At 33.9% G+C, this 57,671-nt stretch carries 58 protein-coding genes and 1 tRNA gene; 31 read left to right on the forward strand and 28 right to left on the reverse strand.

Going from position 1 to position 57,671, the window contains the following annotated elements; all coding sequences use genetic code 11:
• Positions 1-75: 75 nt before the first annotated feature.
• Positions 76-810 carry a gamma-glutamyl-gamma-aminobutyrate hydrolase family protein gene (locus tag HMPREF3023_RS05150; protein WP_070701383.1) on the reverse strand — a complete coding sequence of 245 codons (735 nt, stop codon included), beginning with the start codon at positions 808-810 and terminating at the stop codon, positions 76-78.
• Between the two features lie 130 nt (positions 811-940).
• Between HMPREF3023_RS05150 and HMPREF3023_RS05155 the strand changes: the two genes are divergently transcribed.
• The gene (locus tag HMPREF3023_RS05155) at positions 941-2,269 is read left to right on the forward strand and encodes an MATE family efflux transporter (protein ID WP_070701385.1); all 1,329 of its coding nucleotides are present in this window, start codon (positions 941-943) and stop codon (positions 2,267-2,269) included.
• Positions 2,270-2,344: 75 nt separating this feature from the next.
• On the opposite strand, the gene HMPREF3023_RS05160 is transcribed toward HMPREF3023_RS05155, so the two are convergent.
• Positions 2,345-3,223, reverse strand: a complete 879-nt coding sequence (locus HMPREF3023_RS05160) for a DegV family protein (protein WP_070701387.1) — start codon at positions 3,221-3,223, stop codon at positions 2,345-2,347.
• A gap of 253 nt (positions 3,224-3,476) precedes the next feature.
• Between HMPREF3023_RS05160 and HMPREF3023_RS05165 the strand changes: the two genes are divergently transcribed.
• The gene (locus tag HMPREF3023_RS05165; protein ID WP_070701390.1) at positions 3,477-3,929 is read left to right on the forward strand and encodes a nucleoside deaminase; all 453 of its coding nucleotides are present in this window, start codon (positions 3,477-3,479) and stop codon (positions 3,927-3,929) included.
• Here the strand turns inward: HMPREF3023_RS05165 and HMPREF3023_RS05170 are convergent.
• Both HMPREF3023_RS05170 and HMPREF3023_RS05175 read right to left on the reverse strand, forming a co-directional pair.
• Positions 3,903-4,454 carry a phosphatase PAP2 family protein gene (locus HMPREF3023_RS05170; protein WP_070701393.1) on the reverse strand — a complete coding sequence of 184 codons (552 nt, stop codon included), beginning with the start codon at positions 4,452-4,454 and terminating at the stop codon, positions 3,903-3,905. The genes HMPREF3023_RS05165 and HMPREF3023_RS05170 overlap by 27 nt on opposite strands.
• Positions 4,455-4,505: 51 nt before the next feature.
• Positions 4,506-4,745, reverse strand: coding sequence for a CDIF630_02480 family spore surface protein (locus tag HMPREF3023_RS05175; protein WP_070701395.1), 240 nt, complete (start codon positions 4,743-4,745; stop codon positions 4,506-4,508).
• 167 nt (positions 4,746-4,912) lie between these two features.
• Between HMPREF3023_RS05175 and HMPREF3023_RS05180 the strand changes: the two genes are divergently transcribed.
• Positions 4,913-6,649 carry an ABC transporter ATP-binding protein gene (locus HMPREF3023_RS05180; RefSeq protein ID WP_070701397.1) on the forward strand — a complete coding sequence of 579 codons (1,737 nt, stop codon included), beginning with the start codon at positions 4,913-4,915 and terminating at the stop codon, positions 6,647-6,649.
• Positions 6,636-8,480 (forward strand): ABC transporter ATP-binding protein, encoded by a 1,845-nt coding sequence (locus HMPREF3023_RS05185; RefSeq protein WP_070701399.1) that lies wholly within the window; start codon positions 6,636-6,638, stop codon positions 8,478-8,480. The genes HMPREF3023_RS05180 and HMPREF3023_RS05185 overlap by 14 nt, the downstream gene beginning before the upstream one ends.
• A 47-nt stretch (positions 8,481-8,527) precedes the next feature.
• On the opposite strand, the gene HMPREF3023_RS05190 is transcribed toward HMPREF3023_RS05185, so the two are convergent.
• Genes HMPREF3023_RS05190 through HMPREF3023_RS05200 form a run of 3 tightly spaced genes read right to left on the reverse strand, consistent with a single transcriptional unit; the run spans position 8,528 to position 10,396 of the window.
• Positions 8,528-9,178 carry an ABC-2 transporter permease gene (locus HMPREF3023_RS05190; RefSeq protein ID WP_070701400.1) on the reverse strand — a complete coding sequence of 217 codons (651 nt, stop codon included), beginning with the start codon at positions 9,176-9,178 and terminating at the stop codon, positions 8,528-8,530.
• Positions 9,175-10,017, reverse strand: coding sequence for an ABC transporter ATP-binding protein (locus HMPREF3023_RS05195; protein WP_070701402.1), 843 nt, complete (start codon positions 10,015-10,017; stop codon positions 9,175-9,177). Before HMPREF3023_RS05195 ends, HMPREF3023_RS05190 begins: the two co-directional genes overlap by 4 nt.
• The gene (locus HMPREF3023_RS05200) at positions 10,007-10,396 is read right to left on the reverse strand and encodes a GntR family transcriptional regulator (RefSeq protein ID WP_070701404.1); all 390 of its coding nucleotides are present in this window, start codon (positions 10,394-10,396) and stop codon (positions 10,007-10,009) included. The genes HMPREF3023_RS05195 and HMPREF3023_RS05200 overlap by 11 nt, the downstream gene beginning before the upstream one ends.
• Positions 10,397-10,504: 108 nt before the next feature.
• On the opposite strand from HMPREF3023_RS05200, the gene HMPREF3023_RS05205 reads away from it, so the two are divergent.
• Positions 10,505-10,921 carry a hypothetical protein gene (locus tag HMPREF3023_RS05205; RefSeq protein WP_070701406.1) on the forward strand — a complete coding sequence of 139 codons (417 nt, stop codon included), beginning with the start codon at positions 10,505-10,507 and terminating at the stop codon, positions 10,919-10,921.
• Positions 10,922-10,942: 21 nt separating this feature from the next.
• A complete protein-coding gene (locus tag HMPREF3023_RS05210) occupies positions 10,943-12,340 on the forward strand; it encodes a phospholipase D-like domain-containing protein (RefSeq protein WP_210400915.1) in 1,398 nt (465 codons plus the stop codon).
• 46 nt (positions 12,341-12,386) lie between these two features.
• On the opposite strand, the gene HMPREF3023_RS05215 is transcribed toward HMPREF3023_RS05210, so the two are convergent.
• The 6 genes from HMPREF3023_RS05215 to HMPREF3023_RS05240 form a co-directional block, all read right to left on the reverse strand.
• Positions 12,387-12,848 (reverse strand): hypothetical protein, encoded by a 462-nt coding sequence (locus HMPREF3023_RS05215; protein WP_070701410.1) that lies wholly within the window; start codon positions 12,846-12,848, stop codon positions 12,387-12,389.
• A gap of 7 nt (positions 12,849-12,855) precedes the next feature.
• Complete coding sequence (locus HMPREF3023_RS05220; RefSeq protein WP_005955077.1) at positions 12,856-13,125, reverse strand: metal-sensing transcriptional repressor; 270 nt, start codon at positions 13,123-13,125, stop codon at positions 12,856-12,858.
• Positions 13,122-15,875, reverse strand: coding sequence for a heavy metal translocating P-type ATPase (locus HMPREF3023_RS05225; RefSeq protein WP_070701412.1), 2,754 nt, complete (start codon positions 15,873-15,875; stop codon positions 13,122-13,124). Before HMPREF3023_RS05225 ends, HMPREF3023_RS05220 begins: the two co-directional genes overlap by 4 nt.
• Positions 15,876-16,076: 201 nt before the next feature.
• Positions 16,077-16,973, reverse strand: a complete 897-nt coding sequence (locus tag HMPREF3023_RS05230; protein WP_070701414.1) for a Fic family protein — start codon at positions 16,971-16,973, stop codon at positions 16,077-16,079.
• 225 nt (positions 16,974-17,198) lie between these two features.
• Complete coding sequence (locus tag HMPREF3023_RS05235; RefSeq protein ID WP_070701415.1) at positions 17,199-17,834, reverse strand: hemerythrin domain-containing protein; 636 nt, start codon at positions 17,832-17,834, stop codon at positions 17,199-17,201.
• A gap of 8 nt (positions 17,835-17,842) precedes the next feature.
• The gene (locus tag HMPREF3023_RS05240; RefSeq protein WP_070701417.1) at positions 17,843-18,841 is read right to left on the reverse strand and encodes a threonine aldolase family protein; all 999 of its coding nucleotides are present in this window, start codon (positions 18,839-18,841) and stop codon (positions 17,843-17,845) included.
• Positions 18,842-18,928: 87 nt separating this feature from the next.
• Here HMPREF3023_RS05240 and HMPREF3023_RS05245 point away from each other — a divergent pair, with 87 nt between their 5' ends.
• Entirely contained in the window at positions 18,929-20,005 is a 1,077-nt protein-coding gene (locus HMPREF3023_RS05245; RefSeq protein WP_070701419.1) for a pyridoxal phosphate-dependent aminotransferase, read from the forward strand.
• A gap of 1 nt (position 20,006) precedes the next feature.
• Positions 20,007-21,437 carry a TraB/GumN family protein gene (locus HMPREF3023_RS05250; RefSeq protein WP_070701421.1) on the forward strand — a complete coding sequence of 477 codons (1,431 nt, stop codon included), beginning with the start codon at positions 20,007-20,009 and terminating at the stop codon, positions 21,435-21,437.
• Positions 21,438-21,544: 107 nt separating this feature from the next.
• On the opposite strand, the gene HMPREF3023_RS05255 is transcribed toward HMPREF3023_RS05250, so the two are convergent.
• Entirely contained in the window at positions 21,545-22,789 is a 1,245-nt protein-coding gene (locus HMPREF3023_RS05255) for an L-cysteine desulfidase family protein (protein ID WP_070701423.1), read from the reverse strand.
• Positions 22,790-22,997: 208 nt separating this feature from the next.
• Here HMPREF3023_RS05255 and HMPREF3023_RS05260 point away from each other — a divergent pair, with 208 nt between their 5' ends.
• The 4 genes from HMPREF3023_RS05260 to HMPREF3023_RS05275 all read left to right on the forward strand — a co-directional run bounded on the left by HMPREF3023_RS05260 (position 22,998) and on the right by HMPREF3023_RS05275 (position 27,898).
• Positions 22,998-23,684 (forward strand): response regulator transcription factor, encoded by a 687-nt coding sequence (locus HMPREF3023_RS05260; protein ID WP_070701425.1) that lies wholly within the window; start codon positions 22,998-23,000, stop codon positions 23,682-23,684.
• A 110-nt stretch (positions 23,685-23,794) separates the two neighbouring features.
• Positions 23,795-24,655 (forward strand): sensor histidine kinase, encoded by an 861-nt coding sequence (locus HMPREF3023_RS05265; RefSeq protein ID WP_210400916.1) that lies wholly within the window; start codon positions 23,795-23,797, stop codon positions 24,653-24,655.
• Between the two features lie 73 nt (positions 24,656-24,728).
• Complete coding sequence (locus tag HMPREF3023_RS05270) at positions 24,729-25,409, forward strand: ABC transporter ATP-binding protein (RefSeq protein ID WP_070701429.1); 681 nt, start codon at positions 24,729-24,731, stop codon at positions 25,407-25,409.
• A complete protein-coding gene (locus HMPREF3023_RS05275; RefSeq protein WP_070701431.1) occupies positions 25,406-27,898 on the forward strand; it encodes an ABC transporter permease in 2,493 nt (830 codons plus the stop codon). The genes HMPREF3023_RS05270 and HMPREF3023_RS05275 overlap by 4 nt, the downstream gene beginning before the upstream one ends.
• 54 nt (positions 27,899-27,952) lie before the next feature.
• Here HMPREF3023_RS05275 and glpK read toward each other — a convergent pair whose 3' ends face one another.
• The 11 genes from glpK to dnaA all read right to left on the reverse strand — a co-directional run bounded on the left by glpK (position 27,953) and on the right by dnaA (position 40,116).
• Positions 27,953-29,443 (reverse strand): glycerol kinase GlpK, encoded by a 1,491-nt coding sequence (gene glpK, locus HMPREF3023_RS05280; protein ID WP_246829186.1) that lies wholly within the window; start codon positions 29,441-29,443, stop codon positions 27,953-27,955.
• A 289-nt stretch (positions 29,444-29,732) separates the two neighbouring features.
• A complete protein-coding gene (locus HMPREF3023_RS05285) occupies positions 29,733-30,404 on the reverse strand; it encodes a transporter associated domain-containing protein (RefSeq protein ID WP_070701435.1) in 672 nt (223 codons plus the stop codon).
• Positions 30,404-31,189, reverse strand: coding sequence for a SigB/SigF/SigG family RNA polymerase sigma factor (locus HMPREF3023_RS05290; RefSeq protein ID WP_070701437.1), 786 nt, complete (start codon positions 31,187-31,189; stop codon positions 30,404-30,406). Before HMPREF3023_RS05290 ends, HMPREF3023_RS05285 begins: the two co-directional genes overlap by 1 nt.
• Before the next feature lie 8 nt (positions 31,190-31,197).
• On the reverse strand, positions 31,198-31,548 hold the full coding sequence (locus HMPREF3023_RS05295) for an ATP-binding protein (RefSeq protein WP_070701439.1): 351 nt from the start codon (positions 31,546-31,548) through the stop codon (positions 31,198-31,200).
• Between the two features lies 1 nt (position 31,549).
• Positions 31,550-31,861 (reverse strand): STAS domain-containing protein, encoded by a 312-nt coding sequence (locus HMPREF3023_RS05300; protein ID WP_070701441.1) that lies wholly within the window; start codon positions 31,859-31,861, stop codon positions 31,550-31,552.
• Positions 31,862-31,869: 8 nt separating this feature from the next.
• A complete protein-coding gene (gyrA, locus tag HMPREF3023_RS05305) occupies positions 31,870-34,299 on the reverse strand; it encodes a DNA gyrase subunit A (protein WP_070701443.1) in 2,430 nt (809 codons plus the stop codon).
• A gap of 9 nt (positions 34,300-34,308) precedes the next feature.
• Positions 34,309-36,222 (reverse strand): DNA topoisomerase (ATP-hydrolyzing) subunit B, encoded by a 1,914-nt coding sequence (gyrB, locus tag HMPREF3023_RS05310; RefSeq protein WP_070701445.1) that lies wholly within the window; start codon positions 36,220-36,222, stop codon positions 34,309-34,311.
• A gap of 16 nt (positions 36,223-36,238) precedes the next feature.
• Positions 36,239-37,312 (reverse strand): DNA replication/repair protein RecF, encoded by a 1,074-nt coding sequence (gene recF / locus HMPREF3023_RS05315; protein ID WP_070701447.1) that lies wholly within the window; start codon positions 37,310-37,312, stop codon positions 36,239-36,241.
• The gene (gene yaaA / locus HMPREF3023_RS05320; RefSeq protein ID WP_070701449.1) at positions 37,309-37,521 is read right to left on the reverse strand and encodes a S4 domain-containing protein YaaA; all 213 of its coding nucleotides are present in this window, start codon (positions 37,519-37,521) and stop codon (positions 37,309-37,311) included. Before yaaA ends, recF begins: the two co-directional genes overlap by 4 nt.
• A gap of 2 nt (positions 37,522-37,523) precedes the next feature.
• On the reverse strand, positions 37,524-38,618 hold the full coding sequence (gene dnaN, locus HMPREF3023_RS05325; protein WP_070701451.1) for a DNA polymerase III subunit beta: 1,095 nt from the start codon (positions 38,616-38,618) through the stop codon (positions 37,524-37,526).
• Between the two features lie 148 nt (positions 38,619-38,766).
• Positions 38,767-40,116 carry a chromosomal replication initiator protein DnaA gene (gene dnaA, locus HMPREF3023_RS05330; protein ID WP_070701453.1) on the reverse strand — a complete coding sequence of 450 codons (1,350 nt, stop codon included), beginning with the start codon at positions 40,114-40,116 and terminating at the stop codon, positions 38,767-38,769.
• A gap of 431 nt (positions 40,117-40,547) precedes the next feature.
• Between dnaA and rpmH the strand changes: the two genes are divergently transcribed.
• The 12 genes from rpmH (at position 40,548) to HMPREF3023_RS05390 (ending at position 50,005) form a co-directional block, all read left to right on the forward strand.
• Positions 40,548-40,685, forward strand: coding sequence for a 50S ribosomal protein L34 (gene rpmH, locus HMPREF3023_RS05335; RefSeq protein WP_197407889.1), 138 nt, complete (start codon positions 40,548-40,550; stop codon positions 40,683-40,685).
• An 8-nt stretch (positions 40,686-40,693) separates the two neighbouring features.
• Positions 40,694-41,029 (forward strand): ribonuclease P protein component, encoded by a 336-nt coding sequence (rnpA, locus tag HMPREF3023_RS05340; RefSeq protein ID WP_083315525.1) that lies wholly within the window; start codon positions 40,694-40,696, stop codon positions 41,027-41,029.
• A complete protein-coding gene (gene yidD, locus HMPREF3023_RS05345; protein ID WP_070701457.1) occupies positions 41,026-41,241 on the forward strand; it encodes a membrane protein insertion efficiency factor YidD in 216 nt (71 codons plus the stop codon). Before rnpA ends, yidD begins: the two co-directional genes overlap by 4 nt.
• A 17-nt stretch (positions 41,242-41,258) precedes the next feature.
• Complete coding sequence (locus HMPREF3023_RS05350; protein ID WP_070701471.1) at positions 41,259-41,993, forward strand: YidC/Oxa1 family membrane protein insertase; 735 nt, start codon at positions 41,259-41,261, stop codon at positions 41,991-41,993.
• Positions 41,993-42,796: an RNA-binding cell elongation regulator Jag/EloR gene (gene jag / locus HMPREF3023_RS05355; protein WP_070701474.1), complete on the forward strand. Its 804-nt coding sequence runs from the start codon at positions 41,993-41,995 to the stop codon at positions 42,794-42,796. Before HMPREF3023_RS05350 ends, jag begins: the two co-directional genes overlap by 1 nt.
• Positions 42,797-42,873: 77 nt before the next feature.
• The gene (gene mnmE / locus HMPREF3023_RS05360; protein ID WP_070701476.1) at positions 42,874-44,253 is read left to right on the forward strand and encodes a tRNA uridine-5-carboxymethylaminomethyl(34) synthesis GTPase MnmE; all 1,380 of its coding nucleotides are present in this window, start codon (positions 42,874-42,876) and stop codon (positions 44,251-44,253) included.
• 6 nt (positions 44,254-44,259) lie between these two features.
• Positions 44,260-46,164 (forward strand): tRNA uridine-5-carboxymethylaminomethyl(34) synthesis enzyme MnmG, encoded by a 1,905-nt coding sequence (gene mnmG / locus HMPREF3023_RS05365; RefSeq protein WP_070701478.1) that lies wholly within the window; start codon positions 44,260-44,262, stop codon positions 46,162-46,164.
• Positions 46,154-46,846 carry a 16S rRNA (guanine(527)-N(7))-methyltransferase RsmG gene (gene rsmG, locus HMPREF3023_RS05370; RefSeq protein WP_070701479.1) on the forward strand — a complete coding sequence of 231 codons (693 nt, stop codon included), beginning with the start codon at positions 46,154-46,156 and terminating at the stop codon, positions 46,844-46,846. Before mnmG ends, rsmG begins: the two co-directional genes overlap by 11 nt.
• Positions 46,847-47,096: 250 nt before the next feature.
• On the forward strand, positions 47,097-47,852 hold the full coding sequence (locus HMPREF3023_RS05375; protein WP_070701482.1) for a ParA family protein: 756 nt from the start codon (positions 47,097-47,099) through the stop codon (positions 47,850-47,852).
• A complete protein-coding gene (locus HMPREF3023_RS05380) occupies positions 47,845-48,696 on the forward strand; it encodes a ParB/RepB/Spo0J family partition protein (RefSeq protein WP_070701483.1) in 852 nt (283 codons plus the stop codon). The genes HMPREF3023_RS05375 and HMPREF3023_RS05380 overlap by 8 nt, the downstream gene beginning before the upstream one ends.
• A gap of 2 nt (positions 48,697-48,698) precedes the next feature.
• On the forward strand, positions 48,699-49,589 hold the full coding sequence (locus tag HMPREF3023_RS05385) for a PhzF family phenazine biosynthesis protein (RefSeq protein WP_070701485.1): 891 nt from the start codon (positions 48,699-48,701) through the stop codon (positions 49,587-49,589).
• On the forward strand, positions 49,589-50,005 hold the full coding sequence (locus tag HMPREF3023_RS05390) for a hypothetical protein (RefSeq protein ID WP_070701487.1): 417 nt from the start codon (positions 49,589-49,591) through the stop codon (positions 50,003-50,005). Before HMPREF3023_RS05385 ends, HMPREF3023_RS05390 begins: the two co-directional genes overlap by 1 nt.
• A gap of 351 nt (positions 50,006-50,356) precedes the next feature.
• On the opposite strand, the gene HMPREF3023_RS05395 is transcribed toward HMPREF3023_RS05390, so the two are convergent.
• A complete protein-coding gene (locus tag HMPREF3023_RS05395; RefSeq protein WP_070701489.1) occupies positions 50,357-50,689 on the reverse strand; it encodes a phage holin family protein in 333 nt (110 codons plus the stop codon).
• Between the two features lie 114 nt (positions 50,690-50,803).
• On the opposite strand from HMPREF3023_RS05395, the gene cutA reads away from it, so the two are divergent.
• Positions 50,804-51,133, forward strand: coding sequence for a divalent cation tolerance protein CutA (cutA, locus tag HMPREF3023_RS05400; protein ID WP_070701491.1), 330 nt, complete (start codon positions 50,804-50,806; stop codon positions 51,131-51,133).
• A gap of 204 nt (positions 51,134-51,337) precedes the next feature.
• Here cutA and HMPREF3023_RS05405 read toward each other — a convergent pair.
• A tRNA-Arg gene (locus HMPREF3023_RS05405) sits at positions 51,338-51,414 on the reverse strand.
• 78 nt (positions 51,415-51,492) lie between these two features.
• On the reverse strand, positions 51,493-52,863 hold the full coding sequence (locus HMPREF3023_RS05410) for a D-alanyl-D-alanine carboxypeptidase family protein (protein ID WP_070701493.1): 1,371 nt from the start codon (positions 52,861-52,863) through the stop codon (positions 51,493-51,495).
• A 165-nt stretch (positions 52,864-53,028) separates the two neighbouring features.
• On the opposite strand from HMPREF3023_RS05410, the gene folE reads away from it, so the two are divergent.
• Genes folE through HMPREF3023_RS05440 form a run of 6 tightly spaced genes read left to right on the forward strand, consistent with a single transcriptional unit; the run spans position 53,029 to position 56,699 of the window.
• Positions 53,029-53,583, forward strand: a complete 555-nt coding sequence (folE, locus tag HMPREF3023_RS05415; RefSeq protein ID WP_070701494.1) for a GTP cyclohydrolase I FolE — start codon at positions 53,029-53,031, stop codon at positions 53,581-53,583.
• A 10-nt stretch (positions 53,584-53,593) separates the two neighbouring features.
• Positions 53,594-54,073, forward strand: coding sequence for an HD domain-containing protein (locus tag HMPREF3023_RS05420; RefSeq protein WP_070701496.1), 480 nt, complete (start codon positions 53,594-53,596; stop codon positions 54,071-54,073).
• Between the two features lie 10 nt (positions 54,074-54,083).
• Positions 54,084-54,902, forward strand: a complete 819-nt coding sequence (gene folK, locus HMPREF3023_RS05425) for a 2-amino-4-hydroxy-6-hydroxymethyldihydropteridine diphosphokinase (protein ID WP_070701499.1) — start codon at positions 54,084-54,086, stop codon at positions 54,900-54,902.
• On the forward strand, positions 54,892-55,470 hold the full coding sequence (locus HMPREF3023_RS05430) for a glycoside hydrolase family 73 protein (protein ID WP_070701501.1): 579 nt from the start codon (positions 54,892-54,894) through the stop codon (positions 55,468-55,470). The genes folK and HMPREF3023_RS05430 overlap by 11 nt, the downstream gene beginning before the upstream one ends.
• Complete coding sequence (locus HMPREF3023_RS09455; RefSeq protein WP_070701503.1) at positions 55,467-55,964, forward strand: hypothetical protein; 498 nt, start codon at positions 55,467-55,469, stop codon at positions 55,962-55,964. Before HMPREF3023_RS05430 ends, HMPREF3023_RS09455 begins: the two co-directional genes overlap by 4 nt.
• Positions 55,965-55,979: 15 nt before the next feature.
• Positions 55,980-56,699 (forward strand): hypothetical protein, encoded by a 720-nt coding sequence (locus HMPREF3023_RS05440; protein WP_070701505.1) that lies wholly within the window; start codon positions 55,980-55,982, stop codon positions 56,697-56,699.
• The last annotated feature ends 972 nt before the right edge of the window (positions 56,700-57,671 follow it).

Consider the following 57,671-nt stretch of genomic DNA (forward strand, 5'->3'; position numbering starts at 1 on the left):
TTTATGTTTCCTCGTCTTTTTTCTATATAGGGATCTTTTGCAACAACCCCTTAATTTTCTAAAAAATTTATAAACTTACTTGCAAGCTTCAATAAATTTTTCAAAAATCATATTCATTTCCTTGTCGTCGTACATCATTTCTGGGTGCCATTGGACTGCAAGGGCAAATTTTTTGTCATCTAAGTAAACTGCTTCTACTAGGCCTTCTTCTGATAGGGCAGCTTTCTTTAATCCCTTTCCCAATTCGTTTATTCCTTGATGGTGGTAGGAGTTTGTCCAGATTTCTTCTCTTTTAAAGATATCAAAAAGTGGAGTGTCTTCTAGGACTTTAAGTTCGTGGGATGGTTCGTTCCTTAATGAGTTACTCATAGAGTGAGCTGGGAAACCTGCTGATGGCAAATCTTGGTGGATAGATCCTCCAAGTGTCACGTTTAAGATTTGAAGTCCCCTACATATCCCCAAGAAAGGGATGTCCTTTTCAAGGGCGTATTCTGTCATAAAGATTTCTTCGTGGTCTCTTAAGTTGTCGAACTTACCAGCCTTGCCAGAGTTTCTCTCGTTATAGGTCCTTGGGTTTACGTCATGACCGCCTGATAAGAGAAGTCCGTCAATCTTGTCTAGAACTGTCCTCATATCTTCCATAGTCTTTATGTTTGGAATTAAAATTGGGATTCCACCATTTCTTTCAACTGCCCTAATATAATCTGCTGCTATTAGCTGCCAGTCTTGGCCTTCTACTCCAATTTGTCCAACGTCATTTTGAGAAATATCCCTAAGTGAGTTAACAGAAATTCCTATAATTGGTTTCATAATCTTCCTCCCTTTTTTTATTAAGCTTATTATAACAAAGACTTATAAAAATTGTAATAGAATATGTTATTGACTAGCTTATTGCCTAAAAAAAATAATTAATATATAATTACTAGATTAGAGGTGTTATATGAGTTTAAATAAACAATTTTTTAAGTTTGTAATCCCATCCATTATTGCAATGTGGGTTTTTTCTATATACACAATCGTTGACGGATTCTTTGTTGCAAACTTTGCCGGCGAGCTAGAGCTATCGGCTGTAACAATAGTTGTGCCTTATGTGAACTTCCTTTTTGCAATTGCAATTATAACTGGTGTTGGATCACAAACTATTATAGGAATAGAACTAGGCAAGGGAAACAGGGACGAGGCCAACAAGGTCTTTACCTTTATAATTTTATTTATCCTGGCCTTTTCTGTAGTGCTTGCCCTTATTGCAATAATTTTTATGAATCAAATAATAAGATTTTTAGGAGCAGACTCAACTCTATTCCACCTATCTCACGACTACTTGTCTGTCATTGTCTTCTTCTCGCCCTTCTACATCATTTCCTATGCCTTTGAGGTCTTGGTAAAGGTAGACGGTTTTCCTAGGACTGCAATTATTGGTGCAGTTTCTGCTTGTGTAACAAATATAATCTTAGACTACATCTTAATCCACAAATTTCAAATGGGAGTAAGGGGAGCTGCCCTTGCAACGGGCATTGCACAATTTTTGTCTTGCTTCATATTTTTTATCCACTTTAGGGCCGCCAAGGGTTACCTTCGCTTTGTAAAAATTAAGATGAGTGCTAAAGAAGTCTTTCATTATTTAAAAAAGACTGTTGTCTATGGTTTTGGAGAGTTTATCTCTGAACTAAACACTGCAACCTTTGTCTTTATCTTTAACTTATTTATAATAAAGTATCTTTCACCAGAATATCTTTCTGCCTACGCAGTTATAAATTACATGTCACTTTTTGCCAACTCCACCTTCCAGGGAGTTTGCCACGGGACTCTGCCCCTACTTTCCTACTACCATGGTTCCAAGGAAAGAGACAAGTCCATAAAGATTATAAAGATGAGTTTTGTCTTTGTCTTTATAATTTCTGTGATTATGTATGCCATCTCCTATTTTGGATCAGAAACTCAGTTCAATATGTTCTTGGAGAATAAAAGTATGATCTCATCTTCCATTAGGCCAATGAGGATTTACGCCCTTATGTTTTTATTGGCAGGTCACAACTTGTTTATTGCATCCCTCTCATCTGCCATTGGAGACCCCAAGTATTCCATCATAATAAATATTTTGAGAGGATCAGTTTCACTTTTCCTTTCAATTTATCTAATGGTTCACTTATTTGGAGTGAAATACCTCTTCTTCGGAGCAGTTGTATCAGAACTAGTAGTATTTGCTATTGCCCTTTATTCACTGAGGAAGATGCTAAATAAGTCTGCGCTAAGAATTAAAAAAGCATGAGATTATAAAAATTTAAGAAATTAAAAAAGGAAGTCGCGTGACTTCCTAATTTTTTGTGTATTTTTAATTTTAAAATCAATCTAAATACTTTTTAAATTTTTCTGGTATGTTTTCTGATAGATAGGCTAGGCCGAAAATATCTGGCCCCACGTGGGCTGCAATAGTATGTCCCACCTCTAAGGATAGGAACTTGTCATAGCCCCTGTCTTCTAATTTTTTTATAAGTGGGTCAATAACTTTTATATCGTCAGCATAAACTGGGAAGACCCTATCTGACCCATCTGATGAAGTCTTTTCGTCCATCATCTCCATCATCTTCTTGTAGGACTTGTTCTTGCCACGAACTATTTCTGACAAATATATTCTTCCTTCTTCATCAACTTCTAGTATTGGCAGTATATTTAGGACGTTTGAAATTTTTGCCTTGGTCCTGGAGACTCTTCCACCTTCATAGAGATATTTAAGGTCATAAACTGTGAAGATGTGCCTTGTTTTTTCCACCAAAAATTTAAGAAGGTCTAGTACTTCATCGTAAGTAGCACCATTTTTTGCAGCCAGTCCTGCAAAGTAAGTAATTTGTCCAAAGCCAACTGATGCTGCAAGTGAGTCCACTATCTCAACTCTTATGTCATACTTTTCTTCAATTTCTTTTTTTGCCATCCAGGCATTTTGATAGGTCCCACTTAAGCCTGAGGATAGGGTTAGGCAAATAATATCTGTGCCTTCTTCTGCAAACTTTTCAAACTTCTTTAGGTACTCGTAAAAAGTTATCTGGCTTGTCTTAAAAAAGAATCCTTCTCTCATTTTTTTATAGATTTCCTTATTGGACATATCTTCAGATAGGTCTTGACCCTCTTCATCTACACAATTTATTTTAAAAATTTCTAAGTCTAAATTGTCCAATGTCTTTTTATCTAAATCACATGAGGAGTCGGATATTATCTTAAAAGTCATTTGTTCCTCCCTGCTGTAAGTCCAGCCTATATATTTCAATTAAAATTAATTTGCTGTATGAATAATCGATTTACATTTTAAAACTTTATTTTCAAAACTTATTCTAGTCATTTATATTTATAAGATTATAGTTTATAAATTAATGACTACTTCTTATCATATTATAACACAGTGTTTATTATTCATATATTCTTTTATTTGAATAAGTATGAGACTTTCTTCTTTATTTTTTTCATTTTGATATAATATTTTTATGGAAATTAAGTTTATGAAAGAGGCAATCCGCTATGGCCGCAGGTCTCTCTTATCAGATGACGTGCCCATTGGATGTGTCGTCGTAAAAAATAATAAAATAATTGGATATGGTTACAATAAAAAAGAGGACTTACAAAACCCCACAGCCCACGCAGAGATCATGGCAATATCCATGGCCTCAAGACATTTAAATTCTTATCACTTAGAAGGCTGTGACATCTATGTCACCCTTGAACCGTGCCTAATGTGTGTGGGAGCAATTTTAAATGCACGAATCAAAAATTTATATTTTGGTGCCCGCAACAAGAGGTTTGGTGCTGTAGTTTCCCACCAAAAAATAGAAAAACTCATAACTAATCATAGGATTAATTATGAGTATGGTATCTTGGAAAGAGAATGTGCAAGCCAAATCTCTAGCTTCTTTTCAGATCTTAGGAAGAGGTCCAAATAAAAAGGGAAGATTTACCTGCATAAAATCCAGTATAAATTTGTCGTAGTAGTTTTTTGTAAGAAGGGCTATTATTATTCCAATGATTGCCCCAATGATTACGTCGCTGGGATAATGGACGAAGTGATAAATTCTTGAAAAGGCAATTAGGCCTGCTATCACAAGAAAGAAAATCCCCATCCCCCTAAAGTAAAAGTAAATTGTCAGGGCTGCGGCAAAGGAAGATGAAGCATGGCCTGATGGAAAGGAAAAGTCTGTGGGATCCTTTATAAGGAGCTCTACCTTATTTATCCAAGACGGTCTCTTTCTTTTTAGGATATTTTTCAAGAAGAGGTTGCAGACTATCCCGTTAAAGATAAGGGCAAGTATTACATTTATGCTCTCAACCCTAAAGCCTAAGTAGAAGAGGATATAAACTGTAAAAAGCCAAATTGCTCCTCCAGTTCCCAGATGGGTGATGGCAATCATGTACCTATTTAAGACGTCGTTCCTTATTCCAAGGAGCCAGTTTAAAAATTTGCTATCCATAAAAACTCCTATATTTTTTACAAAAAAAGGCCTATCACTAGGCCCTAAAAATTACATTCTATTTTCGTTGTCAACCCATTCTTTAGCTTCTTCAACTTCTTCGTCTGTTGGAATTTCGATTCCTGTTTCAGGATCTTGTCCTTCAGTCTTTGCATAGATATCAGAATCTGGTCTATCTTCTGAGTTAATTTCCTTTTGTTGGTCCATGTTTGCTTTCATTTCTTTCTTCTTTGCATCAGAAAGAGTTGTTGAGTTTTCTATTAAATCTTTTTCTTTTTTGTTGTCTGTCATATTATCCCTCCATATATTTGTTAGTTATATATTATTACAAATATCTTATAATTACAAATAGTTTGAGTAAATCTTGAGTATAATGTACTAAAGTTTTTAAATTAGATTTAATAAATCTTATTTGGGTAATTGTTTTATATTAAATATATATATTTAGGAAGTGTTATATGTTAAAAGTAATTTTCGATAACCTAGGCGAGTATAAAAAGTACGCTGTGCTCTCGCCTTTTTTTGTTTTGCTAGAGGTCTTGATGAACGCATCAATCCCCTTCTTCATGACAAAAATAATAGACCAGGGGATCTTGGTTAACTCCTCTCAAAATATAATTAAGTACGGAATAATTTTATTTATTGCAGCAGGCATTTCCCTTGCCACTGGAGTGATCTCGGGCTATCTTGCCACTAAGGCATCAAGTGGTCTTGCAAAAAATATGAGGGCCTCAATGTTTAAAAACATAACAGACTTTTCCTTTGAGAATATGGACAAGTTTAAGTCTGGATCCCTTATCACTCGTATGACAACTGATGTCCAATCAGTGCAAATGGCCTTTCAGATGACTATAAGGATGGCAATCCGTTCGCCCCTTACCCTAATCTTTTGCTTTATCATGTCCTTTAGACTTTCAAGGGACCTTGCTCCAACTTTTGTAATTATTATTCCCCTAATAGGGATTGGGATGGGACTTATAATAAAAGGAGCCTACCCAATTTTTGAAAAAGTTTTTAAGATTACAGACAAGCTCAACACAGATGTGTCAGAAAACCTATCTGCCATTCGTGTGGTCAAGTCCTTTGTAAAAGAAGAAAAGGAAATTCAAAAGTTTAACGAAGTTTCTGATGACCTACAAAATAATTATATCAAGGCTTCCAAGCTCCTAGCTTTTTCCAATCCTTTAATGAACTTTTCCACCTATCTTATGACAATATTAATTGCCTGGTTGGGAAGTCACTTTATTGTGGCTGGCAAGATGACAACTGGTGCCCTTACTGGACTTGTGACTTACGCAATTCAAATTCAAATTTCCCTTCTCATGCTGTCAATGATTCTAGTTCAAATTACCATTGCGAGAAACTCCATAAGACGTATCAATGAAGTTATTGCAACTAAACCTTCTATTGTCAGCCCAGAAGACTCTGTTAAGGAAGTAAAAAACGGAGAAATTGTTTTTGATGATGTCTTCTTTTCTTATTCTGGCGACTTGGACAAGTCAGTCCTTAAAAATATTAATCTAAAGATAAATCCTGGCGACTATGTGGGTATGATTGGGCCAACAGGTTCTGGTAAGTCTACACTTATTAGTCTTATTGCAAGGCTCTTTGATCCAACAAAGGGGACTGTCTATGTTGGAGGAGAAGATGTTCGTGACTATGACTTAGAGTCTCTTCGTGACAAAGTTTCTGTAGTTCTACAAAAAAATCAACTTTTCACAGGGACCTTACGTGAAAATTTAAAATGGGCTGGAGATGACCTAAGTGACGAAGAGTTAAAAGAAGCCCTCTACATTGCTTCTTGTGACGACTTCATAGATCCTGAAAAAGACTTGGACATGAAGGTCCAAAGGGGAGGAACAAATTTCTCTGGTGGCCAAAGGCAGAGAATTTCTATTGCAAGGTCAATTTTGAAAAATCCAAAGATTTTAATTATGGACGACTCAACTTCTGCCCTTGACAACAAGACTGAAGAAAAAATAGTTTCTTCACTTAATAAATTAAGGCCAGACATGACAAAGATTTTGATTTCGCAAAAGATCAAGTCCCTAAAGAACACTGACTACACCCTAGTCCTTGATCTGGGAGAAATTGAATCCATAGGAAGACATGAAGAACTTATAGAAAAGAGTCCAATCTATAGGGAAATTAATGAAACTCAAGAAAGTGACGGTGATTTTGATGCAGAAGAATAAGACAAAAATTACATCTCCTGAAAATAAGGAAGCGGCAAAAAAATTATTCTCCTTTATCTTTAAAAGGCATAAGTTTAAACTCCTAGGAGTTGCCCTTATGGTAATAATTTCATCCTTTGCCACAATTTCTGTGTCACTTTTTATGAGATTTTTAATTGATGACTACATCATCCCCTTGGTAAATAGTTCAAACCCAGATTTTTCTAATCTCTTAGCCATGCTAATTAAGATGGGAATATTTTTAGGAATTGGGGTTATTTGCTCCTTCACCTACTCAAGACTTATGGTTTCAATATCTGAAACAACTCTTGGCGAGATGAGAAAGACTATGTTTAAGAAGATGCAATCCCTACCTGTCTCCTACTTTGATGGAAATAGTCACGGGGACATTATGTCCTACTACACAAATGATGTCAGGGCCCTTGGAGAAATGATAGCCCAATCCTTCCCATCCTTTGTGTCCTCTGCCATAACAATTATCATGGTCTTAATCGCCATGTTTTCACAGTCCTTCTTCCTGTCACTTATAATAATTTTGACAGTGGGACTTATGATTTTTACCATGAATGTAATTGGTGGCAAGTCTTCTCACTTCTTCTTGAACCAGCAAAAATCTCTTGCCAAGACTAACGGCTACATTGAAGAGATGATTGACGGCCTAAGAGTTGTAAAGGTCTTTAACCAGGAAGAAAATGCAAGAGAAGACTTTAGGCTAATTAACGAAGAATTAATGGAAAACACCATGATAGCCAACAGACTGGGACTATTCCTCTTCCCAATAATTTTTGGAATTGGAAACTTTCAATATATTCTCTTTGCCCTAATCGGTGGCCTTATGGCAGTTCACGGTGGCTTTGGCATCACTGTTGGGGTGGTGGCTTCCTTCCTACAACTTTCAAGAACCTTAACAGGTCCCATGGGACAAATTGGTGGTAACATAAACTCTGTGGTCCTTGCCATAGCAGGTGCCAGAAGAATTTTTGACTTCCTTGAAGTTGAGCCAGAAGCCTACTCTGGCGAAGTTGAAAAAGTTGTAAAAGTTGTTGATGGAGAAGAAAAATATTATTGGCACGACCTCAAGACTGACGAGTATAGAGAACTCTTGGGAGACATTCGCTTTAAAAATGTTGACTTCTCCTACGATGGAAAGAAGAAAATCCTAAAAGATATAAACCTCTATGCAAAGCCTGGCCAAAAGGTTGCTTTTGTTGGGGCAACAGGTGCCGGCAAGACAACTATTACCAACCTTATAAATAGGTTTTATGAAATCGACAGTGGAGAAATCACCTTTGACGGCATAGACATTAGGAGGATTAGGAAGGACCACCTTCGTTCCTCTCTTGGCATGGTTCTCCAAGACACCCACCTCTTTACAGGTACAATTGCAGAAAATATAAATTATTCTGTAGAAGATGTGGACATGGAAAAAACTATTGCAGTAGCAAAGAGGACTAACGCCCACGACTTTATCAAGAACCTAAAGGATGGTTATGACACCATGATAAGTGGTTCAGGTGGCGAACTATCTGAAGGGCAAATGCAACTTCTTTCTATTGCAAGAGCAGAAATCTACAACCCACCAGTTATGATCCTAGACGAGGCGACATCGTCAATTGACTCTCGTACAGAAAAAATTGTCCAAGAGGGCATGGACCAAATCATGAAGGGCAGAACAACCTTTGTCATTGCCCACAGGCTCTCAACAATTATGAACTCTGACGTTATTATCGTCTTGGAAAATGGCGAGATAGTCGAAAGAGGCGACCATGCAGACCTACTTGAACAAAAGGGAATCTATTACAAGCTCTACACAGGTGGCTTCGACGAATAATTTTATAAAAGAAAAAGGTGCTGGATTTTTTCCAACACCTTATTTTTTTATAAATCTCTATTTTTATAAAATTTTTCTGAAAGCTTTATTGAAATAGAAATTATTGTAAAAATTATAAATAGGATAATTAAAAGACTTATTAATTTATTATTAGTCATTAAATTAAGTAGGTCTTTTAAAGAACTCCTGAAGGTCATACTAAAGAAGGAAAAGAGGGCAATTACTACAAAACTAATAGCTGAAAGTGTCTTTGCCTTTTTGTATCCATACTTAAAATAAAGGGGATACTGCATAGAAATCAAAAAAACAAAAACTATAAAGAAAGACCCAATAATTGGAAGGACAATTTTTATATCGAATTTCACAAAAAATGATGCCACAAGGGAAAATATTAGTCCTATAATTATCGCTGCCATAAATAAAATTAAGGCAAAGGCATATCTTCCTTTCACAACTTTATCTCCCTTTATGCCAAAAATTTTGTAAAGTGAATCTATACCAGCTTCGTCTCCCACAAGGAAAGGGTAAGAGGAATAAATCATGGCAAACAATAGGGGCATTGAGATTGCTATTAGTGGATTTTTCGTCATAAAAAAGTAAACTAAATAGAGTATAATCATTATTAAAAGATTTTTTATTGTGAAATAGGGCTTAATTGAAATATAATCCAGCTTCATAATTTTTTTAATGTCCTTCATTTCTTCCTCCCATATAAAACTAAAATTTTATTTATATCTGGCTTTTCAAGAATTAATTCATCTGGAATTTTTTCTCTATCTATATTTTTTACAAGGGCTTCAAAGGAAGTGTCTGAAGATTTTATGCCAAGAAGATCAAAATCTTTTAAAAGTTCTCTATCTTCTTCCCCTCCCTTTAAAAGCAAATATTTTTCCAGAAAATCTTCTTTGCTAGAATTTTCGACAATCTTTCCTTGGTCGATAAAAATTATATAATCGGCAATCCTGTCTAGGTCTTCAGTTATGTGTGTGGAAAAAAGCACTGTGTTATTTTCGTCTTCCACAAAGTCCTTTAAAATATCTGTGAGTTCATCTCTCATACTTGGGTCAAGCCCACTTGTTGGCTCATCTAATATCAAGAGATTTGCCTCGTGAGAAAGGGCAATAGAAAGCATAAGCTTTATCTTCATTCCACGAGATAATTCCCTAACTTTTTTATCTTTTTCTATTCCAAATTTTTTGACATATTCAAAAAACTTTTCTTCCTTCCAATTTTCATAGCCACACTTCATGGCTTCATTTACAAGAGAAATCTTCCAGTCCTTTGACAAGAAGGAGTCGTCCATAATTATCCCCACATCTTGAAGATAATTTAAATTCCTTGCATCTTCTCCGTCCACAAATACTTCTCCCTCATAATTTATTAGGGACAAGAGAGACTTTATAGTTGTTGTCTTTCCCATTCCGTTTTTTCCAATAAATCCAGTGATAAATCCCTTTTTTATTTCAAAGGAATCTTCTCCCAAGACAAAATTGTCATAAGTCTTTTTCAAATTTTTAACTTCAATTTTATTCGTCATAGTCCAAGCCCTCCTTGTATAAAAATTCAAATAATTCCAAAATTGTTTCCTTATCTAAATCTAAATCGGCAGATAATTTTATGACTTCTTGCAAGTGATTCTCCAATTCCTTTTGCATTTCTTCTCTCTTGACCTCTGAGTCTTTGCCTGCCACAAAGGTCCCAAGACCCTGCCTAGACTCGACAAATCCTTCTTCTTCTAGTTCGTCGTAGGCCTTCTTCACTGTCAAAATGCTTACCTTTAAATCCTTAGAAAGAGTCCTCACAGAAGGAAGCTGCTCTCTTTCTTTAACCTTGTTTTTTAAGATATTTTCTTTTATAGCATTCTTTATCTGTTCATAAAGAGGAACTGAGGATCCATTTATTAAAATAATTTTCATTTTGCCTCCTTGTTACATAACACTATATAACAGTCTATAACACTTTGTCAATTATTTTAATTTTTTATAAATATTTTTGATATAATAGGGGAAAAGGAGGGCTTATTGATGGCTAAGAAGGACTTAAGAAATAAAAAGAATGTGGCTTTTATAATTTTTGCAATCTTAATAATAATTTCCACTTGCTTTTATTATGTAAAGATGCGAAAGCCTGACGCCTATGTGACCATGGACCCTCTCACAATTCAGTTTCACTTCACTGGCTACGATGGATCTGGCAAGGCTGAGATAGAAATCCTTGAATATCCAAAAATTGTCAGTTTAAAAAATGAGAAGGACAGAGAAGAGATAGAAAAAATCCTTCACAATCCAAGCATTGAGTGGAGCAAGAATGAAAACTTAAGAAATGGCGAGGAAATATTTTATTATCTTAGATATCCTAATACAGGAAGATATAATATTAAGTTTGATAGAGATTATGGAAGTACTGGGACAAGGGTACAAGACCTGATTCCCACAAACTAATTTTAAATTTTGGAGAAGATTTTGAAAAAGAAAAAGAAAATTATGATACTTATTTTATTATTTATTATTCCAATTATATACAGCTTGAGTACTAAAAATCCCCCTGGCACCAACCTGTCATCTGACTTTGTGGATGCTGACTGCGAGTTTTTGTACGACTTGACTTATCTAAAGGATGGAAAGAGACTTCACGAGAAGAGGATCTTTAAGCGAGAGATGGACCTTATAAAAAATGCCCAGGACTTTCTCATGGTGGACTTCTTCCTCTTTAACGACGAGTACCCAGACTCCATGACCTTCCCAAGTCAAGTGGAAGAGATGACGGACCTCTTAATTGCAAAGAAAAAAGAAAATCCAAATATGCCAATTTTATTTGTCACAGACCCAATAAATAATTTTTACGGGGCCTATGAAGAAGATAATCTAAAGAGGCTTCGTGAGAATGGAATTGAAGTTGTAGTCACTGACCTAAACAAGATGCGTGACTCCAACGCCCTTGTATCTGGAATTTACAGGGCCTATCTCCAGTGGTTTGGAACATCTGGTGGTGGCTGGATCAAAAACTTTTTTGACAAGGATGCCGACAAGGTAAATGTGAGGTCAATTTTAAAACTGGCCAACTTCAAGGGCAACCACAGGAAGGTCTTGATTTCAGAAAAGGAAGCTTTAGTTGCATCGGCAAATCCCCACGACCCATCAGCCCACCACTCCAATGTGGCCATGGTCTTTCGTGGCAAGTCCATGGAAGATTTAATTAAGTCTGAGTCCATATTTTTTGACAAATTACCTGACGTAATAGAAAATTTTAAGGCAGAAGAAGTTACTTCTCCTTACAAGTTAAAGGTCATCACTGAAGGTAAAATTTATGATGAAATTTCAAAAAATATTAGGGAAAGTAAAGAGGGCGACGAGATAAATCTCGGAATCTTCTATCTATCAGAATTTAGGATTTTAAGAGAACTTGGTGAAGCTGCAAAGCGTGGTGTTGATGTAAAAATCATTGCAGATTTAAATAAGGATGCCTTTGGTCTTGAGAAAAATGGATCACCAAATAGGCCTGCCCTAAGCGAACTAAAGGAAGACTATCCTGACATAAATATTCGCTGGTACCAAACATCTGGCGAGCAGTTCCACACAAAATTTATTTACTTCGACTTCAAGGACAAGGACCCACTTGCCATCCTTGGATCAGCCAACTATACAAGGAGAAACCTGGACAACTTTAACCTTGAGACAAATCTTGCAGTTGAAATGAAAAAAGATTCACCAATGGCAGGGGAAATGAAGGACTACTACTCAAGAATTTGGAATAATGAAGATGGCGATTACACCTTACCTATCGAAGACTTTTATGAAAGTAGATTCTTTATGAGGATTCTCTGGAAAATCCAAGAAAAAACAGGCCTCTGCACCTGGTAAAAATTTAAACATAAAAAAATCACGGTAAAAATTACCGTGATCTTTTTTATTTATCAACTATATACTTTATTTCTGAAATCAAGTCGTCATCGGATAAGAGTGTAGGACTTTCTTGGCCGCCAAGCTTTCCATAAAAAGAATAGTGAAATTTATTTGTGTCCCTATCTCTTTCTGAGTTGTACATATATATTGTATCTTCCTCATCTTTATTGTGTAGATTAATTAATAAAGAATTGTAATCTGGGATTGAAGCATAGGAATATCCCTGGTCCACTACTTTGCAATTTTCCAAGAGACTTATTATCTCTCCTAACTTTTCTTCATTGTCTTCAGAAGAGAAAATCTCTCTTGTAGTCATTTTTTCTTCATCTGTAATTACTTCCACGCTTAAAGATTCAAATTTATAAACTTCTCCAGTGGAAAATTTTATCTCATGACTTTCGTCCTTCTTACAAGCTGTGAGAAAAATTAAGGCCACTAACAAATAAAATAATTTTTTAAATTTCATATCAGACCTACTTTGACAACTTATTTATTATAGTGTTGATTTCTTCGATTTTTTCGTCAATTTCTTCCTGGCTCTTGGAGTAGGAATCCTTGACACAACCCCTTAGGTGGGCTGTCAGGACATCCTTATTTATATTTTTGAGGATGGAGATTGAGGCCATAAGCTGGTTGGAGACGTCTAGGCAGTACCTGTCTTCCTCCACCATTTTTATAAGGCCGTCAATCTGCCCCCTGACAGTTTTTAATTTCCTAAGTTGGACTTCCTTGTCAGCTCTCATTTTGCTATTTTTGCAGTATATCCTGCATCTTCAACAGCCTTAACAAGGGCTTCATCTGCCACGTCCTTGTCAAGTTCTACTTTTGCATTCTTTCCTTCTAGGCTAACGTCAGCTTCCTTTACGCCGTCAAGACCTTCTAGTGCCTTTTTTACTGTAGCTGTACAGTGGTTGCAAGACATTCCTTCAACATTTAAAATTTTTTCCATATTATCTTCTCCTTTATTTTTAATAATTTTATAACCTGCTTCTTCAATGGCATTTTCTATTTCTTCTGGGCTTATACCCTGGTCTATAAATTCTACAGAAGAATTTTCGTGGTTTGCCACAACATCTTTTGCCTTGCCAGTTTTTTCTAGGGCATCAGCAACTCTTTTCTCGCAGTGGCCACACGTCATGCCTTCTACTTTTATTTTAGTAGTTTTTTCATTTTTTTCTATAAGATTTTCTTCTTTTACAATTTCTTTTTCACTTGAAGACTTTGATTCTTCCAAAGATTTTTTCACTCCCCTTGGTTTAAACCTTCTTAGTCTTAGGGCATTGTTTACAACAAAGACTGAGGACAAACTCATGGCTAAGGCTGCAAACATTGGGGAAAGTTTTATCCCAAAGGCTGGGAATAAAAGACCTGCAGCAAGAGGAATTCCAATTGTGTTGTAGAAAAAGGCCCAGAATAAATTTTGCTTGATGTTTTTGATTGTAGCCTTGGAAAGTTCAAGGGCTGAAACAACATCTAAAAGGTCTGACCTCATTAGGACTACGTCTGATGACTCAATTGCCACGTCTGTTCCATGACCTATTGCCATGCCTATGTCGGCCTTGGCAAGGGATGGGGCGTCGTTGATTCCGTCACCAATCATTAGGACCTTCTTGCCAGATTTTTGGATCTTGTCGATTTCCTTGTTCTTATCTTGTGGAAGAAGTCCTGCAAGAGTCTGGTCAACTCCAATTTCATCAGCAATTGCTTCTGCAGTTTTTTTATTGTCTCCAGTTAGCATAATTATTTTTTTGCCCATATCTCTTAGGAGTTTAATTGCATCTTTTGATGACTTCTTAGGAAGGTCCTTGACAGAAATTATACCAAGGACTTCACTTTCATTGGCAAAGTACATGGAAGTCTTGCCCTCTCCTGCAAGTTCTTCTGCCTTGGACTTAAAGTCCTTTAGGTCAATTTTTTCTTCAAGCATATATTCAATATTTCCTGCAAGATACTTATTTCCTGCTACTTCTCCATTTAGGCCCCTGCCACTAACTGAATTAAAGTTAGTGATTTCTTCTAAGTCTATATCATTTTCTTGTGCGTAATTTATAATTGCTGAAGCCAATGGATGTTGGGAATTTTTCTCTATAGACCCAGCAATTTTTAAGAAGTTCTCTTCATCTAAGTCTGTCACAATATCTGTTAGGATTGGCTTTCCTTCAGTGATTGTCCCAGTCTTATCCATTACAATTACATCAATCTTGTGAAGATTTTCTAGAACTTCTGCATTTTTAAAGAGAAGTCCAAAATCTGCAGACTTGCCTGTTGCCACCATTATTGAAACTGGTGTTGCAAGGCCTAAGGCACAAGGACAAGAAATAACCAAAACAGAAATTGCAAAGTTAAGGGCATTTTCAAATCCGTAGCCCAGAGCCATCCAAACTACAAAGGTTAGGGCAGCTATAATTAAGACTGCTGGCACAAAGACCCCGGCAATTTCATCTGCAAGCTTGGCTATAGGAGCCTTGGACTGGTTGGCTTCGTCAACTAATTTTATAATTTGAGAAATAGTTGTGTCTTCTCCAACCTTCTCTGCCTGAAACTTAAAAGATCCAGTTGTGTTAATGGAAGCAGAGATTACCCTGTCGCCCACAGACTTTTGAACTGGGATTGACTCCCCAGTCACTGCCGATTCATCAAGAGAAGATGCACCCTCAATGACCTTGCCGTCAACTGCCACAGATTCGCCAGGTCTTACAAGCAAGATATCTCCCACTCTTACATCTTCAATATTCTTCACGACTTCTTCGCCATCTTCTATTACTGTTGCCATCTTTGGGGCAAGGTCCATTAAATTTGAAAGAGATGACCTTGTCTTGTTCTTGGACTTTTCTTCCAAGTATTTTCCCACAGTTATAAGGGTAAGAATCATGGCTGAAGACTCAAAGTATAGGTTGTGCCTGTAGGCATCTACAAGTTCCATGTCTCCTTGGCCAAAGCCATAGGCCATCATGTAAATGGCAAAGATTCCATAGACAAGGGCTGCAAGAGAACCAATGGCAACAAGGCTATCCATGTTTGGAGCCCTGTTCTTCAGTCCCTTAAAGCCAGAGATGTAAAAGTCCCTGTTGATGTAAACTACAGGAAGGGCCAAGAGAAATTGTGAAAAGGCAAAGATAATAGCCCCTTCTGTTCCATGAAAGATTCCTGGAGTTGGCAAGTGAATCATAGGCCCCATAGCTATATACATGAGAATCACCATAAAGATAATTGAATATATAAGCCTATGCTTTAGGGCATTCTCTCTGTCATCAAGTGGTTTATCTTCTTTTTTTGTCTTTTCACCAGCTGGGCTTGCTCCATAGCCAATCTTTTCCACAGCACCTATAATTTTTTCATCATCTACTATATTTTCATCGAAATTTACCTTCATTGAGTTGGTCATGAGGTTGACGTTGGCGCCACTTACACCGTCAAGCTTTTCAACAGCTTTTGTGATATTGGCGACACAAGACGAACAAGTCATGCCACTGACATCAAATTTCTTTTCCATATTACCTCCTATACCCCCCTAGGGGTGTTCCTTTATTTTTATACTAACACTAAAAGAATTTTTTTACAAGTTTTTGATAAGACTTCTTAATATTTTTAAAATACTCATAATTTTTGTGATTTTTATGCGATAAAATTTTATTTTTATGGGATAAGTTTTAAAAATAAAAAAAAGACTGGAGAATAAAACTCATAGTCTTCTTTACTTAAATTCTAAAATTTTAATATATTCATCAAGTCTTTCATTTACATAAGATGCGAATAAATTTTCCATAGCCTTAATATTGTTTTTTTTATGATATTCTTCAAAAGCGTCATAATATTTAATCCTATCAGTAAATTTAATATCAATTGGTGGGTATCCATTTTTCATAAGTTCTAAATTTACAAGTAGTCTACCTGTTCTGCCATTTCCATCTATAAAGGGATGGATCGCTTCAAATTCAATGTGAAATTTTGCAAGCTTCTTTATTAAATTATCTTGAGAAGATTTATAATCTATTAAAAGTGATTCCATCATGGGTTCAATTAGATAGGGCTGAACTGGTTCGTGACTTGCTCCCATTATTCTAACTGGAACTTTTCTATAAACTCCCCTATCATCTTTTTTATCTCCCAAAACAAGAAAATGAATTTGCTTAATTATACTTTCACTGAGATCTCTTTTTTCTTTGACAAGATCAAGTATAAAGTAAAATGCTTCTTTATGAGACACCGCTTCTATGTGATCTTTTAGTGGTTTTTGACCAACAGTAAGCCCCTTAAGAACCATATCAGTTTCTCTTAGAGTGAGAGTATTTCCTTCAATGGCATTACTATTGTAGGTGTACTCAACCATAAAGTCTTCAGTAAGCCTTTCAACTTCACCTTCTGTTAAGGGCCTCATATTATTTAAAATTTTTAATTTTTTATCTATTAATTCTAATAGGTTTTCAGGATTATTTATTCTTTTATCAGATGGTTTAATTGCATTTTCAGGAATCTTCCAAATATTTCCTTCTTTAAATGCACCTTCTACTCTTCCTTCTTGACACAAGACCCTTACTCTTCTTTCTGATATATTCCAAAGTTTTGCAATTTCTTTTATGCCTAGATACATATTATCTTCTCCTTATTAAGGAAATTATAAAACTTCCTCGGAATAATATCAAGACAAAAGGAATAATACAAAGCCTCTTTCGGAACAATGAAAAATGGCCTAGCCTAGGCTAAACCATTTTACTTATTATTTATAAATTTTAATTTTGATAAAATATTTTACACTCCCCAGTGCCACTCCTAATATTTTAATTATAATTTATAATTTATTTATAAATCCAAGACCTTACATCTTAAATAGAATTTCATTTTCTATATAGATGTGTCTTCTCATGTCCTCGTCAAGTTCTCCCATAAGCTTGTTGAGTTCCTTGATTTCTGGTTCTTCTGCATTCATCTTGTAGTCACGAGTTAGGTACTTGATCCTGTCAAATAGACCAATTGTCTTTTCGTGTTCTGCAAGTAGGTTTTCGAAGTCCACATCCTTGCCTGCAAGAGCGTCCTTAAATTCAAACTCTTCTTCGCTGGCAAAGTGAGAAACAAGTTCTGCCTTTATAAGAAGAAGAACTTCATAGATTACAAAGAGTTGTTCTCCTCTTTCTCTATAATATTTTTTAATAGCTCCCCTAAAGATTTCGTCGATTTTTTCTGTTGTAGCAAGTTCTTGTGGGTGAATTTCTTCTACAATATAGTGAATTAATTCTTCCTTATTCATCTTCCTAACCCTATCCATGTCCTTGAAGTCATCTTGTCCTTCAACTTTTTTGATAAATAGGTCATAGTTTTCTCCAAGAGATTCTAGGGCATCTTCAAGCCTTTCCATAGCTATAAAGTCGTATTCTCCTCCAAGCTTTTGGATTTCCTTTAAAACTTTTGGGTTTTCCATTACTGCAGCTTCAACTGTCATATTTCTTTCTAACATAATTCCTCCTAATTATTTATAGAATTTAAAAATCCTCTTACTTCCTCTTCACTTGTCCTATAATTTGTAACAAGTCTAATTATAGATTCCTTCTTGTCTTCTATTTCAAAAATATTTTCTTTTTCTAATTTTTCAATTTCTTCTGGGCTAGATTTTATAAAAATCTGGTTGGACTCAGAAAATACTGGTTCTCTTCCTAGATCCCTTAGACCATCAACTAAAAGTCTCGACATTTCATAGGCCCTCTTGGCATTTTTATAATAAAGTCCATCTTGAAATAAGACCTTAAAAGATAGACCAATTAAGAAGGACTTTGCCATCATGGCTCCCCTTTGTTTTAAGTAATATCTAAAGTCTTCCTTCAAGTTTTCATCTAAAATCACCAGGGCTTCACCAAAGATTGCCCCATTTTTTGTTCCCCCAATAGAAAAAATGTGGGAATACTTGGCATAATCTGATAAATTACTAGAATTTGCAGCCATGGCATGGGCAATTCTCGCCCCATCAATATAAAGATATAGGTCCTTTTCTTGGCAGACTTCATAAATTTCCTTTATTTCATCTATAGAATAGACCGTTCCCACTTCGGTAGTTTGAGAAATGTAGACAACTTTTATCTTTACATCAATTTCACCTGGCTGGTCATCAATAAAGTCTCTAATTTTATCTGCTTTTAACTTTCCATCAGAAGTCTTTAGAGTCACAACCTTATGGCCTGTGGCTTCAATGGACCCAGTTTCATGGTGGGTTATGTGGCCTGTTGATGCAGATAAGACTGCTTCATAGGGCCTAAGACCAAAAGTTGTGGCCAAAATGTTTGTGGCAGTGCCTCCAGACACAAATTCAATGTCCGCGTCCCTTCCAATTTCCCTTAAAATTAAGTCCCTAGCCTGGTTTGAAATTTCATCAGTCCCATAACCAGAAATCTTATGGTCAAAAAGCTTTTCTATCTCTTGGTAGATTTCCTTGGATCCAAAATCACTGTAGTCATTTCTAAAATTATTCATAAGCCACCTCACCCTCTTCTTACCCCTTATTATATAATATATGTAAAAATTCACCAAATAGGGTACAATAGAAAACGAGGTGTTAAAATGAACAGTCACGGCGCAAATGTTTTTGAGATTGCGAAAAAAGAAGGCATAAAAATTGAAGACATTAGGGATTTTTCTTCCAACATAAATCCCTTGGGACCATCTAGGAAGGCCCTTGAAAATTTAAAAGACAATTTAAACTTACTTTCAACTTACCCTGACGTGGACTATCTTGATTTAAGGGAAGCCATCTCTACATACGCATCCTGTAAGAGGGAAAATATTGTCCTTGGACTTGGGTCTACAGAAATTTTGAGGGATACAATCTATTATTTTGCCCCAAAAACTGCCATGATCCTATCACCTTGCTACTCTGAATATGAGAGGGAGTTAAGAAAAATTTTTTCCCACATATTTGAGTACAATCTTGAAGAAAAAAATGATTTTAAAATAAATTTAGACCAGCTAATAAATACAATCAATGAAAAAAATATTGATTTCTTAATTTTTGCAAACCCCAACAATCCAACTGGAACAATCTTAAAAAATTCTGAAGTCGAGAGAATTTTAAGAGAAACTGAAGCAAAAGTCTTGGTGGACGAAACCTATATTGAGTTTACAGACATGGGGACCTACTCATCATCAGGCCTTACAAAATCTTATGACAACTTGGTGGTCGTAAGGGGGACATCAAAGTTTTTTGCCCTTCCTGGCATAAGACTTGGCTATGGACTGACATCAAATGAAGGACTTTTGAAGTTTTTCAAGGACAAAGAAGTCCTCTGGCAGATTAATTCTGTGGCAGAAATTTGCGGCAAGGTCATGTTCTCTGATGAAGCCTATATCAAGGAAGTCTACGACTTTATAAGGACCCGTAGAGAAAATTTTTATAAGGAACTTGCTGATATAGAAAATTTAAGGGCCTATGAGAGTTTTGGGAATTTTATTTTAATTAAGATACTTAAGGGTATAAATTCTACAATATTAAGAGAAAAACTTCTCGCAGAAGGTTTAGTAGTAAGAGATTGCAAAAGTTTTAAAAATTTGGACGAATCTTATTTTAGAATCTGTATTTTGGAAGATCCTGCAAATGAAAAATTGTTAAAAAAACTAAAAGAAATTTATAAGGGTGATTAATATGAAAAAATTTAAAAAAATACTGACGACTTTAGTACTAGTACCTACACTTTTCCTACCTAACTTTGCTTTTGCACAAGAAGATACAAGTCCTGCAGTTACAGAAGTTAAAGTCGAAGAATCTGTCAGCAACAATGCAGAAAATCAAAATACATTAGATAAAAAAATAGAAGAATCTAAAGAGATCAAGTCTAAAGAAAAAACTCCTAAGATCAAGTCTCCAAGTTTCAGTCCATGGGCAAGTGTAGATCTTAATGATGTTCAATTTATGGGTTTATATCCTGCTTCAAGTTTCTTTGAAGGAAAGGATTTTAGAAAAGCTGTTACTTTAGAAGATGCAAACACAGCCTACAAACTTGCAAAAGAAAAAATTGAATCTCGTGGTCTAAAAACAGGTGGAGATTTTACTTTTAAAGATTTAACTCGACTTGAAACACTTGAGTCAATTTCAAAACTTTTAAATGATGACAAGTTTGCCGTTAAAAATTTAAAAGAATCAAAAATATTTTTTGGACAAGAAGATGAAGAATATTTAAATAGCAAAATTCCTCTAGAAGAAGTCCTGGCTCTTTATAACAGGGCTACAAAAAAGACTTTACAAGATAATGATAAAGTAGCTAAGGGATTTTTCTACGAAATAGAAAATAAAAACAACAAGGTTTATATGCTTGGATCTATTCACATAGGTAAATCCTCTATGTATCCAATTGACCAAAATATTATAAATTCTCTTAAAGATTCAGACAAAATTTTTATGGAAATTGATTTAACTAATCAAGAAAAATTAAAAGAAATGCAAGAAAAAATGTATTACAAAGATGGCGGAAGCCTAAAGAATGACTTAGGAGAAGAATTATTTGCTAGAGTTGCAAATATTTTTAAGGACTTTGGAATGACTGAGGACCAAGTCAATAAGTTAAAGCCATGGGCCATATATAATTCATTGTCAGTAGACCCTAAAGGAGAAGTTGCAACTGCAACTTATGGTATTGAGTCCTATTTCTTAGCTCTTAGTCTTTTAAATAATCTTGAATTAGGAGAACTTGAGTCTGTTGATTTCCAATCAGATTTACTTTCTAACTTTGATAAAGAGTCCTATATCTCTATGATTAAGAATTTAACTGATGAAATAGAAAAAAATGGTTACAAGAATATAAATGCTGGACTTAATGAAATGTTAAGTGCTTGGGAAATTGGAAATAAGGACAAGATGATAAGTCTCTTATCAAGTGATGGGGACGAGGCTTCAGAAAAATTTAACGAGTCCCTCTTAAGTGAAAGAGACAAGAATATGGCCAAAAAAATTGACGCCATGTTAAAGGAAGATGGAGAAAATACTTATTTCATCTTAGTTGGTGCAGCCCACCTTGTTCCAGAAAATTCTGTAACAGGAATTTTAAAAGACATGGGTTATGAAGTTCTTGAAAAATAAAAATTTGTAAAAAATAAAGACGAGGTCACATGACTTCGTCTTTTTTATGTGAATTTTTATAAACTTTTAACTTATTTTACAATATAAATTTTCTTGTTAATTAAGATTTATTTGCCAATCATTTCTCTCAAGATGACTTCATCTGTCTCTTTCATCCCCTCCATGGCAATGTGACCCACAGTTTTTATCATCTCATCTATGTCGCCCTTTACGATTCCATCTCCTGACTTAAAAGAATTGCCAGCCTTGGCTTGCTTGTAGGCCAAGAAGCCCATCTTTAGACTAGATGCAATTTTTATGGCGCAGGATTCTTTGGCTCCGTCACAAATTAGGCCAGAGTTTGTTGCAAGGGCATTTGTTAAAATTTCCTTGATTAGATCTTTGTCTTCATCTTTCATAAAGGCAAGGCCACAAACTGAAGCAGAACCTGCAGATACAACTCCGCAGTAGGCTGAAAGCTCGCCAATTCCTTCTTTTATATAAAGGCCGATTAAGTTGGCAAAAATAAGGGACCTGTATAATTTATCCTTTGGAATATCATGCTCCTTGGCATAGATAATTATTGGAACAGAAACTGTTATCCCTTGGTTGCCTGATCCTGAGTTTATAACAACTGGTTTTTCACAACCTGACATACGGGCGTCAGAACCTGCAGCTGCATAGGCCACAAGTTTTTCAGAATACTTGTCTCCTGCATCTTCTAAGACCATCTTCCCAATATTTGCTCCCCAAGGATTTTCTATTCCTTCCTTGGCAATGGCGTAATTATACTCGATTTCCTTGTCCAAGACGTCTATTATCTCATCATAATTTCCATTTTTTGCAAAATCATAAATTTTATCAAAGGAAAGGTCAATCTTGTCTTCTTCTTTTATTTCTTCTTCTTTTTTTTCAAAAAGGACTTCATCATTTAGACTTTCATAAATAATATTTGTGTGGAAGTCCTTGATGATGACGCGAGATTTTTTATCTCCCTTTTCCATTGCTACGTCAATATAGAGTCCCTTTTTCTCGTGGAGGAGTTCGATGTCACAAAGTCCCTTGTCTATTAGGTCATCAAGGTATTCAAGTTTTGACTTGTCCACATCAGATAGGACCTCAAGTTTTTTTGTGTGGTCTCCCAAGAAGGCACCAGCTGCAAGAGAAATTTCAATTCCCTTTCGTCCATCAGTCCCTGGAACCTTTACACTATTTACATTTTTTATAATATTGCCCGATAAGCTGGCCTTGATTTTATCTGGGTCCTCTCCCAAGATAAATCTTGCACGACTGGCTGCAAAGGCTAAAGCTATGGGCTCGGTACAGCCAAAGGCCGGCACCATTTTTTCCCTTAAATATTTATTATAGTTCATAAAAATCTCCTTATATTTAATCTATCTTTATTATAACAAAATAAGATAAGCTTTTCCTAATAGTATTTATCAAACTCATTTTTAAATTTTTTACAATATATAAAAAAGTTAGCTTATTGTTGCAATCAAAAATAATTTACCATAATATTTTTGGCTTTTTAAATTAATAATATATAATAAAATTAAAGATAAGAATAAAGGAGATAATATGTTAAAAATACTCTTGCTAGAAGATGACAATATAATATCTTTTGCCATAAAAAAATATCTTGAAAAATTTAAATATTCCGTAAAAATTTTTAAAACTATTTCTGCCACTGAAGATCTTTCTTTAAATGAATTTGATTTAATTGTTTTAGATGTAAATCTACCTGACGGTAACGGTTTTGATTACTTGAACTATGTGAGAAGTTTTTCAAAAATTCCTATTATAATGCTAACTGTTAAAAATGATGAGAAATATATTCTAAAAGGATTTTCAGAAGGTGCAGATGAATACATATCAAAACCATTTTCTCTACCTGTTTTGAAAGCTCGAATTGAAAATGTTTTGAAAAGGACTGGACATAAAACAGAAATTATTTTTAAAGACCTGACTTTAAATGATGATATTAAGTCTGCAGAATTAAGCGGCAAAAATTTGGATTTAAACATAAAGGAATATGCCCTTTTAAAACTTTTTATCGCACACAAAAATGAAAATTTGCCAAGAGACTTTATTTTAGATAACATTTGGCAAAATGATTTTTATGAAATAAATGACAATACTCTTTCTGTAACAATTAAAAGGCTTAGAAAAAAATTGGGTCCAGATTATGAAAAATACCTTAAAACTATAAGGGGATTTGGATATAAGTGGTCGGAACTAGATATTGAAGAGAGCGTAAAAAAATGAAAAATTATAAAAAATATTTATTTATAATTGCTTTTAATATTATTTTATCAATGCTGATAGTTTGCATAAGTCCACGATTTGACATGGTCACTCTTTTTTATTTTATATTTTTGAATATCTTGATTTTTGTCTTTCTTTTATTATTTGAAAGGAGTAAAAATAAGAAAATAAATGATCAAATTGACGAAATTATAAATTTAATTCACTCTTTAAATCCAGACAAGGAAGTTTATAAAAAAAATGATGGTGAATTTGGAAAACTTAAAGATGAAATTACAAAAATAATTTTAGAAAATAAAAATATAATTGAAAATTCAAAAGAGAAGCAAAAGGTTTTAAGAGATTACTCAGAAGATCTTGCCCATCAAATAAAAACTCCCTTAACAGGTATTCTGTTGATGTTGGATTTAATTGAAGAAGACAAAGAAAATATAGATGAATATATTTTGTTAATTAGAAATAATATAAATCGGCTTGAAAATCTGACAGACATTCTTTTAAAACTGGCTTCCCTTGATTCTGATATAACAAAATTTAATTTAGAGTATGTAAATGTCTTGGAATTGATAAAAAGCGTAAAAGAGGCTTTAGATTCTTACTTTGGTATAAAAAATTATGAAGTTAAAATTTTTGGTGATGATTTTATTTTAAATTGCGATAAAAAATGGACTCATGAGGCAATTTTAAATATCTGCAAAAATGCAATTGAAGCAAGTCCAGAGAATAATATCGAAATTATACTTAGAGAAAGCAATGTCTTTAAAAGTATCCTTGTCAAAGATTTCTCTCCAGGTATGAGTAAGGATACTTTAAAAAAAGCTATGCAGAGATTTTATAAATCTGACCCAAACAGTCAAGGCTATGGTATTGGACTTCCCATGGCAAAAACTATTTTAAATAAAGAAAATGGCGACTTAATTTATAATCGCGAAAAAAATTATAATACCTTCGAGATGAGATTTTATAAATAACTATATAATTCTTAATTATATGTGTCACTGACTAGTCACTTTATTTTGTTAATATGAGGAAAAGGAGGCAAATATGTTTATTTTACAGACAAATAATTTGACAAAAGTTTACGATGCTGAAGTCAAAGTAGAAGCGCTAGTTGATGTAAATTTTAATCTTTCTAAAGGTGATTTAGTTGCTATAATCGGAGACAGTGGCTCTGGAAAATCAACTTTCCTGCACCTTCTTGCTGGTGTTGACAAGCCAAGTAGTGGAGATATTTTTATTGAAGATAAAAATATTACTAAACTTAATAAGGAAGACCTTACAATTTTTAGAAGGCGAAATATTGGAGTTATTTATCAGTTTTTTAACTTAATTCCAAATATTAATGTTAAAAAAAATATTTTGTTGCCAATACTATTAGACGACAAAAAAGTTGACCAAGAATATTTTGATGAAATTCTTTCTATTCTCGGAATAAAGGATAAGTTAAATAGATTTCCAAGAGAACTATCTGGCGGCGAACAGCAAAGAGTTGCCATAGCAAGAAGTCTTATAGCAAGACCTGCCATAGTTTTAGCTGACGAACCTACAGGAAATTTAGATAGAAAAAATTCTGAGGAAATAATTTCCCTTTTTAAGCTAGTAAATCAAAGGCTTAATTCCACTATCATGATAATAACTCATGATGAGAAAGTTGCAAATGCCTGTAACAAGGTTTATAAAATGGTAGACGGAAGATTGTCTTTGTTGGAAGAAGGCTTGCAATGAAAATTATAAATGAACTTGCAAACTCATCCATAAAAAACAATAAAAAAGATACTTTTGCCACAAGAGTTTCTATATTGCTCGCTGTAATTTTACTTGGAACCATTGTCTTTATTTTAAGCGATTTGCGACAATCAAAAATTAAATACTTAAAAAACACAGTTGGAGATTATGAAGTTTCCCTTTCAGAAATCGACAAACAAACCTACGATTTATTAGAAAAAAATAAGGATATCGAAAAAGTCCATTATGACAAAATAATTTCAACTGATATAGGTCTTATTATCTATGAGAAATCAAAATATTTTCTTGAAAATATAGACACTCACTTAATTGATGGAAGAAATCCAAAAAATTCAAGAGAAATAGTTGTTACAAAACAATTCCTAAATAAAAATAGAAATTATAAAATTACTTCAAACATTAAAATTAATGAGAAAATTTATAAAATTGTTGGTGTTTACGAAGATTTTTCCTTTTCTTTTGAAGATCCAGTTGCTTTTTCTTATTTTGATGATAGTAAAGGTCTCGACTTTAAAAAGGGTGAAAGCTATTTTGCCTATATTTGGTATAAAAATCCTAGAGATACTTATACCAATACTAGAAAAATTCTAAAAGACTTAAATATTAATGAAAAGAAAGCCCTAGACAAGGGTCAACTTTTTTACAACGCATCTCTTTTGGAGTCAAAGATGATATTTCCAAAGGGACTCATCCCGCCAAAAAGAGTAGTAAATTCATTTATTGAATCTTTTGGACTATTCTTTATCCTAATTCTTCTCTTTGCAGTTATGATTTATGGATCCTTTAATGTTTACAATAATAGAGATATAAAAGAACTTGCTCTCTTAAAATCTTCAGGCATGACGGAAAAACAAACCAAAAAACTTGTGAAGCTAAAGGCTTTTAAGATTTCATTTTTTCCCATTTTAATTGGAACTCTTTTGTCTTACTTAACTGCTATTTTTTTAACATATCTCATGTATATTAACAACCGCATAAGTTATAAAAATATGTCTAAAATTTTAAGTGATAATTTAGAAATGCATGGTTTTAAATTCTATACTCCAGATATTAAATCAATCTTTATAATTTTATTTTTCTCACTGCTAATGGTATATATTTCTGCCATTGTGCCTGCTAGAAAAAGTTCAAAAATAAATGTAGTTGAAGGCTTAAATGGATTAGATCCCAAAAAGAAAAAACAAGGTAAATCTAAAATTAAAGGCAGCATAGAAAAAACTCTCGCAAAGGATTATTTTAAAACTTACAAAAATACTTATAAAGTGATTTCCATTGCCATTTTGTTATCTGCTATTGCCATGAATGTTCTTTTAGTATCTGTTTCTTATAGAAATATGAACGCAAAATATAATAAATTTGATGACCCTTATAATTTTGAAGCTTATCTTTTTTCTGATTCAAGATTAAATAAAAATATGGTTGATAGCCTGAAAAACATAAATTTCGTAGATGAAATTCACATTTTTGAAGAAAAAGATTTTAAGTTCTATAAATCTGATAACAAAAATTTCTTATCAAATAAATTTGAAAATGATTTAGAAAATAAAAGTCAGTCAGAAGATTACTTTGTTAGAATACTTGCTCTTTCAAAGGAGGACTTTAACAAAATCAAAAAGGAAAATAATTTGACAGAAGAAAGTAACTTTCTTTTGTTAAACAAAACACCAAAAAATAATTTTACTCCCTATAAATTTAGAAAATATATTCCTTTAACTGACTCAAAAAATAATACTATAAATCTGAGATATTATGATGGTGGAAAAATTATTAATATTAATAATTTATCTAATATAAAAAAATTCCCTTACGATTTAGAAGAACATCTAGGACTTGGAATTTATATCATCACAAATGAAAATTCTTTTGATAAGTTTATAAAAAAATATGGGAACGACCCAGCTAATCCTGCAAATAAATTTATTGTAAAAATAAAAGCAAAGGAAAATTTAAAAGATGTTTCTGAAGATGCAATAAAAATAATCACAGCGTATTTTCAAAAATCAGATTATTCAATCTTTTCTGACATCACAAGAAAAGCTATAAACTCTGAGCAAAGCCGAAATGAAAATCTATTAAGTTTAGGAATTCAAATAATATTCTTAATTATTGCCCTGTCCAACGCCTATAATTCTTTTCATGGAAATTTGCGAGCGAGAAAAAAAGAATTTAATCTTCTTTCCACTGCAGGTATGACTGATTTGCAAATTAGAAAAATGATAAATAATGAGCTAAAAATTTTAATTACAAGAATTCTTGCTATTTACGCATTTGTATTTGCCTTATCAGTTTTTGCAAGAGCAAAAAGAAGTCCTTATGAAGTAAATTTTGCTATTAGAGAAATTTTAATTAATATAAATTATCTGCCTTTGTTATTTATTTTTATTGTAACTATAATTGGTTTACTCTTAGCACAAAAAAGTGGCATGAGAGAGCTATCTCGTGATAACATAATCGATAATTTAAAATAAATTAAATTTAAAGGAGACCTAGTCTATTTCGATTTGGTCTCCTTTAAATTTAATTTATTTTGCCCAATTCATGGAATATTTAACAGCTTCATGCCATCTCGCCATCTTTTTATTTCTCTCTTCTTCATCCATATCTGGGTCGAAGCACTTGTCTATAGCGTTATTTTCTCTTATTTCGTCAATGTCCTTCCAAAATCCCACTGCAAGTCCTGCCATATAACAAGCTCCTAAGGCAGTTAGTTCTACAACTTTTGGCCTTTCTATGTGGACATCAACTATATCTGATAAAAACTTCATCAAGAAGTTATTCTTGCTAACTCCACCGTCAACTGTCAGAGACCTAATTTTTGTCTTTGAATCCTCTTGCATGGCCTTTATTACATCGCAGGATAAATAGGCTATTGATTCTAGGGCAGCTCTCACTACATGATATTTATTTACGGACCCTGTAAGGCCCACTATAGACCCTCTGGCATATTGATCCCAGTAAGGAGCCCCTAGACCTGTGAAGGCTGGTATAAAGTAGCAGTCATTTGTGTCTTCCACCTTATTTGCCATGTATTCAGAATCATCTGCCTGGTCAATTATCCTAAGATTGTCACGCATAAAGTCTATGCAAGACCCTGCCTCAAAGATTGAACCTTCAAGGGCATACTTTATTTGTCCGTCCATGGCCCAGGCTATAGTTGTCACAAGACCATTTTGCGACCTAATTAGCTCATCACCTGTGTTCATTAGGATAAAAGCTCCTGTTCCAAATGTAGACTTTGCCATCCCCTTTTCAAAGGAAGCTGTCCCAAAAAGTGAGGACTGTTGGTCGCCAATTGCCCCTCCTATAGGTATTTCGCAACCAAGATACTTGGACTTGCACTTGCCATAAACTTCACTAGAATTTTTTATCTCTGGAAGCATGGACCTTGGAATGTCAAAAATTTCAAGAAGTTCATCGTCCCACTTCTTTTCTTTTATGTTAAAGAGCATAGTCCTTGAAGCATTGGTATAGTCAGTTATGTGGACTTCTCCGTCTGTCAACTTGTAGATAAGGTAGGTTTCAACTGTCCCAAAGAGGAGGTCTCCCTTGTCTGCTAATTCTCTTGCTCCCTCCACATTTTCAAGGATCCACCTGATTTTTGTCGCAGAAAAATAAGGGTCAATTACAAGACCTGTCTTTTCTCTTATAGTTTCCTCCAGGCCTCTTTCCTTTAATTCTTCACAATATTTTGAAGTCCTCTTACACTGCCAGACAATTGCATTGTAAACTGGCTCCATGGTCTTCTTGTTCCAAACAATTGTCGTTTCCCTTTGGTTAGTTATCCCAATTGCTGCTATGTCTTCGGGGTCAATTTCCTTCCTAGACATGGCTTCAACTGCTGTACCAATTTGCTTGGACCACAAGTCATCTGGTTCTTCTTCTACGTAGCCAGGTTTTGGAAAGTGCTTGATCAGGTCCTTTTGGGCAACAGAAACTGGATTTCCCTTTTTATCAAAAATTATAGTTCTAGCAGATGTTGTACCTGCATCGAATGCCATTATGTATTTCATCATATCACCAAGTTTATTATAACATTTTAAATATTTTTTTCTTCCCTTTTGTAGTTTTAGTAAAAATTATGGACTTGTAATTTACAAAATATTACAGACTTTTAAAATTTTTATAAATAACTTATAATTTTCGACTTATAAATTTTTTTATAAGTTGCTAATCTAAAATTAACTAAGATAAATTTTATAAGTTCAAATTTTTTATCATTTGCTAATCTAAAGTAAGCTAAGATAAGTTTTATAATTACAAAAAAAGTGCCGGACTAACCGACACTTTTAATCTCTATTTATCCTATTTTTTAATATCTTTTTTCTTGTCTTCTTCTATTTTCTCATCGATTCTCTCAACAGAAACAGTTTCTATTACACCACCACTTGCCATCTTGACAATTTGGAAAATGTATTCGCCATCGTCGACGATAACACCAACTTCTGGCTCTTCTGCATTCTTTATGAGAAGACCTGCTACATAACCACCAATAGTCGTAGCTTTTCCTGCTTCTATATCAAATCCATACCTCTTGTTTAGGACCTTCATAGGTGTTGATGCAGAGTACTCATTTTCATTTCCTTCAGCATCCATATTTACTCCTGTTAACAAGAACTTCCTAACAGCAAAGAGTACTGCTATGGCTATAGTTGCTATAAGTAAATCAAGCATAGTGTCAGAATAAACCAGCATCTTCCTTGAGATTACAAGCAAGATCAAATGGATGATGTTGGTGTCTGTATGTGCAATCATAAGTACCACAAACTCTATGGCTATTACTAGCAAGAGGACGTGAGATAAAAAATTTTGAAATATTTCATAAGATAGGACTGCATCATTTGTCAGTATTTTGAAGTAATACTTCATTATATCTGGCACTGAAACTATTACTCCTGCTATAAGCATTATCGAAACAACTATTTCAAACATGTTAACTAGTTTTAAGAGGGTAACCAGGTATCTATTTCTATTCATTATACCTCCATAGTCTTAGCGACTTCTTTTTTCATCTTCTCCAAGACCTTCTTCTCAATTCTTGAAACTGTCATTTGAGAAATGTTTAATTTCTTGGCAATTACAACTTGAGTCTTCTTGTTGAAGTACCTGTCAATAAGAATTGTCCTTTCAACTTCATCTAGGTTTTCCATGGCCTTCTTAAAGAAGTCATTGGATTCTATCTTGTCAAAATATTCTTCTTCAATTCCTATTAAATCAGATAAGTTCACTTCATTTTCATCTCCAGATTCATAAGTTACATCAAGAGATTGTGGAGTGTAGACCTTAGATGCTTCCATGGCCTCCATAACTTCCTCTGGAGTTGAATCCAGGTATTCTGCAATCTCGTCTATAGTTGGAGTCTTTTGGTACTTTTGTGAAAGACTCACAGTTGCATTGGAGATCTTCTTTGAAAGTTCTTGGATTCTCCTTGGGACCCTAATAGTCCAACCATTGTCCCTAAAATATTTTTTTATTTCTCCAATTATTGTTGGAGTGGCAAAGGAAGAAAACTCGAAGCCCTTTTCAGGGTCGTATCTCTCAATGGCATAGATTAATCCAATAGATGCCACCTGATAGATATCATCATAATCTATTCCCCTGCCTGTATATTTTTTAGATAGGATCTCTGCAATGTAGAGGTGCTCTTCTATTAGAATATCCCTGATTTCTTGCTCTCTTGTCTTGTGATATTCATTAAAAAGTTCTTTTCTCTCTTCCTTTGTTAGTCTTCTATCTAAATTGTTGTATTCTTTTAAATTCATAGCAACCCTTATAATTTTTTAGATAAAATAAATTTATTTCCATCAAAATGAGATTCATCTACAAGACAATCTATAATAGTCTTTGCAAGGGATAGGTCTTCAGATGCATCTAATTTTTCTTCATTAATCTCACTTACATAAATTTTTATATTTTTAGCTTCTTCTATTTCAAAGACCAAGTCAATGTGGTCATCTTCGCCTAACTTGTGACAAATATTTAAAGTTTCTGTTACAGCCATCTTTAGGTCTTCTATCTCTTCTATGTCCCTATTTAGGATATTTAAGATGCCAGAAAGCATAAGTCTAACTGTAGAAAAATATTTGGCATCATTGGGTATTTGGTATTTTAAAGTATCCATATTACCCCCTGATTTCAAACATATCTTCAAGCTTAGTTATCTTGAATAGTTTCATAATTTGTGGATTTAGGTTTTCAATTACAATTTTATTATCATTTTTTTCTACTTCTTTTAGGATAAAGATAAGAGATCCTAAACCTGTAGAGTCTAAATATTCTAGTTCTTTACAGTCGAATAAAATATCCTTTTTATCTTTTTCATAAAGTTTTATAGATTTTTCCTTGAATTTCTTTGTATTATAAACGTCAAGTTCTCCCATTGGATATAATACTAAAAATTCATCAGTGTTTTTTGACTCTAATTTAAATTCCATAAATCCTCCTAGTCTCCAATATAATTTGCAACAGCTACAACTTTTGCATCTGTCAAATTCATAAGTTTAACACCAGATGTATTTCTTCCTTGGATGGAGATATCTTCTGTAAGAATTCTTATAATAATTCCAGAGTTTGCAATTATCATAACGTCGTCTTCTTTTTCTACTACAGCAGCTGAAGCAACATCTCCAGTTTTATTTGTAATCTTGTAAGTTAGAAGTCCCTTTCCACCCCTATTTTGTGGTCTGTACTTGTCTATTTCTGTTAATTTTCCATAACCATTTTCTGATATAACAAGAAGATACTTATCTTCCACCACTAAATCAGATGAAACTACAATGTCATCATCAACAAGGTCTATGGACTTAACTCCCATGGAGTTTCTGCCAGACTTCCTAACTTGTTCTTCGTTGAACCTAATGGATAGGCCCTTTTTAGTTACAAGTATTACATCTTCATTATTCTTAGTCAAATGAACATCGATTAATTTATCATCTTCATTTAACTTTATAGCAATAATACCAGATTTTCTAATATTTTTGTAATCTTTAAATGGAGTTCTCTTAATAAGTCCCTTTTCAGTTACCATTAAGAAGTTTAGGTCTGGGTCATATTCTTTAACAGGTATTATTGAAGTTACCCTTTCATCTTCTTCAAGATCAAGTAAATTTATAATAGCTGTACCCCTTGATGTCCTTGAGTCTTCTGGTATTTCGTAGGCCTTTAATTTAAAGACATTACCAAGTGATGTAAAGAATAAAATCATATCGTGAGTAGATGTGACGAATAATTCTTTGACAAAGTCCTTATCCCTCATATTGCCTGAAGAAACTCCCCTGCCACCTCTTTTTTGTGGCTTATAAGTTCCCTCGCTCATCCTCTTGATATAGCCAAATTGAGTAAGAGTTATTACAACATCTTCTTTCTTTATAATGTCTTCAATTTCTATATCAGTAGAATCGTGGGAGATAACAGTTCTTCTTAGGTCACCATATTTTTCTTTTATTTCAAGAAGTTCTTCCTTGATTAGGTTCATAAGGACATCATTATTTTCTAATATTTCCCTAAACCATTTGATGTCAGATTGAAGTTTTTCATATTCAGCTTCAAGTCTATCTCTTTCAAGTCCAGTAAGTCTTCTGATTCTCATGTCCAAGATAGCTTGGGATTGTTCTTCTGTTAATTTAAATTCTTCATAGAACTTTTCCTTGGCTTCCTTGTCATCCTTAGATGCCCTTACAATTTTTATAATCCTATCGATATTATCAAGAGCTATGAAAAGACCTTCAACTATGTGGGCCCTCTTTTCTGCCTTGTCTAGATCGAACTTTGTCCTCCTAGTCACCACTTCAACTTGGTGGTCAACATAGTATCTTATAATCTCCTTAAGATTTAGGATTTCTGGTTTACCATTAACTAGGGCAAGATTTATGATTCCAAAAGTTGTTTGCATTTGGGTGTTTTTATAAAGCTTATTCAAAACAACTTCTGCATTTGCATCTCTTTTTAGTTCAACTATTATGTTGATGCCCTTCCTATTTGAGGCATCAGTTATATTTGAAATTCCATCTATTACCTTGTTCTTAGCAAGTTCTGCAATCTTCATAATAAGTGAAGACTTGTTAACTTGGTAAGGAAGTTCTGTTATTACAATTTTTTCACGATTGTTCTTAAAGGCTTTGATTTCTGCAACTGCCCTTACAGTTATCTTTCCCCTACCTGTTTCATAGGCTGCTCTTATTCCTTCAGTTCCCATAATTTGGGCACCTGTAGGGAAGTCTGGTCCCTTAATTATTTGATTAAGTTCAGCAATAGAAATTTCATCATTATCAATGTAGGCTATAATTCCGTCAATGGACTCATTCATATTGTGAGGAGCCATATTTGTGGCCATACCTACGGCAATACCACTAGACCCATTTACTAAAAGATTTGGAAATCTTGCTGGAAGTATTGTTGGTTCCTTTTCGTTTTCATCAAAGTTTGGAACAAAATCAACTGTATCCTTATTTATATCCCTTAGCATTTCTTCTGCAAGCTTGGTCATCCTAACTTCTGTATAACGCATAGCCGCAGCCCCGTCACCATCAATGTTACCAAAGTTACCTTGGCCATCAACTAGGGTATATCTTGTGTTAAAGTCTTGGGCAAGTCTAACTGTTGCTTCGTAAATAGATGAGTCACCGTGAGGGTGATACTTACCCATTACATCCCCAACAAGCCTTGCTGACTTTCTGTAGGGTCCATTGGATGCAAGATTAAGTCCCTGCATACCGTATAAAATTCTTCTATGGACTGGTTTTAGTCCATCACGTACATCAGGAAGTGCTCTTGCAACAATTACAGACATTGAATAGTCAAGATAAGATGATCTCATCTTTTTATTAATATCTACATCAAGTATTCCTGATTCTATAATCTTATTTTCACTCATAGTTTACTCCTATGCATCTATATAATCTGCATAAACTGCATTTTCTGTTATAAAGTCTCTTCTTGGTTCAACTTCTGATCCCATTAGGATTGAGAAAGTGTCATCTGCTTCTGTTAAATCGTCTATATTAACCTTTAAAAGAAGTCTGTTGTCTGGGTTCATTGTAGTCTCCCAAAGTTGTTCTGGGTCCATTTCCCCAAGACCCTTGTACCTCTTTATGTTGACCTTAGAATCCTTGTATTCTTTTAGGGCAAGTCTAAGTTCCTTTTCATTGTGACAATATCTCAAGATCTTAGTTCCCTTTTCTATTCCATAAAGTGGAGCTTGGGCAACATAGACATGTCCCTCTTCTATAAGAGGCTTCATGTATCTAAAGAAGAATGTTAGTAGAAGAGTCATAATGTGAGCACCATCAACATCGGCATCGGTCATGATTATGATCTTGTCGTATCTTAATTTTTCTAAGTCAAATTCTTCTCCAATTCCTGTTCCAAAAGCTGTAATCATGGCACGGATTTCTGAAGAGTTAAGCATCCTATCAAGTCTTGCTTTTTCAACGTTCATAATCTTACCCCTAAGAGGTAGGATTGCTTGGTAGGCTGAGTCCCTGCCGTCCTTGGCAGAACCACCAGCAGAATTACCTTCGACTAGGAAGATTTCATTTCTCTTTGGATCGTCGTTTTGACAGTCTGCAAGCTTACCTGGAAGAGTCATGGATTCAAGATTATTTTTCTTTCTTGTAAGGTCTCTTGCCTTTCTGGCAGCTTCTCTTGCACGTCTTGCTGATAGGGCCTTGTCTAGGATTTGTTTTCCAACTTTTGGATTTTCTTCCAAGAAAATTGCCAATTCTTCAGATAAAACTGAATCTACAACTCCCCTAGTTTCAGAATTTCCTAGCTTTGCCTTAGTTTGGCCTTCAAATTGTGGGTCAGGTAATTTTACACTTATAACTGCAGAAATACCCTCCCTTACGTCTTCACCAGATAGATTTTCTTCCTTTTCCTTTATAATATTATTTTTTCTACCATAATCATTTAGGGTCCTTGTTAGGGCTGACCTAAAACCAGAAAGGTGGGTTCCACCTTCTTCAGTGTTAATATTATTTGCAAAAGAAAGCACAACTTCTGAGTAGGAGTCTGTGTATTGGATTGCAATTTCAACTGCTGTCTCTTCCCTGACTTCATCTATGTAGATGATTTCATCATGAACTGGTTTTTTCTTTGCATTAATAAATTCAACAAAGGATTTTATTCCACCTTCATAGTGAAATACTTCCTTTAAGTCCTTTCTCTCATCTATAAATTCAATTTTTATCCCCTTATTTAGGAAGGCCATCTCCCTAAATCTCTTGGATAAAACTTCATCAGAAAATTCTACAGTTTCAAAGATAGTATCGTCTGGTTCAAAGTAAATTGTTGTACCAGTATCATCTTTTTTAGTTTCTCCAATAACTTCTAGGTCACTTTTTCTGTGTCCCTTGGAAAATTCTTGCCTGTAAATTTTTCCATTTCTTTTTACAGTTGCTACTAATTTATTTGAAAGAGCGTTAACTACAGATACACCAACACCGTGAAGTCCACCAGAAACCTTGTAGGCAGAGTTGTCAAACTTACCACCAGCGTGAAGAATTGTAAGTACAGTTTCTACTGTAGACTTACCTGTTTGTGGATGGATGTCAACTGGTATACCTGAACCATTGTCAGTTATTTCAACACTTCCATTTTTATTTATTTTTATAATAATATGATCACATATACCGGCAAGAGCCTCGTCAATGGAGTTGTCTACAATCTCATAAACTAGGTGGTGTAGACCTCTTGGTCCAGTAGATCCAATATACATACCCGGTCTTTTTCTAACGGGGTCTAGTCCTTCTAAGACCTGTATATCCGACGCGTCATAATGTCTTTTGTCCTTTGCCATTTTTTCTCCTGTTCTTTTACAAAATCCTACCTTGGCTCACCCTATAAAAATTGGCATCAACGGATTTTAGAAATTCGTTAGCCTCTGTTGTGGTGATAAAGGTCTGTAAATCTTTTAGTGAATGTAATAAGTATCTACTTCTCTTAGAATCAATTTCCGAAAAGACATCATCAAGTAAAAGTAGAGGCTTTGTTTTATATAAATCTCTTATAAGATCTGCTTCAGATAATTTTAAACTCAAGACTATAGATCTCTGCTCTCCCTGGGACCCATAAGACTTAGAGGAAAATTTATTTATCTTAAAGTCCAAGTCATCCCTGTGGGGTCCAATTGTTGTGTATCTCTTCTCAAGGTCCTTTGGGAGGGATTCCTTTAATATTTTTAAATAATTTTCCATTAGCTCTTCCTCGTCCACGAAAACTGGGACTGTGGATAGGTAGGTTATATTTAAATCGTCTCCAGATAAGTTTTTATAATGTTTTTTGGCAATTTCATTTAACTTCTTAATAGTCTTTAACCTCATTATAATTATCTTGGTACCATTTTTTACGATTTCCCTGTCGTAGACATCTAGAAGATTTCTGTCCATGTTCATCTTTAGAAGCTTGTTTCTCTCGAACAAAAGTCTCCTATACTTATACATATAAAAATCGTAATTTAGATCAATATTTGAAAGCAAGTCGTCTAAGAATTTTCTTCTTTCCTTGGGTGAGTATTTTATTATATTTAAATCTTCAGGATTAAAAATCACTACAAATCTAGATTTTCTGTATTCTTTAGTATTCACCTTGTCATCGTTTATAAAAAGTTTCTTGTTTTCAAACTTTGAAATTTCAATCCTGTAGTCGTCCTTATAGTCCTCTGTCATGTATCTTGTAATAATACTTGAAGAATTTTCATCAATATTAATGAGGTCATTGTCCTTTAGGCTCCTAAAAGAAGTGGCCCTTATAGACATGTAAATTGATTCCAACAAGTTGGTCTTTCCCGAAGCATTTAGACCATAGAGAACATTTATATTTTCACCTGGAATAAAATCTAAACCCTTGTAATTTCTAAAATTAAAAAGTCTTAGATGGTTGAGTTTCATTTTTCACCAATTATAAAGTCATTTCCCTCAAAAGAAATTTTATCTCCCTTGTATAATTTTTTTCCTCTCCTAGTTTCCACTTCTCCATTAACCATAACAGCACCTTCTTGGATAAGGGTCTTTGCAAGACCACCTGATTCACAAAGGTTTGTTAGTTTTAGGAAAGAATCTAGTTTTATAAATTCAGTATTTATTTTAATTGTTTCCATAGTTACCCCGCAAGTCTTACTGGTAAGACAAGATATATATAGGAATCATTTTCTTTTTCTGTAATTATTAGTGGGTTTACTGAGTCAGTGAAATTAAGGACAATTTCATCAGATTCTAGTATCTTAACCCCGTCTAAAATATATCTTGAATTAAAAGCAATATCTAAACTTTCATCGTGTTCTGATGTTTTAACTTTTTCAAAAACATCTCCAATTTCTGAATTACTCTTTATGTCAATATAATTTTCAGCTACATTTAATTTGATTAGGTTGGCCCTGTCTTCTCTTGCAAGAAGGGATGCCCTTTCCACTGCAAGTTGGAATTCTCTCTTTGATACAGATGTAGAAATCTTGTGTTCATCTCTTAGAAGAGCACTGTAGCTAAAGAAGTCTCCACTTAATAGGGTTGAATAAAATACAGTATTGTTAAACTTAAATACAATATTATTTCTTGAAATATTTAATTTAAGATCTTCTTCATCATCAACTATCTTTACAAGTTCATTAAGTGATCTTGACGGAATTATAATTGAATTTTCAATTCCAGTTTCCTTTTCAAGTTTTTGGATTGCCATCCTAAAACCATCTAGGGCAACAAAATTTATAAAGTTTTTCTTTATATCCATTAGGACACCTGTAAAGACAATTCGTGATTCGTCACTAGAAACGGCAAAAGTTGTCTTCTTTACAATGTTTTTTAGGTCCTTAGCTGACATATCTATAGTAATATCTTCTTCTACTTTTGGTAGGTCTGGATATTCATCAGCCTTTTGTGTGGATAAGTTAAAGATTGAATCACCACATTTAAGGTTCATCATATAATTTTCTACATTTATATTTATAATGTCGTTTTCAAGTTTTCTAATAATATCTCCAAAGAGTCTTGAATTTATTACAATTTCTCCTTCTCTTTCAACAATTGCCTTAAGCTCAGTCTTTATGCTTATTTCTGTATCTGTTGCAGTAAGAGTAAGGATGTTGTCTTTGGCTGATATTTTTATACCTTCAAGTATTTGCATAGTCGTTCTTTGAGAAATTGCTTTTTGAACTATGGAAATATGTTTTGTCAGTTCTTTTCTGTTAACCTTTATTAGCATTTTTTCCTCCTAGAAAATAGTATATTAATCAGTAATAGTAGTAGGGCCTGTGGATTTGTTAATAAGTCCCTAAAAGTTATGAGTTACAATAAAAATTTCTCTTGATAAATTGTGGATAAGATTGACACTTATAAAAACTTATCAACAACTAAGATTTTATCTCTTTTATTAAATTAGTAATCTCAATTTTAAATACAGGATCATCTTCTAAATCCTTGCTTATTTTGTCGTAGGCATGAATAACAGTAGAGTGGTCACGTCCACCAAATACATCTCCAATCTTAGGAAGGCTAAGATCAGTTAGTTCTCTTGTTATATACATGGCTATTTGTCTTGGATAGGCTATAGCCTTGGTCCTTTTTCTAGAATTTAAATCATCAAGATTTAGTCCATATTTTTTAGCAACTTCAGACTTTATATATTCTGCAGTTATTTGTTTTTTGGCCTTAGTTTCGTAGATATCCCTAAGGACTATGGCAGCAGATTCAACGGAAATATCTGAATCTGTTAGCTTTGAATAGGCCATAACCCTGGATAGGGCTCCCTCAAGTTCTCTTATGTTACTTCTGACATTTTCTGCAATAAAATTCATCACTTCTTGGGAAACCTCAAATCCTTCAGAATCAGCCTTTTTCCTCAAAATTGCAATCCTAGTTTCAAGATCTGGAGGTCCAATATCTACTACAAGACCCCAGGCAAACCTAGAAATAAGCCTTTCTTCAAGGCTCTTAATATCCTTAGGCGGTTTATCAGATGTTAGGACAATTTGCTTATTTTGCTCATGGAGCTCATTAAAGGTATGGAAAAATTCTTCCTGAGTCCTGTCTTTATCAGCTATAAACTGGATATCGTCTATAAGTAGAAGGTCAACCTTCCTGTATTTATTCCTAAAGTCTTCATTCTTATTGGTCTGGATTGAATTTATGAGCTCGTTGGTAAACTGCTCACTTGTAACGTATAAAATTTTCTTTGTAGGATCTTGTTCTAGTACAAAATGTCCAATTGCATGCATTAAATGGGTCTTTCCAAGTCCTACACCTCCATAAATGAAGAGGGGGTTTGAAAAGGCATTTTGCGGATTTTCGTAATTTTCAGAGACAGCCAAAGCTGCTGCATGGGCGAATTCATTGCTCTTGCCCACCACAAAGGTATCAAAAGTGTATTTTGGGTTTAGCCTTGATATGCTTAAGAAGTTCTTATTTATAAGGCCTGCAGGGTTTTGGTCTGTTGCTTCATCTTCTGAAATTATGCTTATATCAAAATCAATTCCCGTAATCTCCTTGAGGGCTTCCCCTACGAGGTCAAAGTGCCTCTTATTATTTACAAGATAATCTCTTATAAAGGGAGAGGGAACTGTGATTATGATTTTTTCTTCATCATAATCAATTGATTTTGGAAGCATTCTGGAAAACCAAGTGGAGTATGTAACTTGAGACATTGACTTTTTTTCAAGTTCTTTTAAGAAAGACTCCCACATAGTGGAAAGTTCCTTGTCCATATTTCCTCCTTATTAACAATTTATATATTGTTGATAAATAACAGTTCATAAATCTATATACAATTGTGAGTAAACTTGTGGATAAGTAAATATAAACAATATGATTTTGGTTGAATTGTTGATAGATTGCCTAAAAAATTTGCTAAATTACAGTTTGTAGAAAAATAAAAATAAAACTATCAACATCTTATCAACAGATTGTTAATAACTTTATTTATAAACAGGTTTATTATTATCTACATATAACTCACAATTATCCACATATATTTTAACAAATAAGACTATACTTATCAACAAGAAGGGCTTTTGATGAACTTTCATAAATTATTTAATATTTATATTTTTTTGGTTTTGAAAGTTAATTAATTGACTATATTACTTGACAAGACTCTAATTTGTAAATAAAATGATAAGGATAGAAAGAGGTGAGAATTTTGAAAAGAACTTATCAACCAAAAAACAAACAAAGAAAAAGAGAACACGGTTTTCGTGCTAGAATGAGAACAAGAGCAGGTAGAGCCGTAATTAAGGCAAGAAGAAGAAAGGGCAGAAAGAAACTTTCAGCTTAGGTTTTATAATGAAGGATTGTTATTTAAAAAAGAATAGTGAATTTCAAAGGGTTTATTCTAATAAGAAGATTTCTGGATCTAGATATATCACTCTTTTTACTGCCAAGAATAATAGAGATTATCCAAGATTTGGCATTACTGCCACAAAAAAAGTCGGCAATGCAGTAAATAGGAATTTTATCAGGAGAAGATTAAAACACCTTTTAAGAGAGAATTCTCATAAAATAAAGCCTGGATACGATTATGTATTCGTCGCAAAGAAGGATGCATGTGATTCGGACTTTAAAGACTTTAAGAATTCTTTTTTTTCTGTTTTAAAAAGACAAAAGAAGATGGTTAAATGAGTAAAATTTGTATGATTTTAATAAGATTTTATCAAAGGTTTATTTCAACCTATCTTCTTCCAGGAAGACACTGTAGGTTTGACCCAACATGTTCACAATATAGTTACGAAGCCTATGAGAAGTATGGATTTTTTAAGGGAACTTATTTGACTATAAGGAGAATCTTAAAGTGTAATCCCTTCCACAAGGGCGGATACGATCCTCTCATTTAAATTGGAGGAAATTATTAATGCGTTTAATTAGTACTATACTTGGTACTTTTGTTAGATTCATCTATGATGGTCTAGCAGCAATTATGCCACAAGAACCAGCTGCAATTTCATTTTTTGCACTTTCAATTATAATTGCAACTATCATTATTAAGCTTTTGATTTTGCCACTAAATATTTCTCAGATGAAAAATCAAAAGAAAATGGCAAAACTTCAACCAGAGCTTACTAAGATTCAAAAGAAGTACAAAAACGACCCACAAACTTTGGCTGCTAAGCAACAAAAACTTTATAAGGATGCCAACTACAACATGGCTGGAGGATGTCTTCCAATGATTATTACCATGGTTGTATTGATTGCCTTTTATAGGGTCTTTTTGAACCCACAAACCTTCGCTTTTACAGATCCAGGTTTTTACGAAGCAATGAACAAGAACTTCTTTTATATAGAAAATATTGATCATGCTGACAAAACTTTAATTATGCCTATTATAGCGGCAGCTTCGACTTTCTTAGTATCCTTTATTACTACTAAGAACCCTGCAACTCAAGGAGCAGGTGCTGATCAAGCTAAGTCAATGATGTCTACTATGATGGTTGTAATGCCGATTTTAATTTTTTCAATGGCAAGAAAATATGCAGCAGGACTTGTAATTTATTGGACTGTTTCCAATATTTTTTCAATAGGTCAACAGCTCATAACTAATAAGATTGTAGAAGATGAAATTGAAGAAGTTGAGGTTAAGGACAAGTAATGAATTATGTAATTAAGACGGGTAAAACCGTAGATGAAGCAGTAAGAGAGGCTCTAAATGAATTAAATATTACAAGAGATAATGCTGAAATTGAAGTCCTTGATGAGGGTCAAAAGGGTTTCTTGGGACTTATTGGTTCTAAGGATGCCACTGTAAAAGTTTGGCCAAAAGTAGATGAGACAAAAAGCATTTTAAATGAAATATTTAATGAAGAAATTGAACCAGAGACGAGCCAAGAAGTAGTTCAAAATACTGATGATGAACTTGAAATAGAAGACGAAGAAGTTTCCACAGATGAAGTTCATATGGAAGAAGCTATTAAGACTCTTGATGAAGAAAATGAAGAAATCTTAAGTGCTGCAAGAGAATTTTTAGGAAAAATCCTTGAAACTCTTGAACTTGATAATATTGTGGAAATGGAATTAGAAAATAATACTCTAAATGTAAATGTCAATGGAGATGAAAATAGACTTGGAATTTTAATTGGAAAAAGAGGGGTAACTCTTGATTCTATCCAATATATTTTAAACTTAATTGTTAATAAAAAATCTTCAAGATACATTAGGGTCAACCTTGACTCTAGTGGCTACAGGGATAAGAGAAAAAAGACGCTCGAAAATCTTGCTGGCAAAATGGCCAACAAGGTTCTTAAGACTGGTAGGTCCATAAAACTTGAACCTATGAATTCTTATGAAAGAAAGATTATCCACACAGCTTTACAAGATTTTGAAGGAGTACTTACTCATTCAGAAGGAAAGGATCCTTTTAGAAAAGTAGTAATTCAAAAAGAGAGAGAATATTGATAAAGAGGGCTTTATTTTAAAAGCCTTCTTTTTTATTTGCCCTAATTGTAGTAATATAATCTAAAAGGAATGATAAAATGGGAAATTTAAATGATACAATAGCTGCTATCTCTACAGCAATCGGCGAGGCCGGCATTGCTATAGTAAGGATGAGTGGCGATGATTCAGTTAATATAATAGATAAAATTTTTAAATCTGCCAGTGGAAAAAAGATGGCAGAGGCTGAAAACAGGAAGTTTTTATACGGTCATATAGTTGACGGAGATAAACAAATCGATGAAGTCCTAGTTGTTAAGATGAAGGGACCACACTCTTATACAGCAGAAGACATTGTTGAAATCCACTGCCATGGTGGTGTGGTATCTGTAAAAAGGATTCTTAATTTAATTCTTTCTAAGGGTGCAAGACTTGCTGAAAAGGGTGAGTTCACTAAGAGGGGATTTTTAAATGGAAGAATTGATTTAACTCAAGCAGAAGCCGTAATTGACATGATTAAGGCAAAGACTGACTTGTCTTTTGACATGGGCTTAAATCAATTAAGTGGTGCCTTAAGTGAAGTTCTTAATAAATTAAAGGACGAGCTTGTATCTATGCAGGCCCTAATTGTTGCAAATATTGACTTTCCAGATGAGGACATTGAGGATGCTGCCTATAATGACCTTATTGAAAGGTCCAACAAAATCCTTGATAAGATGGACAATCTCTTAGATAATTCAAAGAATTCAAGGCTTTTAAGAGATGGAATAAACACAGTTATACTTGGAAAGCCAAATGTTGGTAAGTCCTCCCTTTTAAATGGTCTTTTAAAATATGACAGAGCCATAGTCACTGATATTGCTGGAACAACTAGGGATATTATAGAAGACTATATAAACCTCGATGGTGTCCTATTGAAGATCACAGATACAGCAGGAATCAGGGAAACTGACGATGAAGTTGAAAAAATTGGTGTAAATATAGCCAGAGAAAAGCTAAAGGAAGCTGACCTTGTTATTGCAATTTTTGATATTTCTCGTGAGTTTGACAAGGACGATGAAGAAATTTTAAATCTAATAAAGGACAAGAAGCACATCACTATTTTAAATAAGGATGATTTGGAACAAAAAATTTCTGATGAAGAAATCGAAAAATACTTCAAGGATGATTATTTGAGACTTTCTGTAATGGAAAACGAGTCAGTAAAAAAGATAGAAAACCTAATTATTGACCTCTTCTTTGATGGAGAGCTTCAAATATCCTCTGATTCAATCCTTTCCAATCTAAGACATATAAATGCCTTAAAGGAAGCAAAAAAATCTCTTTTAGAGGTAAATGAGAGCTTAAAGAAAAAGGTATTTTTGGATTTAATTGAAGTTGACCTAGAAAATGTAATAGGCCACATTTCTGAAATAACAGGAACAATTACAACAGAAGATATTTTAGACAGGGTATTTTCTGATTTTTGTATAGGAAAGTAGGTAAAGATGTCAGACGTTAAATATTATGAAGCGGGAGACTTTGACACAGTAGTCATTGGAGCAGGCCATGCTGGCAGTGAGGCTGCCCTTGCCTCTGCAAGACTTGGTGCAAAGACTCTCCTATTATGTATAAATTTAGATTCAATTGCGCAAATGAGCTGTAATCCAAATATTGGAGGAACTGGAAAAGGCCACCTAGTTCGTGAAATTGACGCACTTGGTGGAGAAATGGCTAAAAACATTGACAAAACTTTTATCCAATCTAAGATGCTAAACACATCTAAGGGACCTGCAGTTCACTCACTTAGAGTCCAAGCTGACAAGAGAAAATATCATGAAGAGATGAAGAGGGTTCTAGAAAATGAAGAAAACCTCTATCTTGTGGAAGATGAAGCTATAAAGATTTTAAAAGATGGTAATAAGGTAAGTGGAGTTTTGACAAGAAATGGTGCAAAATACAATACCAAAGCTGTTGTAATCTGCAGTGGAACTTATCTTAGGGCAAGGATTTTTATGGGAGAAGTTAATTTCTCATCTGGTCCATCTGGTTTTGGTCCTGCCAACCACCTTTCTTCAAGCCTAGAAGAAGATTTTGGGATGGAACTTCAAAGGCTTAAAACTGGTACACCAGCCAGGGTCCTAAGAAGCTCTATAGACTTTTCTGTCATGAAAAAAGAATCTGGAGATGAAGAAATAGTCCCCTTCTCTTTCTTAAATATTGATAAGAAATACGATATTGATCAAGAACCTTGTTACCTTACTTACACAACTAAGAAGTGTCATGAAATCATAAGAGACAATATTGAAAGGTCTGCCTTGGCTCTTGGAGACATTGAGGGAAAGGGACCGAGATATTGTCCATCTATTGAAGACAAGGTTATGAGGTTTGGGGACAGGGATTCCCACCAAGTATTTATTGAGCCAGAAGGACTTACTACTGATGAAATGTATATACAAGGTGTTTCCTCCTCCCTACCTGTTGAAATTCAACAAGAGTTTTACAAGGAAATAATTGGTATGGAAAGCTGTAAAATTCTTAGACCAGCCTATGCCATAGAATATGATGCCATTGATGCAACTCTTTTAAAGAGAAGTCTTGAACACATGGACTATGAAGGTCTTTTCTTTGCAGGACAAATAAATGGGTCCAGTGGTTATGAAGAAGCAGGAGCCCAAGGTATAGTTGCAGGTATCAACGCAGCTCTAAAGGTTCAAGGAAAAGATCCCTTTATCCTAGATAGGTCTGAAGCATATATAGGAGTATTAATCGATGACCTTGTAACTAAGGGAACTCGTGAACCCTATAGGATGATGACATCAAGGGCAGAGTACAGGCTAACACTTAGACAAGACAACGCAGACCTCAGATTGACTGAAAGAGGAAGGGAAATTGGTCTTGTAGATGATGAGAGATATGAAGGTTACCTATACAGAAAAAAGGCAATTGAAGATGAAATAAAGAGAATTAAGAAGATTCAAATCAACCCAACTGCTGAAAACAATAAGATTTTAGAGTCACTTGGATCTACTGAGACTCAAAATTCCTTTAGTCTTTATGAAATGATAAAAAGGCCAGAACTTGATTATAAAAAACTAGAAGTCTTTGATCCAGATAGACCTCCTGTCCGTGAAGATGTAATAAGAAATATAGAAATAGAAATAAAATACGAAGGATATATTAAGAAGCAAGAAATCCAAATCAAACAATTTAAAAAGCTTGAAAATAAGAAGCTTTCAAAGAACCTTGACTACAAGGCTATAGATGGTCTTAGGATTGAAGCAAGAGAAAAGCTATCTGATATTAGGCCAGAATCTATTGGTCAAGCATCGAGAATAACTGGAGTTTCACCTGCTGATATAAATGTCCTTCTTATCCACTTAGAACAAATGAGGAGAAAAAATGTTAGTTGATTATTTCAAGGAATATGACCTTGATACAAAAAATATAGATAAGTATGAGAGATATAAAAAATTAATCCTAGATTATAACCAACACACAAATCTTACAAGAATAACTGAAGATGATGAGTTTAATGTAAAACACTTTTTGGACTGCCTAAGCCTTATAAAAACTGGAAAGTTTAGCGGAAGTGAAAAAATTATAGACATTGGAACAGGAGCAGGATTTCCTGGAGTCCCATTAAAACTCTACAATGAAGAGCTCGATGTAACCCTACTAGACTCCCTAAGAAAGAGGATTGACTTCTTGGATGGAGTTATAGAAGACCTAGGCCTTAAAAACATAAGGGCAGTTCATGCAAGAGCAGAAGAAGTTGCAAGGACAGATGAATATAGAGAACAGTTTGATGTTGCGGTATCAAGGGCTGTGGCCAACCTATCAACTCTTACAGAATATGCAATGGGTTTTGTGAAAGTCGGCGGATATTTCATATCTCAAAAAGGACCAGAGTATAAAGAAGAAATTAAGAATGGCAAAAGAGCAATAGAAGTTATGGGTGGAGAAGTTGAAGATGTAATTCACACTCCCCTACCTAATGATATTGATCACTATATAATTGTAATAAAAAAGGTAAAAGCTACTGACAAGAAATATCCAAGAGGTGGAGGTAAACCTAGGAAGTCTCCCCTATAAGTTAGTTATTTACACAAACAAACACAAAGAAAAAATTAAGGCTCCACGTGGAGCCTTTTTGCTTGCAATAAAACTTAATATTTCGATAAATTATTATGCTCCACGTAGAGCATTTAGTATAAATATTATTTGTGCTCTACGTAGAGCATGAGGCTAAAATTAGAATAAAAATTTTGCACTAATACTTTCCTCATCTTTAAAATGCTTCTTAAACATGATATTATTAATTATATAGAAATGAGGTAAGAATATGTCTGTTGTAATTACAGTTTTTAATCAAAAGGGTGGTGTTGGAAAGAGCACCACAGTCATAAATTTAAGTTCAGCATTGGCTCTAAGAGGCAAAAAAACTCTAATAGTGGACATGGATCCCCAAGGAAATGCTACATCGGGCCTTGGTCTATATGAATTTGACAATATGATTTACGATTTTTTAATAGATGAAGAATTGGATTCGATATATCCAACAGGTTTTTCAAAACTTGATATAATCCCATCAAACTCGGAGTTTGCTGGAGTGGAGATAGAACTAGCAAGGCACGAAGATTGGCAATTTAAATTAAAAAAGATGATAGATAAGGTGAAGGACAATTATGATTTTGTAATTATAGATTCACCACCTTCTCTTGGAATCCTATCAATGATGTCACTTGTGGCAAGTGATAAGATTTTAGTGCCAGTCCAATGTGAATATTATGCACTTGAAGGAGTATCTCAACTTATGGACACTATGACCCTTGTAAGGGATAACTTTAATCCAAGCTTGAGCCTACTAGGTGTTGTAATGTGTATGTTCGATGGAAGGACAAACTTATCTAACCAGGTAGTTGAAGAAGTTCAAAAGCACTTTGACAACAAGGTATTTAAAACTTTTATACCAAGAAATGTAAGATTGGCTGAAGCTCCAAGCTATGGAATGAACATATACGACTATGACAGCAGTTCTAAGGGGGCTAAGGCTTACACAGACCTTGCCAAGGAAGTTATAGGTGAGATAAATGACTAAGAAAAAGGGTCTAGGAAGAGGAATTGGAAACTTTCTAAATTCCAGTGAAAAAATAAGAGAAGTTATAGAAGAAGAACGCTCCAAACTTATGGAAATTAGCACTTCTGATATTGTTGCAAACGAGGGACAACCTAGGAAGAACTTTAATGAAGAAGACCTAAAAGACCTAGCAGCTTCGATTGAAAAATACGGTATAATCCAACCACTTTTATTGAAGAAAAAAGAAGATAAGTATGAGATTATAGCTGGAGAAAGAAGATTTAGGGCTGCAAAACTTGCAAGTTTAGAAAAAGTCCCAGCAATTGTAAAAGATATTACTGACCATGAATCTTCAAGGATTGCTATAATAGAAAACATTCAAAGAAAGGACTTAAACCCTGTTGAAGAAGCCATGAGTTACAGGCACCTACTAGATTCACAAGATTTCACACAAAAGGAACTTGCAGAAGAAATAGGCAAATCTAGACAATATATAGGTAACACTATTAGATTATTAAATCTTGACCCAAGAGTCTTAAAACTTCTTGAAGAAGAAAAAATATCTGTATCCCATGGTAAAAAACTTCTTTCTATTAAGGATGGAGATAAGCAATATAAAGAAGCCATGAGGATTATAAAAGACTCTCTACCTGTAAATAACAACAAGAAAAGTGTAAAAAAACCAAGGGTTCAAGAAAAAGAAGACATATTCTTAGAAGACATGAGAAGCCAAGTGGAAAGGTCTCTTGGAACAAAGGTTAATTTCAAAAAAAGAGGTAAGGTTGGAAAAATCGAAATAGAATATTATGGAGAAGAAGACCTATCTAGGATTCTTGATCTAATTTTGGCTAGAGAGTTGGATTAAATATGAAGAGATTTTACACAATATACCTAGTATCAGCCTTTTCAGACAGGCCATTTATGGGAAATTCTACAGGCGTTGTCATAGATGATGGAAGACTCACAGACCTAGAGATGAAAAACATAGCAATGGATATAAATCAATCTGTTGTAGTTTTTGTTAGACAACTAGATAGGGATAGATATCTCACAAGATTTTTCACACCAGATGGAGAAATCAACCTTTGTGGTCACGCAACTATTGCAACTTTTTATGCCCTTGCAGAAAATGAATACATCATGTCCAAGGAAGATGGGGTAAAAAATATTATCCAACATACAAAGATTGGAAAGATTCCAGTAGAGCTTGATTACAAAAATTCTAAGATACAAAATGTCTATATGAATTTAAATGTTGAATTGAGGGAAAAATACGAGGCCCCAGAAGGCGTTTTAAGAGCTTTAAATTTAGGTCCTAATGATATAGGTCTAGAAATTAAAGAAAGCTTAAATATGGAGAAAATATCCACAGGAACCTGTGATATCCTTGTTCCAGTAAAAAATGAAGAGATTTTATCGTCTATTAGCCTAAGTAGAGATGAAGCAATAAAAATTTCTAGAGAAGAAAAGATAATTTCCATCCATGCTTTTACAACACAAGATGGAAAAGAAATTAAACAAAGAACCTTCTCACCAATTATAGGTGCTGACGAAGAATTTGGCAGTGGAACATCAACTGCAGCCACAATGCACTACCTAAAGGCAAATGACCTTGCAAAGAGCGACTCTATTTTAGCAACTCAAGGAGATTATATTGGAAGAGTTTCAAAGGTTATAACTAGCCTGGGAAAAAATGATAAGAAAATAAGGGTCGGTGGAAGGGCCTACGTATTTATGAATGGAGTTATAAATTTATAATGGGAAGAAGACAGAAAAAATCAAATAGATCAAGGTTAGTCCTTGTAATATTCTTTGCCATCCTAGTTTTTTTTGGAGGTAGCCTAGTATCTTCTAGAAATAAGATAGTAGATATAAACCCAAGAGACGTTGATTATATCGAGATAATAGGCTTTAAAACTGGCAATATGAAGACAATTAAGGATAGAAAAATAGTTACTAAGATATGTAAGGACTTAAACAGCCTAAGGGGTAAACAAGCCAACAAGGATACCAATGGCGAAATTGCAAATTACATCAATGTTTATTTCACAAGTGGCAACAAGATTTCCTTTGTTAAGACTGGACTAACTATTAGGGTTAACAATATTTATTACAATGTAAGTTCAAGAAACTCTAAGATGATTGACGAAATAATAGAAAAATATGGAAGATAAACCTGGTGGGCTTATGCTCACTGGTTTTTTATTGTAAAAAATTTGTGGATAAATTTATATTAAGTGCTTGTTGATAAAAAATAAAAATCTAAAAACTATTAACAATTTCTTATTTTTAGAGAAAATTGCGAATTATAATCAACATTTGTAGATAAGAAGAGGAAATTGTGGATAAAAAAGCTTGAAAATTAAGTAAAAAACTAAGGGAAGGGCACTTATCCACAGAAATAACTTAAAAAAACTCTTTTCTTTATAAATTTCATAAAAATATAGTCTAAGATAAGAATTACTCCCTTTCTTAGACTATATTTTTAATAAAAAAGACCCGACTTAGGTCGAGTCTTTTTTATATTACATAGTTTTTTTGTCAACTGGTAGGAATGAATCCACAATACCAAGGATAAGAGCACCAACAACAGCACCAAGAACTGATACTGTAAATCCATCAACAATTTGACCTGTGATGAATAAAATTATTGCTGCAACAACAAATCCTACTGCACCTCTACCAAATGGTGAAGCGTCAACTCCTGTGAACTTATTGATTGCCCAGTCCAAAATTCCTATTACAATAGCTGCCATAATAGCTGTAGAATAACCGTCTGTTTGAATTCCAATGGAAAGTGCAGAAGTTAGTAAAACAGCTAATCCACTTACTAAAACTTTAATAATTAAACTAATCATAAATGATTCCTCCCTACTTAATATATAACCAAGGAAATGGAAATTAAACAATTTATATTTAAATTTATATCTATCCAAGACAATTTGTGGTATAAAAATAAGAGGAGGTAGACCATGAAACACGTGAAAATAGAAGTATTTATCCCAAGAGAAGACAGCATAAAATTAATTGATAAAATTAACGAAAAAGGTTTCTTAAAAGAAGAAAATTATGACTATTGTTATGCAGAAACATATGTTAAAGGTCATTTTAGGCCAATTGAAGGGGCAAACCCCTATATAGGAAGCCTAAATAAAGTTGAAGAAGTAGAGGAATCTAAGTTAGAATTTAGGATAAGAAGAGAAGATTTAGAGGAAGCTATGAAAATTATAAGGGAAAATCATCCCTATGAAGTTCCAGTGATAAATATAATTGAATTAATAGATTTGAATTTGGAGATATAAAAGTAGAATTAATAAAAATATAGACAAAGAAATTGAAAATCAAACAAAAAATATTTTGTGACTAATTCTACTTGGTGAATTTAAAATTTATTAAAAATATAAAGCTAGAGCCAATTTATTATGATCAAAAAATTGAAATCTAAAGAAATTTGAAATAGGAAAAAAACTTCCATAAAAAAATCACCTGCTAATGCAAGTGATTTGTGGCGTCCACGAGAGGAGTCGAACCTCCGGCCCCACGCTTAGGAGGCGTGTGCTCTATCCAACTGAGCTACGTAGACCTATAAAATTATTGTATATAAATAATGAAGAAGTGTCAATATTTTATGACACTTCTTTTTAAATCTTAGTTTATTAACTTAAGCAGCCTTCTCAATATTTACAAAAATTTCTTCAAAGGCCCTCTTAAATTTATTGATTATTCCCTTTTCATAGACCTTGTCCTTAACTATTAAGTCACTTTCAAAGACTAGCTTGTCACCCTTATAAAAGGATATTTTTCCAACGGAGGAACCTGCCTCGATTGGTGCCTTAAGGTCTTCATTTATCTCAATCATTTCCCTGTACTTATCTCCTGACTTAGAAAGTATGTAGCCAGTTTCCTTTTGATAAATTGGGATATTTTCATCTTGAGAGTGGAGGACTTCTATGGTCCTTACTTCCTTTTCTGTGTCACCAATGGCATTGTAGCCGTAGTCTTCGAAGCCCTTTGTCATAAGTCTTTTACAGGCAACGAACCTCTCGAAGTCAGAGTTGGAACCTGTAGTTATTCCAATAAGCCTCATGTCCTTTGACTTGTCGTCAACACCCTTTTCAAGTCCAGTTAAGATTACACACCTGCCCGCTGCATTGGTGTAACCTGTCTTTAGACCATCAACTTCAGGGATAATGCCAAGGACTGGGTTGGTGCTGTATTCTATAAAATTCCTTTCAGGCTCTTCTAACTTAGTTATAGAAGTGTATTTTAAAATCTCTGGATGAAATTTTATAAGTTCTGATGCAAGCTTAAACATTTCCCTAGTTGTCATCTTGTTATAGTCAAGGATTTCATAATTTGTGAGTCCTGTTGGGTTTACCATTAGGGCATTTTTAAGTCCTAGGTCCTGGCACTTGTCGTTCATCATCTTGACAAAGGAATCTGTAGAACCTGCCACATGCTTTCCTAATGCTGTGATTGCATCGTTGCCTGATACAACCATGGAAGCTTCAATTAGTTTTTCCACTGTGACCTTGTCGCCTTCTTTTAGCTTAAAAGAAGATCCTGTTAGGACTGCGGCCTCCTTGTCGATTTCAACTTCATCATTAAGGGATATGGATCCTTCTTGGATTTTATCTAAGACTACAAATATTGAAACAAGTTTGGAAGTTGATGCCATGGCACGAATCTCATCTAGGTTATGACCTTCTAAGATTTCACCAGACTTATAATCTCCCAATAAGTAAGACTTAGTGAGGCCTTCTAGAGGGACCTCTTCTAATTTTTTTATTTTTTCAGCCTCGTAAAGGTTGGCCTTTTGGACACCTTCCTTTGTAGGTACTAAAATATTTTGGTTTCTAATTGTATTTGGATCAATTTCTTTTTCTTCAGCATTTGTATCTGTGGCATCTGTTGTATTTTCACTAGTTGCCTTTATATTATCAATTGGTGCTTTTGTTTCTTCTGCCAAAACATTCATAGGAGCAGAAAAAATCACAAGTCCAAGAGATAAATATAGAAGTAATTTCTTCATCATGCACCTCGGGAAATATTGTATCAAATTATAAATAAATTGTAAATTAAGTAGACTTTATAGGCCTGGATAAACTTCTAACTTATGGGTAATTATTATCATTGTAAGGGCAATATGATATAATGAAATTTGTAAATTTTAAAATAATCTATGAGGAGACTATATATGGATAAACAAAAAATAGAAAAAGCTGTTGAAATGATAATTGAAGCAATTGGAGAAGACAAAAATAGAGAAGGTCTCTTAGAAACTCCAGCAAGAGTTGCGAGAATGTATGAAGAAGTTTTTGCAGGACTTGGACAAACTGCTGAAAAGCACCTATCCAAAACTTTTGAAATAACAGAAGACAACATTGTTGTTGTAAAGGACATTGAATTCTACTCAATGTGTGAACACCACTTCTTACCATTTTACGGAAAGGCTCACATTGCCTATATCCCAAATGAAAAGGTAGCAGGTCTTTCAAAACTTGCAAGAACTGTAGAAACTTATGCAAAAAAACCACAACTACAAGAAAGACTTAGCATTGAAGTTGCAGATGCTATGATGAAGTATCTTGAACCAAAGGGAGTACTTGTAGTTATAGAAGCAGAGCACATGTGTATGAACATGAGAGGGGTTAAAAAGCCTGGCTCAAAGACTGTAACATCAGTAGCTAGAGGAATTCTTGAAACAGACGAAAAGCAAAAACAAGAAGCCTTTAGACTAATTGAATTTTAATTAGATTTTAATGAAAAATACAGACCTTATTCTCAAGAGCAAGATCTACAATGACTATTTAAATGAACTTGAGTATCTTGAAAGGGACAGGTTCTTTTGCAGGCACAACTATGAACACTTTGTGTCAGTTGCAAGGATTTGTTACATCCTTAAGCTAGAAGAAGATGTAGATGTAGACAAGGATATGATTTATTCAACAGCCCTCCTCCACGACTTGGGGAGGGTCATTGAAATAAAAGAAGGGATAAACCACGCCATTGCCTCAGTTGATCTTGCTAGAGAAATTTTAAAGCTAACAGATTTTTCAGATGAAGAAAAGGAAAGAATCCTAAATTGCATTGGAGCACACAGAAGCAAGGACCTGGCAGAAGATGAATTTTTCAATATCTTTTATAGGGCAGACAAGCTTTCAAGACCTTGCTTTAGGTGTCCTGCCTATAAGGAATGCAATTGGAGCTTTAACAAGAAAAATCACACAATAATTTATTGATGGGAGTATTATGGATTTTATCAAGATAAAAGACCTAGAAGTCTATGCCAACCATGGACTTTTTGAAGAAGAAAATAAACTTGGCCAAAAATTTTTAATTAGTGCAGAAATTGGGATGAGTTTTAGGGACTGTGCCATAGAAAAAAACCTAGACAGGTCCATTGACTATGGAAAGTTGTCCCATGAACTTTATGATCTTTTTAAAAATGAAACTGAAGATTTAATTGAGACTCTTGCCTATAAGATGACAAAATTCATCTTTGATAACTATGAAATGGCAGAGACTGTTGACCTCACAATAAAAAAACCTTGGGCCCCAATTAACCTTCCCCTAGATACAGCATCAGTTCGCTGCAAGAAGAAGAGAAGGGACTACTATATTGGGATTGGGACAAACCTTGGAGATAGGGAAGGCTACATTAAGTCTGCCCTAGAAAAAATGGAAGAAGCAGGTCTTAGGCTCCTAGAAAAAGCTTCTATTATAGAAACCAAGGCTTGGGGCAAGACTGACCAAGGAGACTTTTTAAATACAGTTGTAAAGGTGTCTTCCTATGAAGATCCCCACGACCTTCTTCACATCTTACAAAAAATTGAAATTGATCTAGACAGAGTTAGACATGAAAAATGGGGAGCAAGGACAATTGATTTGGATATCCTCTTTATAGATAGGGAAATCCACTACACAGATGAGTTGATAGTGCCTCATCCCTATATCGCAGAGAGGGAATTTGTCTTAGAATCCTTAAATGAACTTATGCCAAACTACTTTCACCCTATTTTAAATAAAAAAATAAGCAAGCTTTATGAAGAAGTGAAAGATGAAAAATAAGAGGGCAGGTTGCGGCTGCCTTATGATTATCCTGGCATTTTTGGGAATTATCTTTTTTATGGGACTCTTAATAAAATCAACCTCAGAGAGAAGGGCCCAAGAAGAGCTAAATTATAGACAAGCCTATATTATTGATACAGAGAAACTGGCCACAAGGGTGGCTAAAAAATATGGCCTTTTCCCATCTGTAATGATGGCCCAGTCTATCCTTGAGTCCAACTGGGGAAGGTCTGAGCTTTCCCAAGAATACAACAATTACTTTGGCATAAAGGCAGTAAAAAAAGACCAAGGCGTAGTCTTTGAAACCGAAGAATATGTTGAGGGACAAAGTGGAAGATACATGGAGAACTTCAAGAAGTACTCCTCCAAGAAAGAGTCCTTTGAACATTATGCCAAGCTCCTTACAACAGCCAAGAGGTATGAAAAGGTAAAGACTGCCAAGGACTACAAGGAAGCAGCCAAGTATATAAAAGAAGGCGGCTACGCAACAGACCCTTCCTACGCAGAAAAAATAATATCAGTCATAGAAAAATATGGGCTGGATAAATACGACGAGGTGACCAATTGACAAAAGATAAGAAAGAATGGCTAAAAACCAGCATAATAATCATTATTCTTTCCCTAGTTTTTCTTGTATTTAAGTACAACAAACTAGATACAGGAAGTTTTATCCAGGTTTTTAATTTTAAAACTCTGGCAATCCTACTGGGGATAGTGTCCCTATCAACCCTGGTGGTCTTCTTTTTTGTAGATGAAAAAAGATACAAGGACACAAAATCAGTTTTCATTTATATGGTGATTTTAATGATTTTATTTTCTGCTATATCCTATTTTAGGTATAAAAATCTTACAGGACTTAGCCAGGATGATCTTTTAATCATAGAAAATGACCTAAAGAAAATGTTTATAAACCTTGGAATTTACATGTTTGCTTTCTTTGGAACCATGCTAATGTTAAGTAAGAACGACAAGGTTGCCGAAGAAATTGAAAAAGAAAAAGAAGAACCCAAGAAAAACATGAAAAAGATAAAAGGCAATAAAAAGAAAAAGAAGAAAAAATAAGAAAGAGGAGAAAAATTGAACAAAAAAACATCTAACATAGTCCTCATAATATCAGCAATAATTCCCTTTGGACTTCAGTTCTCTGGTTTAGAATCAGAACTGGGCAATGGATCTGTTATTTATTCAATAATGTGGGCCATTGTAAACTACCTATTTATGATGACAGCAGTGGACTTCATATCAAAGTACAAGGGAATCCTAAAGCTTGAGGACCTAAATATAAGAAAGAAGACTTACAACTTAAATATCTTTGTCTACATAGGATTTTTGATTTTTGTAAACATATACTTTTTCCAACAAATGTATGTGAGAGACAACAAGGTCATTAATTTCTTGGCAAACCCATTATTCTTAATTGGACTATTTTTACTATTTATATACAACCTACAAAATGGTAAGTTCCCAAATAGAGAAGACAAGGACACAATAATCTACAATATTCCCTCTAAATCATCCTTTAGGGATGGAAGGGACAGGCTTGGAACAGTTGTGGGATCCTATGGCAAGGGCCTTGTAATTGGTAACCACCACTTCCCTTACGAAGATATGAAATCTATTTCCAAGTCAAAGAACAATGAAATCGTAATAAAGGGTAAGGAAGGCTCAAAGAACTATATAGTTAATATTGGGTCGCTAAACTCTGCAAATCAGGCAATTATTGAAATTAATAAGGCCCTAAATGAAGGAAAAATTGATGAGAAAAAAATAAATCTAAAAAAGATAAAAAACTTTTAGGAAAACATTGACAAATCAACTTTAGTCCTCTATACTATAAGTAAGCTAGCTAGAGAAAACAAATTGGTAACTAAGAAAAGGTGATTCCAATGACAAGTTTTGATTCATCCCGCAAGGGAAAGGTAGCAAAGTACCTCATTTGAAAGTAGCTTAGTGCTAAAGGTTGAATGCTTAATTTACGAGGTATAGAGCTATAGTTACATAACAATTGAAAATTTTAAAATCAAGAGATCCAGATGGGTCTCTTTTTTTTAATTATATTTTAAAAATTTTCATATATAAGCTTAATTTTTAAATTATTGAGAAGTTTGTTTTTTTTTAAACTTTCTATTAAAAATAAAATTTATTTACTATTAAAATTTAGATTTAATATTTTATAGATTAATAGAAAATTTTTTATTAGTGGAATATCTTTTGGCAAGATAAAATAAAACTAAAATTATTTTTAAGTAAAAAATTAACAAAATTAAGAATAAAGCTTGATGCAACCAAAAGTTGCGGCCTATTTGCTTGTTGGGTTCATACTTTTTTGTTATATTGAAGCTAGATTTTACTTTTATTTTAAGTCTTATAAATTTTTATAAGTCTTATAAAATTTTAAAAGCTATATAAAAAAGTGACTTGATGATAAAAACGTCGATAAATATAAATCTCTAGTTTATAAAAAGGATAAAGATAAAATAAAATTTTAAAAATAGACTTGTTAATAATAATCAACTTCCCTAGTCAACAAATGTAGATAAGATAAGAAAATTGTGGATAAAAATTAAAAATTAACTTAAAAAATTACCTAATCTAGTAATAATTTAAGAAAAATTGAATTAAAATAATTTTCCAAGGAAAGTCTATAAAAAATTTATAAAAAACTTGACAAAATAATTTTACGGGACTATAGTGTAAATATAAGGTATATACACTATAGATTAAAAAAGATAAAATATTATTAAATAAGTTCTAAATTAGATTTTTAAT

Source organism: Peptoniphilus sp. HMSC075B08 (assembly GCF_001815405.1).
GTDB classification, from domain to species: Bacteria; Bacillota; Clostridia; order Tissierellales; family Peptoniphilaceae; genus Peptoniphilus_A; species Peptoniphilus_A harei.

Coding starts and splice junctions, on each gene's coding strand:
- HMPREF3023_RS05150 (WP_070701383.1), bottom strand. CDS start 810: ATGAAACCAATTATAGGAATTTCTGTTAACTCACTTAGGGATATTTCT.
- HMPREF3023_RS05155 (WP_070701385.1), top strand. CDS start 941: ATGAGTTTAAATAAACAATTTTTTAAGTTTGTAATCCCATCCATTATT.
- HMPREF3023_RS05160 (WP_070701387.1), bottom strand. CDS start 3,223: ATGACTTTTAAGATAATATCCGACTCCTCATGTGATTTAGATAAAAAG.
- HMPREF3023_RS05165 (WP_070701390.1), top strand. CDS start 3,477: ATGGAAATTAAGTTTATGAAAGAGGCAATCCGCTATGGCCGCAGGTCT.
- HMPREF3023_RS05170 (WP_070701393.1), bottom strand. CDS start 4,454: ATGGATAGCAAATTTTTAAACTGGCTCCTTGGAATAAGGAACGACGTC.
- HMPREF3023_RS05175 (WP_070701395.1), bottom strand. CDS start 4,745: ATGACAGACAACAAAAAAGAAAAAGATTTAATAGAAAACTCAACAACT.
- HMPREF3023_RS05180 (WP_070701397.1), top strand. CDS start 4,913: ATGTTAAAAGTAATTTTCGATAACCTAGGCGAGTATAAAAAGTACGCT.
- HMPREF3023_RS05185 (WP_070701399.1), top strand. CDS start 6,636: ATGCAGAAGAATAAGACAAAAATTACATCTCCTGAAAATAAGGAAGCG.
- HMPREF3023_RS05190 (WP_070701400.1), bottom strand. CDS start 9,178: ATGAAGGACATTAAAAAAATTATGAAGCTGGATTATATTTCAATTAAG.
- HMPREF3023_RS05195 (WP_070701402.1), bottom strand. CDS start 10,017: ATGACGAATAAAATTGAAGTTAAAAATTTGAAAAAGACTTATGACAAT.
- HMPREF3023_RS05200 (WP_070701404.1), bottom strand. CDS start 10,396: ATGAAAATTATTTTAATAAATGGATCCTCAGTTCCTCTTTATGAACAG.
- HMPREF3023_RS05205 (WP_070701406.1), top strand. CDS start 10,505: ATGGCTAAGAAGGACTTAAGAAATAAAAAGAATGTGGCTTTTATAATT.
- HMPREF3023_RS05215 (WP_070701410.1), bottom strand. CDS start 12,848: ATGAAATTTAAAAAATTATTTTATTTGTTAGTGGCCTTAATTTTTCTC.
- HMPREF3023_RS05220 (WP_005955077.1), bottom strand. CDS start 13,125: ATGAGAGCTGACAAGGAAGTCCAACTTAGGAAATTAAAAACTGTCAGG.
- HMPREF3023_RS05225 (WP_070701412.1), bottom strand. CDS start 15,875: ATGGAAAAGAAATTTGATGTCAGTGGCATGACTTGTTCGTCTTGTGTC.
- HMPREF3023_RS05230 (WP_070701414.1), bottom strand. CDS start 16,973: ATGTATCTAGGCATAAAAGAAATTGCAAAACTTTGGAATATATCAGAA.
- HMPREF3023_RS05235 (WP_070701415.1), bottom strand. CDS start 17,834: ATGTTAGAAAGAAATATGACAGTTGAAGCTGCAGTAATGGAAAACCCA.
- HMPREF3023_RS05240 (WP_070701417.1), bottom strand. CDS start 18,841: ATGAATAATTTTAGAAATGACTACAGTGATTTTGGATCCAAGGAAATC.
- HMPREF3023_RS05245 (WP_070701419.1), top strand. CDS start 18,929: ATGAACAGTCACGGCGCAAATGTTTTTGAGATTGCGAAAAAAGAAGGC.
- HMPREF3023_RS05250 (WP_070701421.1), top strand. CDS start 20,007: ATGAAAAAATTTAAAAAAATACTGACGACTTTAGTACTAGTACCTACA.
- HMPREF3023_RS05255 (WP_070701423.1), bottom strand. CDS start 22,789: ATGAACTATAATAAATATTTAAGGGAAAAAATGGTGCCGGCCTTTGGC.
- HMPREF3023_RS05260 (WP_070701425.1), top strand. CDS start 22,998: ATGTTAAAAATACTCTTGCTAGAAGATGACAATATAATATCTTTTGCC.
- HMPREF3023_RS05270 (WP_070701429.1), top strand. CDS start 24,729: ATGTTTATTTTACAGACAAATAATTTGACAAAAGTTTACGATGCTGAA.
- HMPREF3023_RS05275 (WP_070701431.1), top strand. CDS start 25,406: ATGAAAATTATAAATGAACTTGCAAACTCATCCATAAAAAACAATAAA.
- glpK (WP_246829186.1), bottom strand. CDS start 29,443: ATGATGAAATACATAATGGCATTCGATGCAGGTACAACATCTGCTAGA.
- HMPREF3023_RS05285 (WP_070701435.1), bottom strand. CDS start 30,404: ATGAATAGAAATAGATACCTGGTTACCCTCTTAAAACTAGTTAACATG.
- HMPREF3023_RS05290 (WP_070701437.1), bottom strand. CDS start 31,189: ATGAATTTAAAAGAATACAACAATTTAGATAGAAGACTAACAAAGGAA.
- HMPREF3023_RS05295 (WP_070701439.1), bottom strand. CDS start 31,548: ATGGATACTTTAAAATACCAAATACCCAATGATGCCAAATATTTTTCT.
- HMPREF3023_RS05300 (WP_070701441.1), bottom strand. CDS start 31,861: ATGGAATTTAAATTAGAGTCAAAAAACACTGATGAATTTTTAGTATTA.
- gyrA (WP_070701443.1), bottom strand. CDS start 34,299: ATGAGTGAAAATAAGATTATAGAATCAGGAATACTTGATGTAGATATT.
- gyrB (WP_070701445.1), bottom strand. CDS start 36,222: ATGGCAAAGGACAAAAGACATTATGACGCGTCGGATATACAGGTCTTA.
- recF (WP_070701447.1), bottom strand. CDS start 37,312: ATGAAACTCAACCATCTAAGACTTTTTAATTTTAGAAATTACAAGGGT.
- yaaA (WP_070701449.1), bottom strand. CDS start 37,521: ATGGAAACAATTAAAATAAATACTGAATTTATAAAACTAGATTCTTTC.
- dnaN (WP_070701451.1), bottom strand. CDS start 38,618: ATGCTAATAAAGGTTAACAGAAAAGAACTGACAAAACATATTTCCATA.
- dnaA (WP_070701453.1), bottom strand. CDS start 40,116: ATGGACAAGGAACTTTCCACTATGTGGGAGTCTTTCTTAAAAGAACTT.
- rnpA (WP_083315525.1), top strand. CDS start 40,694: ATGAAGGATTGTTATTTAAAAAAGAATAGTGAATTTCAAAGGGTTTAT.
- yidD (WP_070701457.1), top strand. CDS start 41,026: ATGAGTAAAATTTGTATGATTTTAATAAGATTTTATCAAAGGTTTATT.
- HMPREF3023_RS05350 (WP_070701471.1), top strand. CDS start 41,259: ATGCGTTTAATTAGTACTATACTTGGTACTTTTGTTAGATTCATCTAT.
- jag (WP_070701474.1), top strand. CDS start 41,993: ATGAATTATGTAATTAAGACGGGTAAAACCGTAGATGAAGCAGTAAGA.
- mnmE (WP_070701476.1), top strand. CDS start 42,874: ATGGGAAATTTAAATGATACAATAGCTGCTATCTCTACAGCAATCGGC.
- mnmG (WP_070701478.1), top strand. CDS start 44,260: ATGTCAGACGTTAAATATTATGAAGCGGGAGACTTTGACACAGTAGTC.
- rsmG (WP_070701479.1), top strand. CDS start 46,154: ATGTTAGTTGATTATTTCAAGGAATATGACCTTGATACAAAAAATATA.
- HMPREF3023_RS05375 (WP_070701482.1), top strand. CDS start 47,097: ATGTCTGTTGTAATTACAGTTTTTAATCAAAAGGGTGGTGTTGGAAAG.
- HMPREF3023_RS05380 (WP_070701483.1), top strand. CDS start 47,845: ATGACTAAGAAAAAGGGTCTAGGAAGAGGAATTGGAAACTTTCTAAAT.
- HMPREF3023_RS05385 (WP_070701485.1), top strand. CDS start 48,699: ATGAAGAGATTTTACACAATATACCTAGTATCAGCCTTTTCAGACAGG.
- HMPREF3023_RS05390 (WP_070701487.1), top strand. CDS start 49,589: ATGGGAAGAAGACAGAAAAAATCAAATAGATCAAGGTTAGTCCTTGTA.
- HMPREF3023_RS05395 (WP_070701489.1), bottom strand. CDS start 50,689: ATGATTAGTTTAATTATTAAAGTTTTAGTAAGTGGATTAGCTGTTTTA.
- cutA (WP_070701491.1), top strand. CDS start 50,804: ATGAAACACGTGAAAATAGAAGTATTTATCCCAAGAGAAGACAGCATA.
- HMPREF3023_RS05410 (WP_070701493.1), bottom strand. CDS start 52,863: ATGAAGAAATTACTTCTATATTTATCTCTTGGACTTGTGATTTTTTCT.
- folE (WP_070701494.1), top strand. CDS start 53,029: ATGGATAAACAAAAAATAGAAAAAGCTGTTGAAATGATAATTGAAGCA.
- HMPREF3023_RS05420 (WP_070701496.1), top strand. CDS start 53,594: ATGAAAAATACAGACCTTATTCTCAAGAGCAAGATCTACAATGACTAT.
- folK (WP_070701499.1), top strand. CDS start 54,084: ATGGATTTTATCAAGATAAAAGACCTAGAAGTCTATGCCAACCATGGA.
- HMPREF3023_RS05430 (WP_070701501.1), top strand. CDS start 54,892: ATGAAAAATAAGAGGGCAGGTTGCGGCTGCCTTATGATTATCCTGGCA.